Below are 57,671 nucleotides of genomic sequence, written 5' to 3'. Positions count from 1 at the left end.
ATCTGTAGGTAACTACGAAGAGTAACTGTCGATACGAGATAAGAGTCGCGCGAGCGGCTCTTTCATATTTCAGCCCAGTAGTTTGAGTTGCGAAGCAAGTAACGGCAAAGTACGGGAATGACAGCTCTTCTTAATTCATATCTTAACTCATCAAGGAGTTATTTATGTTAGCTTCCACTGCCATTAAAAGCCTGTTAACGTTCAAAGCGTTCAAAAAAGCAAGGCAACGTTTTGAGCAAACAGGGTCAAGCAAAAATGCTTTCATTACTTCTGATACTTTGAGCAAAGCAACGACACCACCATCTGTTGTCGCAATAACCGGCGCCGCCTATGCACTTTCTAAAACGGCAGACGCACCGAAATTGCAGCGTTTTCTTCTAAAATCCACGCTTTCGGCTTCAATTGCTGGTCTGCTGAATGCCGGACTTAAACGTATAATTGGAAGAAAGCGGCCACGCGCTGAGTCAGGCCCTAAAATCAAAGGTCCAGCTTTAAAGGATAAGTTCAATTCTATGCCGTCAGGGCATGCATCAACTGTTGCAGCGGTTGCAGGTTGTATTCCCCGTTCCTCTGGGCCGCTTCTTCTAGCGTCAGCGGCGGGTTTAGCTGCCACAGCTATAATTGGAAAGTCGAGGACAAAGAGAGATGCTCACCATTTATCAGATGTTTTAGTAGGAAGCTGCTTGGGTTTTGGGGTTGCCTACGCCATTTCGAAACTAGAAAAGCCCGTTGAAGCTGAAGTCGAAAACCTCAAACGACACACGCCTTTGCATAAACAAGTTTAATTGTAAGAAAAGCATGAGTAAAAAGTGTACCCTACCTCTTCAAGAGGGGTACACACTCACGCCAGACGGACTCTTAATTTTCAGGCGTTGATTCAATTATTTCTTCAATTTCACTGCTCCCGTTTAAACGAGCCAGTTCAATAAGATAGCTTTTCTCCAGCTTATCTAAAGTATGACCTTTTAGTCGCGCCCTTACCTCTTCAACATCGCCATTAGCGATAGATGTTTTAATAGCAGCATGATTATTTAAAGAGCGATCCTCTGTCTTATCCGTTGAATCATTTGCAGTCATAGTTCGTCCTTAATTTTCGCTTGGCAAAAGAAAATTTAAAAACCCGTTCACAATTTGTAGTCTAAGACCAGACTTATCGATCAACGCTTTAAGTTAACCATATTTCAAATTGCCATGGCGCTAAATTGCGAACTGTGTCTGATTTAAAAGCGCTCTTCTCGTTACTGTCCCAATGCGTATAATCCCCTTCAAACAGCGGTTCCTCAAAGGTTACATCCACCTGCTCACTTGAAAAGTTTATAATAACGAACATCTTTTCTTGCTCGTTATGTCGCACAAAGCTAAAAACCTCATCCATCTTTGAGTTTGGCACTTGAATCATTCTTGCGCCGTATTCTCCGTTCCCTAGCACGACTTTGGACTTTTTAAGGGCAATTAGTTTGCGGTATAAGTCACCTATTTCATGGTTTTGCCAGTCAATTGGGTCACGCTCAAAAAAGGCCAACCGTTTTGTTTCCCCAGCTTCTTGCCCATTATGAATGAGAGGCATGCCCTCACCTATTACCGATAAAGCAATGCACGCCTCTAACGCATCACCAAATTGCTCTCGCTGCGTACCGTCCCATGCGTTTTTATCGTGGTTACTAACAAATGTCATTCTGTAAGCTGATTGAGGCCAGCTTCGCTCATTCCACGAATAATATTTTCGCAATCTATCAAGTGAGCACTTTCCGTAAGCCAGCTCGTGCAGCGTTTCATTCCAGCTCCATGCATATGTCATATTAAACGCTGTTTCGTGTAAATCACGGTCTTCCCATTCCGCTAACATGAAAACCGGTTTTATTTTATTAAGCGCTGACACCGCTTGCTGCCAAAAGTCGTTTGGCACATACCCAGCCACGTCACATCGAAAACCATCGATATCAAACTTTTCAACCCAATAACACAGGGCGTTGATCATGTACTTTCTAAGCCCAACTTGTTCATAATCAAACTCAATGATATCACTCCAGTCCCACCATGGAGAGGGGCGAAAATCGCCTTTGTAGTCTTTGGCATACCATTCTGGATGCTCAGTAACTAGATGGTTGTCCCACGCACTGTGATTTGGCACCCAGTCAATAATCACCTTAAGCGACAAGCGATGCGCTTCTTCCACCAGCGCTTTGAAGTCTTGTTCTGTGCCAAATTCTGCATTAACGGCAAGGTAGTCTTTAACCGCATAAGGGCTACCAAGCTCACCTTTTCGGTGCTTATCACCGATTGGGTTAATAGGCATAAGCCAAACAATGTCTGCGCCAAGCGACTTAATGTGAGACAACCCTTTTCTCACTCCTTCAAAGTTGCCTTCCTTCGAAAACTGACGGGTGTTAACCTGGTAAATAACAGCGTGAGATGACCATTTAGGCTGTTCGACTTTGTAACGATGTTTAGGCTCAGGATTGATATCCATTTTATCTTTCCTTTTATAATGAAGCGGTGAAGCTTGAAATGCTTTTGATGTCTTTGTGCATTCGTGTAGGTTTGGAGGAAAACACAAATGTTGTCACTCAAAAATTGTGAACTTAAAGAATAGGTAAACTTGTAACACCTAGAATTAATACCCACACGCCGAAAAAAAGTTTTAAGCGCTGCACCGAAAACGCCAAAACAACATATTTGGCAAGCAAGCCACCAATTATCGCTCCAGCTCCAGCGAAAACAACAACTTGCCAAACTACTGCGTCAGTTATAAATGCGTGATACGGAAGCGCAGACCACACTGTCACGGCAGATATAATAACGGCGATAGCAATAGACATGGTCACGTTAAAACCACGAATAATTAGGTAAACGGCAATTAGCTCACCCACTCCAACCGACAGCCACGCAGTTACAATCCCCCCTACAAAACTGATAAATGGAAGCAAAACCAAATCTTTGGTCTTAAGATCTTTTTCGAAATGGGTGCGTTTCATTAACGGAATAGATGCAAAAATGGCCAAGGCCAACAATACAGAGAAACCGCCAAACGCCACATGGAGATGATTTGCGCCTCCCCACAATTGCTCTAACAACTTTGCGCTTTGCGAAGAATATTGCGCAAAACCAATGCCGCAAATAGATGCTGGAATAGTTAGCATTAGTGCACTGGGCAACGCCTTCCAATAATGATCGTGCCCGTGCTGGCGCTTGTAATACCGCGCCCATGTTAACGCTCCTGCCGTCATACCACAGCATTGAATAGCGAAGCTGGTTGCTACTACACTTTGAGGCGAGAATGATAGGTAGTTAAAAAAAGGGACAAATACAACGCCACCGCCGGCTCCGGTAGCGTTAGCAAAGATTGCCCCAACCACACCAAGTACGCTAAACAACCCAAATTCCTGAATAAGTTGAACAGGTGATGCCTGTGCGAATAAGACAACTAACCATAGGCAAAACAGCACTATTAAAACCAACTTACCGAAATTTCGATTAATAAAAGAAACCACATACGTCCTTAAGATAAAAATACGATAAAGAACAACATCTTTATCAACAAAGCCATTTAGCAACTAGCAGCTGTACAAATTTCAAACTATTGTTATTCCACTACGTATAAGCTTTTACTTACACGATAATTCTATGAAGCGTTTCGCAAAAACATGGTTGAAGTATCTACATTTGAGCGGCAGGTGCAACTGCATCTTTCACCTAACCGCTCAGCAACATGGCAGCAAACTAAATTCTTAATTTTGGGGTTTGCACTTTTCATTAGCACAATCGCCATAGCCTGGGCCTTAGTTGGAGCATGGGTTATTTTGCCATTTGCCGGATTAGAGGTGAGTCTACTTGCCGGAATTATGTACGCAGTTTCAAAGGCTACTTATCAGTGGGAAACCGTTTTGATATCGCAACAGAGTATTACTATTTATCGTTCGAATGGCGCGAGCTTACGCTTTCCTCGCCAGGATACCTCTTTGTATTTTTTAACAGATATCAATAAACAACGACTACCACGCTTAGTGCTTCAGACTCAACTACAGCAGTTTGAAGTTGGAGCATTTTTGAACTCAGATGACAAACAGCGTGTTCACGATAGTTTGAGCCAGGCAGGTATAGCAGTTTGTTCGAATAAGTGGTGGTAAGCCGAAGCATTAAGTTGAAATTTTCGCGCTTGTTCTTGCCCTCATACCATTTGAATGACACAAAATTAATGATCAATGTGAGCAATTTCGACTAATTAAATAGTTAACTGTGAATAAAACAAAGCAGCGACACAATGAGGAAAGCACAATGAATTTATATATCGAATCTATTGAAGGTGGCAACTATCTCGCATCCACTGGAATGGGGGCATCCCGTACATTGGTTCGGGACAATAAGTCTCAACCTAAAACCTTCCATTGCTTAAACGAAATAAGAGAACACTTTGACTCGCAAGCATTTGAACATGTTTGGCTTAGACAAAGCACGCCCTATGAAGAGATGGTGGGCCAAACTGATCACCCCGGTGCCCTTGAACTTGAGATTGAATGGTAAAAAAGCCGATCGCTTACTATATTAATGCACCAACTAGCACACTTTTTGCGTATTACCCGTGTAACGCAAAAAAATTAGGTATTTTATCGAATTACAAACGAGAAAAGTGGTCTTTTGTCGTAAAGCATAAAATATCCAAATGCCAAGGAGAATTGCATGAGTATTAACAAGTTAGCGATTAAATCAATATTCTTAGCCGCCGTGCTGGGGTTAACCGCGTGTGCTTCGATGGGTGATGGCAGTGTTGCTGAAAAGCAACAAGCCATTTTAGACATGCAAACAAACGTATTAACACGCCTTTATTCAGAAAAGCCCGATACCCGATCTCAAATAAGGGATGCAGCAGGCTATGCGGTATTTACTAATGCCAATATCAACGTGTTTTTTGTCGCAGCAGGTACAGGATACGGAGTAGTAAATAATAATATGACGGGTGAGAAAACCTACATGAACATGGCTGAGGGCGGGGTCGGTCTTGGGTTAGGTGCAAAAGACTACCGAATAGTCATGGTGTTCCACACGCAAAAAGCGATGAACCATTTTATTGAAAACGGATGGACTGTGGGCGGTAATGCAGATGTGGCAGCCAAAGCTGGTAATAAAGGTGCGTCAGCAGAAGGTGAAGGTTACCTAGGAAACGTAACCGTTTATACCATGACAGAAAGTGGATTAACCCTTCAAGCTACCGTCAAAGGCACAAAGTTCTGGGTTGATAAAGAACTAAACTAATTAAATAGCAATATCGATAGCCAATATTTAGCGGGCTTCCTCAACAAGGTAGCCCGCAATTTCTATGTAGCTTACTATGCCCTCTCCCCTCTAGCCCCATCGTAGACCCCTCTCTCTGTTCACGCGGTACATTAATTCAGAACTAGGTCCACGCTTGATTCTCAAAGAAGACAAAAGCTAGAACTGTCTTGGGGAATAAGTATTCAACAATGTTTTGCATAAGTCCTTTTAATTAGGCATATTTTGGCCAGAGCTTAAAAAGGAATTTCTTATGATTACTGTGGTGTTTAATCAAAAAGGTGGTGTCGGCAAGTCTACGATCAGCACCAATTTAGCTGCACAAAGCGCGAAGCTAGGTTATAAAACCTTGTTGATAGACTTAGACGCACAAGGAAATAGTACCCACTATGCCGGAGTAGATATCACACACGACATGCTCACCGTCGCTGATATGTTTAAACAAGTTGTTGGTATCTTTAGGACGGCCAAGAAGCCTGTCGAGTTCGTACATCCAACGCCCTTTGAAAACTTATTTGTAATGCCCGCGTCACCCGCGTTATCAGACGTTGAGCGAGAACTTGAATCGAGGTATAAAATTTTTAAGCTGCGTGATGCGTTAAAAGAATTGAGAAACGACTTCGACAATATCTATATCGATACTCCCCCTAATTTTGACTTCTATTCAAAAGCTGCGCTTATTGCAGCTGAGGGATTTTGCGTGCCGTTCGATTGTGATGACTTTTCTGCCCAAGCCATTGTGCGCTTACTAGATAATGCATTGGAACTGAAAGAAGATCACAACCCAGAACTACGCTTACTTGGTATCGTGGTAAACCAATTTAATAGTCAGGCAAATCTGCCTCGTGAATTAGTGAACTCCCTTCAGTCTCAAAATTTACCAGTATTAGACAGTTATTTGAGTAGTACGGTAAAGGTGAAAGAATCTCATTCTAAGCGCATACCACTGCCATTCTATTTACCAAAGCACAAAGTGGCCGGGCAGCTAGCTGCTTTATTTGAAGAGCTTCATTTTAAGGACGAGCGTTAGACATCAACATCTATATGCTTTAGCCCGCTTTTCTCTTCGCCGTCGTCACTATTTTGCGACTGACTTCGCGCTTCTGCATGCGCTATTTTAGTACGCTGAATCTCCGTATTTTCTTTGTGCTCTTCTTCACTGTAGCCTTTATTTTTTTTAGCCTTTTCAACTTTTTTCACACGCTCGTCTACTTCTACGGGCACTCTGGTATTGCGCGGCAATATTGGAAACAATAAATCGTTGCTCATTTGAATCACCCTTATTACAAAGTTCGAGGCACACCTAACAAAGCCTATTGCACACTTATAACAATTACTCGTTAATAATTTTCCTCCTAACAATATTGACAGTTACACATTCGCGTAGCAAACAGTTCATAATATTTTCATAACTATAAGTTTTACCATATACATATTAAGTTAGAGTTAATATATGAAAAGAGTTCATTTTAACCTTGCAAATCGTAAGTCAAACCGCTAATGTTTCAGCCGTTCGAAATTAGGAATTAAATTTAAAAATGATCAACTGCGCTGCGAAACATCACCACCATCATAAAGCATAACCTTTCAGGTTCGTGCTGGAAGGTCTATATTTCCTTCCAATGGCGCAGATAGAAAAATTCTCGACCCTCGGAAGGAAACTTCCGGGGGTTTTTCGTTTTAGGCGCAATCAAAAGTTAAAACACAATGTGTAAGGAAAGTTTCAATGAGTAACAGCAAAAGACTTCGAATTGCCGTACAGAAATCAGGTCGCTTGAGCGATGACAGCATCGCACTACTTAAAGCGATTGGCATTAAATTAAATATTCGTGATCGTCTGCTGATTGCGCACTCAACGAACCAGCCAATCGACTTACTTCGTGTACGTGATGACGACATTCCAGGTCTTGTTATGGATGGTGTTGTTGACCTAGGCTTTATTGGCGAAAATGAGCTAGAAGAGAAAATGCTAGAGCGTAAAGCAGCTGGCAAGCCATTCGAATACGAAGTATTGCGTCGCCTAGACTACGGCGGCTGTCGCTTATCAATAGCGGTGCCAAACGAAATGGATTACCAAGGTATTCAGTCGTTAGAAGGCAAAAAAGTCGCAACCACTTACCCGTACCTGCTTGAGCGCTACTTCAAAGAACAGGGTATAAATGCAAAAGCTGTAATGCTTCAGGGTTCAGTGGAAGTTGCGCCTCGCGCGGGTGTAGCCGACGCTATTTGCGACTTGGTATCTACAGGCGCAACCCTTGAAGCAAATGGTCTTGTAGAAAAAGATGTAATCTTCCGCAGTAAAGCGGTTCTAATTAAGCGCGCTGACGGCGAACTTAGCGACGAAAAAGAAACGCTGGTTAACCGCCTAATGCCGCGTGTTGATGGCGTGTTGCTAGCAAAAGAGAGCAAGTACATCATGCTACACGCGCCAAAAGCGTATTTAGAGCAGGTGAAAAGCCTTCTGCCTGGTGCTGAAAACCCAACGGTGCTGCCACTTGCTGGCAATGAAGAGCAAGTCGCTATCCACGTAGTTTCTACAGAAACTTTGTTCTGGGAAACCATGGAAAAGCTTAAAGCTCTTGGTTGTAGCTCTATTCTTGTAATGCCAATCGAAAAAATGATGGGCTAAAAGGCAGGCAATTATGATTACTTGGTCATCTCTTTCAGCAAATGAGAAAAAACAGGCGTTAGCCCGCCCGGCTATGGCCAATAGCCAACAGTTAAAGCAGACCGTGGGCGACATTATCGCCCGCGTTGAAAAAGAAGGCGATGCGGCAGTACTTGATTACACACGTAAATTTGACTGCCCAGACTTAACTAGCCTTGTACTTTCACAAGAAAACATTGATGCTCTTGCTGCGAAGGTAACGCCAGAGGTAGCAAGTGCTATCGATACTGCGTTTAACAACATAAAAATGTTTCACGAAGCGCAAATGCCAAGTGATATTGCGCTTACCACAACGCCGGGCGTTAAATGTGAGCTTCGCTTTACACCATTAGATGCAGTTGGCCTTTACATTCCAGGTGGTAGCGCACCGCTTCCATCTACGGTGTTAATGCTGGGCGTACCTGCATTGGTAGCGGGTTGTGAAAATAAACTGCTGTGTACACCACCGAACAAAGAGCAGCTTATTGCCCCTGAAATTGCTTATGCTGCGCGCAAGTGTGACATCGACAAGATCTTCTTGTGCGGTGGCGCGCAAGCTGTTGCCGCGATGGCTTTAGGTACAGATAGTATTCCGCAAGTAGATAAGATTTTTGGCCCAGGTAATAGCTTTGTGACTGAAGCTAAACAGCAGGTAAGCCAGCGTGCTGATGGCGCAGCCATTGATATGCCTGCGGGTCCATCAGAGGTATTGGTACTCGCCGATGAATTCGCAAACCCTGAGTTTGTAGCAGCAGACCTTTTATCTCAAGCAGAGCACGGCCCAGATTCGCAGGCTATTTTGGTGTCTAACAGCGCTACGCTTATTGAAGAAGCAAAAGCAGCAGTTGAGCGTCAATTGGCGACCCTATCTCGCGCTGAAATTGCACGCCCTGCTATGGAAAATGCGCGCTATATTTTGGCTGATTCAATTGAACAAGCCATTGAAGCAAGTAATTCCTACGCGGCTGAGCACTTAATTGTGCAAATAGAAAATGCCCGTGATTATTTGCCAAAAATTAAATACGCAGGCTCTATATTTTTAGGCCCTTGGTCACCCGAATCTGCCGGTGATTACGCGTCAGGCACTAACCACGTGCTGCCTACCTATGGCTATGCTAAGAATTATTCTAGTCTTGGATTATTAGACTTTATGCGCCGCTACACGATTCAAGAGCTAAGCGCAGACGGCATGCGAAATTTAGGCCCTGCTATTATGGCTCTGGCAGCCGCAGAAGGATTAGACGCGCACGAGCAAGCTGTTGCACTTCGTATGCAAGCGCTTAAGCAAGGAGACGCCTGATGTCGGCACTAATTGATAACTTAATTAATGATAACTTGGTTCCGCTCAAGCCTTATGAGTCGGCACGTCGCTTGTTCTCTGGTGGTCAAGACTGGCTTAATGCTAACGAGTCACCTTATGCCAACGAATACAGTGTAGATAGCAGTAACTTTAATCGGTACCCGTCTTGTCAGCCTGATGCGGTAGTCAGTGGTTACGCCGATTATGCAGGGCTCGACAAATCGCAGCTTATTGTTACCCGCGGGGCCGATGAAGGCATTGAGTTACTTATTCGCACCTTCTGCACGCCGGGTAAAGACAGCATTCTGATATGCCCACCTACGTATGGCATGTATGCCATTAGCGCTGAAACCTGTGATGTAGGCATTAAGAAAGTACCACTTAACGATGACTTCAGCCTTAACGTGAACGCCGTATGCGCTGAAGATGACGTTAACGTGATATTTATTTGTGCGCCCAACAACCCAACGGGAACCCCCGTTGCTCGAGAAGACATTAAAACTGTACTTAATCACTTTGCCGATAAGGCATTGGTAGTGGTCGATGAGGCCTACATTGAGTTTGATGCTGATAATACGTGGGCAAACGAGATAGACAATTACCCAAACTTAGTGGTTCTTCGTACTTTGTCTAAAGCATTTGCGTTAGCAGGTCTTCGCTGTGGTTTTACACTTGCTCAGGCACCCGTCATCCAAGCACTACTTAAAGTGATAGCGCCCTATCCCATTCCAGAGCCAGTGGCGCAGATTGCAGCGCAGGCCTTATCAGCAGAGTCGCTAACGCTACTAGAACTTCAAGTTGCTACCATCAACCGCGAAAAAGAAGCCCTAGCAGAAGCACTCAAAGCCGTAGACGGTATTGAACTGGTAGGTGATAGAAGAGCAAACTTTATCTTATTCCGCTACGCAAAAGCACAGGCTCTTATGCAATATCTGGTAAGCCAAGGCATGCTAATTCGCGACCAATCAAAGCAGCTTAATTTACAAAACTGTTTACGCGTTAGCATCGGCACCGAAGAGCAAAACCAGCGTTTAATGCAGTTAATTAAAGAATTTACAAATAATGAGGACGCGGCATGAGTCAGCAAGCCATTTTATTTATCGACCGCGACGGTACACTTGTTGAAGAGCCGCCAGTAGATAAGCAATTAGATAGTTTAGAGAAGCTTGTATTCGAGCCAAACGTTATTCCTGTTTTGCTTAAGCTGAAAGCGGCTGGCTTTAAGTTGGTGATGGTAAGTAACCAAGACGGCTTAGGCACAGACAGCTTCCCACAGGAAGATTTCGACAAGCCTCACAACGCCATGATGGCCGTATTTGAAAGCCAAGGCGTGGTATTTGACGACGTGCTTATTTGCCCGCACTTTGACGAAGATAACTGCACATGCCGCAAGCCAAAGCTTGGTTTGGTGCAAGAATACTTGCAGCAAGGGAAAGTAGACTTTACCCGTTCATTTGTCATTGGCGACAGAATTACTGACGTTCAGCTTGCCGAGAACATGGGTATTCGCAGCTTTCAGTACAACCGTGAAAGCTTAAACTGGAATGATATTCAGAAAAGCTTGCTCGCATCTTCACGTATTGCAGAAGTAGTACGCACCACCTCTGAAACCGACATTCGCGTGCGCGTAGATTTAGACTCGCAGGCCAAATCGACAATTCAAACCGGCATGGGCTTTTTTGACCACATGCTTGACCAAATTGCGACCCACGGTGGCTTCGAGCTAAACCTGACTACCGATGGCGATTTGCACATTGACGATCACCACAGTGTAGAAGACACAGCCCTTGCCCTTGGTGAAGCCCTTAAAAAGGCACTTGGCGACAAACGCGGTATTGGCCGTTTCGGCTTTGCATTGCCAATGGATGAATGTCGTGCCGAATGTATTATGGACATTTCAAACCGTCCACACCTTAAATTTGAGGCTGAATTTAGCCGCGACCAAGTAGGTGAAATGGCCACTGAAATGGTACCGCATTTCTTCTACTCGCTTGCGCAAAGCATGGGGCTATCGCTGCACCTTTCCACCAGCGAAGGTAATGCCCACCATCAAGTAGAAAGCCTGTTTAAAGTATTTGGCCGTGCGCTTCGTCAAGCCATTACGCGCCAAGGTGATGCACTACCAAGCAGTAAAGGAGCACTGTAATGTCAGTGGTAAACCCCAGCCAGCGACAAAAAATAGTCATAGTGAATACCGGCTGCGCGAATATTTCGTCGGTGCGCTTTGCCCTTGAACGCTTGGGCGTTGAAGTAGATGTGTCTGACGATGTAAACGTGATAAAAAGTGCCGACAAAGTGTTTTTACCCGGCGTAGGTACCGCCGCGGCAGCGATGGCCAGCATTAAGCAAAAAGCGTTAGTGGAAACCCTTCAGTCGCTTACCCAACCTGTACTTGGAGTATGTTTAGGCATGCAGCTTATGGTTGAAACCAGTGCCGAAGGCGGTTTTCAAGGTACAGGCAACATCGATTGTTTGAACCTTATGCCCGGACACGTGGCGCGCATGGAATCGAAAGGCGTGCGCTTGCCTCACATGGGGTGGAACACGGTCATTCATAATAATGAGAGTTTGTTCAAAGGCATTCCGCAAGATACCTACTTTTACTTTGTACATAGCTTTGCTGTACCTGAGTACGAACACACGCTTGCAAGTTGTACTTATGGCAATGCGTTTTCAGCAGCTATAAATAAAGACAATTTTTACGGGGTGCAATTTCACCCAGAGCGTTCTGGCGAGGCCGGAGCACAACTACTGACTAACTTTGTGAACCTATAATGATTATTCCAGCGATTGATCTTATTGACGGACGCGTGGTGCGCCTTTACCAAGGCGACTACGAGCAAAAAACCCAATACGAACTGGACCCAGTAGATGTGGTTCACGACTATGCCGACCAAGGTGCAACTTGGCTGCACATTGTTGACCTAACTGGCGCCAAAGACACAACTAAACGCCAGCTTTCCCTTATCAAGTCTATGGTCGACACCAAGCGCATGCAGTTTCAAGCAGGCGGCGGTATCCGTAGCGAAGAAGAAGTGGCTCAACTATTAGAAACGGGCGTAAGCCGCGTGGTTATTGGCTCTTTGGCGGTAAAACAACCCAAGCTTGTGAAGTCTTGGGTAGAAAAATACGGCCCAGAGCACATTGTATTGGCCCTAGATATTAATATTAGCGAAAGTGGTGAAAAGCTAATTGCCACGCACGGCTGGCAAGAGAACTCTGGCGTAGCCCTTGAAGGATTGCTGGAAGACTTCGCTACAGTAGGCGCAAAGCATGTGCTATGCACTGACATTAGCCGTGACGGCACGCTACAAGGTGCGAACACTGAACTGTATCAAGAAATGGCAGCCCGTTTCCCACACGTTAGTTGGCAAGCGTCAGGCGGCATTGGAAGCATTGCCGATATTGAAGCGTTAAAACCCACTAACGTTGGGGGCGTAATTTTAGGCCGCGCGTTGCTTGAAGGTAAGTTTACGGTGAAGGAGGCTATCGCATGTTGGCAAAACGCATAATCCCTTGTTTAGACGTACGCGACGGCAAAGTTGTTAAGGGCGTTCAGTTTAGAAACCACGAGATTATTGGCGACATTGTGCCTCTTGCCGAGCAATACGCAAAAGCTGGCGCTGACGAACTGGTATTTTACGATATCACTGCAAGCTCTGATGCCCGCGTGGTAGATAAAAGCTGGGTAAGCCGTATTGCACAGGTTATCGATATTCCATTTTGCGTAGCTGGCGGTATTAAGAGCATTGAAGACGCGGGGCGTATTTTGGAAATGGGCGCAGATAAAATTTCAATTAACTCCCCTGCCCTTAACAACCCAGGTCTTATCAATCAGCTGCACGACGTATACGGTCAGCAGTGCGTAGTGATTGGTATCGACAGTTTCTATAATGAGGCAACCGACCAATACGAAGTATACAAATTCACAGGCGATGAAGCCCGCACGCAGAAAAGCCAGTGGCAAACCATCGACTGGATTAAAGAAGTTCAGTCACGCGGTGCAGGTGAAATTGTACTTAACTGCATGAACCAAGACGGCGTGCGCAAAGGCTATGATGTTAAACAGCTAAAAGCCGTGCGCGATGTTTGTGAAGTGCCCCTAATTGCATCAGGTGGCGCGGGTGAAATTACCCACTTCACTGACGTGTTTCAACAGGCTGATGTGGATGGCGCTTTAGCGGCATCGGTATTTCACAAAGGCATCATCAATATTGATGCGCTAAAGGCAGAATTAACTAGCAATGGCATTGTCATGCGTAAGCGTCACGGATTAACGACGCAAGCAGAAGGAGTAAACCCGTGATCATTACTAACGAAAATAGCAATAAGCTAGCGTGGGCTAAAATGGATAACTTGCTACCTGCGATTGTGCAAGATGCACTATCAGGCAAGGTATTGATGCAGGGTTATATGGACCAAGAGGCCTTAGCGAAAACCCTTGAAACAGGTAAAGTAACCTTTTTCAGCCGTTCAAAGCAGCGCCTTTGGACTAAGGGTGAAACGTCAGGTAACACGCTGGATTTGGTGAGCGTTGCGTGCGATTGTGACCAAGATTCACTGTTGGTACTGGCCAACCCTAACGGCCCAACCTGCCACACTGGAGTTGAAAGCTGTTGGTTTGACGGAAATACACCTGCCTTTACGTTTTTAGCAGATTTAGAGCGTGTATTAGCTGCCCGTAAAGACGCTGACCCAAAAAGCAGCTACACCGCAAGCCTATACAACAAAGGCATTAAACGTATAGCGCAAAAAGTAGGTGAAGAAGGCGTTGAAACCGCGTTGGCTGCGACAGTGCATGACAAAGAAGAGCTTAAAAACGAAGCCGCTGATTTGTTGTATCATCTAACGGTGCTGCTTCAAGCCAGCGATATGTCGCTAAACGATGCACTCAATGTACTGCGCGAGCGTCATAAGTAGATAGCTACTTCATTGAAAATACAATTTAAAATGCCCTTACCGCTTCTCGCGCTAAGGGCATTTTTTTTAGGTTCGTTTTTCAATTGAAAGGAGCCACTGTTTATCGGTAGCAAGCTACGGTTCTATTTCTCGCGCAACCTGACCGTACGCCAGTAAGGCAAATAACCCAGTACCACCCACAATATTTCCCATTAGGGTTGCCCCAATTAACGAAAGCGTCTCTCCCACGCTAATCTGCCCTTGAAGTAAAAGTAAAAATAATTCGGTTGAGCCTGCTATTACGTGGGTAAAATGCCCAATGGCAATTAGATAAGTGAAAATCACGATCATTAGAACTTGTGAATGTTTTACAGAAGGCTTCATCCACACTATGGCGGCAATAATGAAACCTGAGGTTATGCCGTAGGTGAAAGCTTCAGCAGCAGAAAGCTTGCCGTAATGCTGCGAAATAGCCGTCATGCCTCTTACTACGTCAGGAGGAACCGCTTGAAGGTTGAAGCTAAAGAATGCCGCCAAGAAGGTGCCTAACATATTTGCTAGAAATACGATTAGCCATAGCCTTGCAATGCACAAGGTCATGTTAATTGAAGGTTTACTTAATAGCGGTAGAATGACCGTAAGCGTATTTTCAGTAAATAGCTGCAAACGTCCAACAATAACCAAAACAAATCCCACTGTGTAACCTAAGTTTTCAAATGCAAACTGATATGGTGAGTTTGAAAAAAGATGGTGTAAAATTCCCTCAGCTAAGATAGAAAGCGAGATACCAATTCCCGCCGCAACGCCTGACCACCACAAAGACATCATTGGACGCTGCAGCTCTTCAAGTCCTTCGCTATGCACAATGGCATATAATGAAACAGAGTTTAGGCTTTGATTCTTTCTAACGTCCTGTTCTTCCGTGTGGCTTAAAGCTACCTCTTGCTGCTTTTTGTCAGATTCGCTCTTTTTTTCGGTCATCTGTGCCTCCCGCACTGCCAATGAGGCTAGTGTTCCATGAAACAACATTTATGTGTTGCTACGTGTTTTAAGCAGGATTGCGATTAAAAAAAGTTAAAATCATATATGCGGTGGCCTTAGCTCTAGCATCTAACTCATCAAATCCAAAAGTAAAAACGCTTCGTATACAACAATGTATAATATTTGACCGCCGTTAATTTTACGTTCTATATTTAATTGAAGGTACTGCAGGTATGCGAGCTGCAGAATCTCATTAAGTATTCGCTGAAAACGTACTTTCACAAATTACTAATCCACCTCAAATCAAAGTTGTTTTTTTCTATGAAAAAAAGTCACTCTCTGTCTTCAAAACTCATGTCTGTTGTAGGCATGCTTTTCATTCTAATCGCTCTCGTATTTATTGGCGTCAGCTATGTCTTGCTCGACCGAACAGAAGAAGAAATAAGCCAACACGTTAATTCTGAAATTATCGACCAGATACAAAAGACGGTTACTGCTAAGGCATCTCAGTATGCCGCGCAAACAGAAGCGCTAATTAATAGCGCTCACGGTTTACCTAATGCCTTAGCTGCTCAGCTGTCAGCGAGTATTGAAGCCAATGATGAGTTATCGCAAAGCCGTGAACAAACCCAGCGATTAGTTGAAAGCCTATTGGCAACAGATATCACCTCTAGCATGTACGCGCAATTTGAAACGAATTTATTCGACGGCAACGCGGCGAATAATGTAAGCGGCAAGTCACACTCTACACCGGGAACAGGAAGCTTCGAGGTGTATTTTATTCGCGGGGCCAATGGAACAGCTGAACAGGTTGTTATTACCGACCCTACTTTAAAACACGACACCACGTTAGATGAGTTTGGCTTTAGAGCTGCCGAGTGGTACTTGTGCAACAAAGAAACGCGTAAACCTTGCGTGTCTAATCCGTACCAGTACGAAATTCGTGAAGGCTATACCGAATTAATGACAAGCCTTACAGTTCCCGTAATTGCGAACAACCAATTCCGTGGAGTTGTAGGAACCGATGTAAACCTTCCCATTATTCAAAAGCGCGCAGAAGGCCTTAAGGCATCACTTTACGACGGTAATGCCGAGGTGTATGTAGTAAGCCAAAATGGAATGGTTGTAGCCGCGACCAATGCGAAAAGTAAGCTTGCACGGCCGTTTGAAGAAGTTTTCCGTGATAAAAGTAAATCTCGTATGCTGTTGAATGCAAATCAGCAGTCGGGCTTATTAGAGAGTGAAGGCATGCTATATGTTTCACAAGACATATCGTTAAATTTAGCTGGCGTTAAATGGAAAATGATTGTTGGCGTAAGCAAGGAGCACGCGTTAGCACCTGTCACGTCATTGGAAACCATGATTTCTTCTGCAATCACCTCTTTGCTAACTACTCAATTCATAGTAGCAGTGATATGTACTGCTATAGCACTGGCTTTAGTTTTTGTCTTTACAAAGAGTATTATTCAGCCTGTTAGACAAGTTGCTGAGCGAATGGAAGAGCTTGCGGGTCAAGGCGGAGACTTAACACAAGATATTCACGTTCACTCTCACGCAGAGCTCATTCAGCTAAGTGAAGCATTTAATCTCTTTAAGGAACGAGTGCGTGAATTGCTCGACCAAGCGAAACTATCATGCAAACAAGTTATTGAGCAAAGTCAGGAAACGCAAAATCATACGCAAAGCACTAATTCGCTTATTCAAGTGCAGCAGACTGAGATAGACAGCGTGGTTACTGCGATAACAGAAATGTCGCAAACTGCACAAGAGGTTGCCAGAACAGCAGCCAATGCCGCAGATAATGCTGATAACGCGACTAACTCCGTTAAACAAACAGAAACTGAAATTTCAGAGTCTACACGTTCTGTTACTGATTTATCTAAAGAGATGCAAAATGCATCTAGCGCTGTGCAAGCAGTATCGCAGCGAAGCGCCGATATTAAGAAGATACTTGATGTAATTGGTGCAATAGCAGATCAAACTAATCTGTTGGCCTTAAACGCAGCCATTGAAGCAGCTCGCGCGGGTGACAACGGAAGAGGATTTAGCGTGGTAGCCGACGAAGTTCGCTCTCTTGCGTCAAAAACCGCAGAGTCTGTGGGCGAAATCGGCAAAGTAATTACTGCCCTACAAAGTGAAGTCGACCACACGGTGAACACCATTTACTCTGGCAGTCAGAAAGCCGACGACGCGGCACAGCGTTCTCAGTCAGCACTAGAGAAAATGCAAACGACCGTACTTCAAATTGGTGAAATCAGCGAGCGAATGACGCAAATGGCGGCGGCAGCGGAAGAGCAAAGCCAAGTCAGTGAGGAGCTAAACAGAAACATGGTGGTTATTGGCAATGCCACCTCTGAAGTTGCCACGAACTCTCACGCCTCTGCCGAGAGCTCAAAAGCCATTTTCAAAGCTGTTAGCACGCTAGAAAAACTGCTGGCAAAACTGAAAACGCATTAATAGCGACGTAATTAGCAATAAAAAAGGCCCGCTTGATATCAAGTCAATCGGGCCTTTTCGATTATTGAGGTAATTAAATCTAGTTACATTTAGCTGCCTGATGGGGTGAGAAGTACAGGCGTACCAAGCCCTAGCGCTTCTAAGCGTTTAAACTGCGTCGCTTTGTCTCCAACGACAAGGTATATCATTTTATCTGGGTGGACATATGCATCAAACAGTCGCTTCATATCATCGACCGTTAGCGCCTTAACCTGGGCTTCTTGCTGTAACACATAGTCGTGGGGGAACCCATAATCGCTAATCTCGCTTACCATGTTTAATTTAGCACTCAGTGTTTCAAATGCGCGCGCACCAGATTTAAGTGTGAACCCTTTTGTCACAGCTAAGTCTTCATTAGTGTAGCCTGTACCAAATGAAGCCAATATCTCTCTGATATCTTGTATGGCTTCTAACGTAACGTTTGAACGAACCGAACTTCTAATTGTAAATTCACCTGTGTACTGGTCGCTAGACACCGAGGAGCGAATACCGTAGGTGTAACCTTTGTTTTCACGAAGTTCCTGCATAAGCTGCGACGCAAAACCACCTCCACCAAGGCGATAATTCATAACACTCGCTTTGTAAGCATCTTCATGGTTAACGTTGGGGGCAACATGACCAAAATACAGAACAGATTGTTTAGCATCCGGTACATCGTAGAAAAACAGCGTTGCTGCTTTAGGTAAAGCTGGTTCTGTCACAACAGGAAGCTGAACATTTTTAGGTTTCCAGCTCTCATTTAACCTAGCAAGTGACTGCTTCACGCCGCTCTGCTGAATATCCCCAACAACGTGCAATTTAGCCACGGTTGGTGAAGCATTCTCTTTAAAATAGGTCTTAATGTCGGTAAGTGACATCGCCGAAACACTGTTTTTATCGCCTAGCACTGTTTGCGCAAATGGATGATCTTGACCATAAAGCAGCGCTTTAAATTCTACCGATGCAATGGCATTCGGGTTTGCCTTAATTTGCTCTATTTGATTAATAATGTCGTTTTTTGCTAGCGAGAATTCCTCTTCATCGAAGCGAGGAAAAAGAATGGCTTCTGAAACGAGTGTCATTAGCTCGTTATAGTGCTTCGACAATACTGTGCCGCTAATGACAATTGCCGTTTCTGACGCATTGGCGTCTAACGAAGCGCCTAACAATTCAACATGTTGTTCAAATTGCTCTGGCGTTTTGTTGGCCGTACCTTTAAGTAAGATGGCAGCGAGTAAATTTGCAGCACCAGTCTTGTTTGCAGGGTCTAGCAACATGCCGCCATCTAGCTTTAATTCAAAAGCAACTAAGGGGACTTCGTCGTTAGAAATACCCGCTATTTTAATTCCAGAAGACAACGCACTCTGCCACACTTCTGGCGGCGTAATTTGTATACTTTCTCCATACTCTGGCTCAATCGTGCGGTCAAACGACGACGGGGTTCGCTCGTATTGGGCAGCAATTGAAGCGTCGAAACTTTCCTCTGCGCCTTCTACTATTTCCTCTTCAACTACCTTGGCTTTTGTTGAACCACTCAGCACCAATTCTTGTTCTCCTTTTGGCACAAAGCTGGTTGCAACAAATGGTTGGTCTTTAATGTATGTGTTGTAAACGCGCATCACATCTTTTTGTGTTACGCCAAGAATCTTCTGTACGTCTTTGCTTATAAACTCTGCACCACCGGCAAAAATCTCGTATTGAGCCAATTGAAAGCCTTTTCCCAACACACTTGATAGCCCTTGATAAAACTCGGTTTCCTGCCCTGCTTTTATCCGCGCTAAATCGTCTTTAGAAATCCCCTCTTTTTCAAAAAGAGCGAATGCCTCGTCTATCCCTTCAGCCACCGTATTTAAATCAACACCGTTAAACGCCATAACTTGCAGCTGTAACTGCCCCGCTATTTCTGAGTCGTAACCGTAAAAATAAAGATTGCTCGTGAGTTTCTTTTCATCGATTAGCACTTTATTTAATGGGGCGTTTTTACCTTGGCTTAAGAATTGCGAAAGCACTTGCAAGGCATAGTAGTCGTCGTGATATTCAGGCACCGTTGGCCATACCATTGTTAAAAGTGGTGCTTGTGCAAAATTATCCACATGAAAGCGTTTAATCGTTGTATCTAGCTTGGCAGGCCTAGGTGCTAACTTAGTAATTTGCTCACCTGCTGGAATTTCATCAAAATACTTTTTAACCCACGCTTTTGTCTGTGCTACATCAATGTCTCCTGCAATAGTTAGCACCACATTATTGGGCACATACCACGTATTGAAAAACTCTTTAACGTCTGCAAGCGTAGCGTTTTGGAGGTCTTCCAGTGAGCCAATAACCTGCCAGCTGTACGGGTGACCTTCTGGATATAGGTTTTTATCAATAACGTACTGATTATGGCCGTATGGACGGTTATCCACACCTTGGCGCTTCTCGTTTTTTACCACCTGCTTTTCTTTCGCCAGCACGGGTTCAGTGACCGTATTAATAAAAAAGCCCAGTTTATCGGCTTCAGCCCAAATCATTTTTTCCAGCGCATCAATAGGCACGGTTTGGTAATAATTTGTGCTATCTCGACTTGTCGACCCATTCGCCCCAGAGCCACCAATTCGAGCACTCATTTTATCCAAGCCGCCTTTCCCTAAATTCTCTGATTCTAGAAAAAGTAAATGCTCAAACAAGTGAGCGAAACCGGTGCGCCCTTCTTTTTCTCTGGCCGAGCCAACGTGTGCCGTAAGCGCTACTGCTGCAACGGGGTCTGACCTATCAACATGCAACACAACGGTAAGCCCGTTATCTAGTTCAAACCGTTCGTAGTCTACATTAAACGAGGAAGTCTGCTGCACCGAAGCACTTTCGTTAGGCAAACCATTGTTGTTCGAACAGCTAGCCGTCAAAGTACTTAAAGCGACTATCGCGGCTGCAACATACACTCTGTTTCGTTTGAATGTTCTAAGCATAATTTGATTTCTTTAGGTTTAAAAAACGTAACAAGTACCACAAGGATAACCTTGATGCTATGGCATTGTTTTTCGCTCGTTTCGCAAGCAGCGACCGCGGTAGATTTGAACACGCTAAGCATAATAAGATTAAGCCTTTTAATTCAGCTACATAGGTTATCTAAATTGCGTTTTGTAGCTCTTTTATGGCGTTAGAGTTCTGGTGAAGTTGCTAGTCATAGACACAGTTAGTTACATTTTCTCAAATTCAAAAATGAACAAAGTAGACAATTTTCAATCTACTGTTGTGAGTAAGACACGCTAGTGTGAGGTGGCTTTAAAAAACTTTGAAAGCCCAAAAAGCTAGGAAAATCAGTTGGATAAAATAATAATCAATAGTGAGAATTGTGACTGTGATAAATGTAAAGCAAAGCATCAAGAACAACCTTCCTTTCATTTTGTTGATCGTGTTGTTGTTTTCATTTCGAAGTAGCGTTGCAGACTGGTATTACGTGCCTACAGGCTCAATGGAACCAACTATTCAGGTTGGCGACAGAGTCGTTGTAGATAAATCAGCCTACACGCTTGAACTCCCCTTCACCGACGTAGTAATTGCTAAAACAGGTAACATTAATCGCGGTGACATTGTCATTATTGAGAGCAGCGTTGCCGATACTAGGTTAATAAAACGGGTTGTTGCCGTAGCGGGTGACACGGTGAAGATGGAAAACAACACACTTACAGTAAATAATGAAGTGGCTGCGCTAGATGCGCAAAGCCCCCATGTTTATACCGAAAACATTTTAGGGCACGCACGTACCATTGCACTTAGCCCTCAAGGCAGCCCAGCAAAGAGCTTCAATGTGGTTACTGTTCCTAAAGACCACGTACTTGCCATGGGTGATAACAGAAACAACAGTGTTGATTCACGCTACTACGGTTTCTTTCCTGTTGAGGAAATACAAGGCAAAGCAAATGCCGTGGCATTCTCACTGGATACCGAAGATATGTATTTACCAAGGACAGAACGTTTCTTTACGTCGCTTCAATAGAAGCGACACACACGCACATGATAAAGCGCGATGCTTAATTATAAGCACCTAGCAGACCTTTACTCTCGCTCAAATATTAAACACTTAAAAACTGGTCAGATCTGAAAAATATCCGAGAAATCGATCTATTCACAAAATAAATTGTCTTTTGCCTCAATTAAAATATGACAAATTGTGCGATGATTAGCCGCCAGTTTTGAGGCAAACCATCGTTTATTGAGTTAATTATTTTGCTTACCATGGCACTCAAGCTCCATGTTTTCTGGGCCTCCCAGACATTTCCTTTTTCTAGTTAAGGCATGCTTCTCATTTAATTCAGCGCTATACGCCTTACACACTTTGTAACTAAGTGTCACATCTTTCGTACTTTTCGCTATTGCAACAAAAGTGTCAGGAATGCTATTGATAATTTTGTTGCATTTAGGTGCTGCAAAAACACACAACAAGTAAAATGGAAATAAGGAAATAATAATGAAACAAGGTCGTAAAGTAAGTGCATTAACAGTGGGATTAGCACTTGCAGGAATTACCTCACTGAATCCAGTGTATGCACAGCAGGCTGACGAAGAAGCAGCTAACCTTGAAAGAATCGCCGTTACCGGCTCTCGTATTAAACGCACAGATATGGAAGGCCCCTCACCCATTCAGTCAATTGACGCAACCATGATTGAGGGTATGGGTTACGAAAATCTTCAACAACTCTTAGAGCGTATGCCTGCAACTGGCGCAGGTACATTTTCAACTCGTAATAACAGCCAAGACTCTACCGCAAACGGTGCAGCAGCCGTGTCACTTAGAGGTATGGGGCCAGATGCTACGCTAGTTCTTATTAACGGTCGTCGTGTTGCAATTAGTGCCTTTGCTGAAAGTATTACTAATTCATTTGTAGATATTAACTCTATTCCTGTTTCAGCCATTGAGCGCATTGATATTCTAAAAGATGGTGCATCAGCAATCTACGGTTCTGACGCTGTTGCAGGTGTAGTAAACGTAGTACTTAAGAAAGACTTTGAAGGACTAGAGCTTAATGCAGGTTACGGTGGCACTACAGGCCCGAGTTACGATGAGACAACTGCAAGTCTATTGTGGGGCTCTCAGAGCGAGAAAAGCAGCGCGACTGTTATCCTCGATTACTTTAACAACAGTACGCTAGGGGCTGATGAACTGGGCCGCTTCGGTACTGCAAACCAATCGCCTTACGGTGGTATGGATTTTCGTTCTTCGCGTGGCTACCCAGGCTACTTTTATGTAGATGGCGTTAAAACCATCGACCCAGACTGCCCAGCCGAAAATGCCACGGCGTCAGGAAGCTGCTTATTTGACTACGGCCCATTTGGCTTAACTATTCCAGCATCAGAGCGCGTTGGTTTTATCGGTCAGTTTGACTATAAAGTTGGTTCAGACACCACTGCATTTATGGAAATAGCGATGCAGCACAATACGTCTGAAGCTGGCGGTGCCGCAACGCCTCTTGATGAAGATGCAGGCCTAACCGCACCAGGCACGCACCCTAACAACCCGTTTGGACAAGACATTGAAATAGGTCGCTACCGCCCCGTTGATGCCGGCCCTCGTCGTTGGGATATTGAATCAGATACGTTAAGACTTGTTGCTGGTCTTCGCGGACAGTTTAACGATTACGATTGGGAAGCGTCTGTTCAAAAAGGTCGCAGCAGTTCAGAGCAAAGTGGCGATCAGTCGCAAGGTTGGGTTCGCGTAGATTGGCTGCAAGAACAAATCGATTTAGGTAACTATAACCCATTTGGTGGTGTAACTAACCCACAAAGCGTAATTGATGAAATTACCACAAGCTTGGTGCGTCGTGGTGAATCTCGCATGACCAGTGTTGATGCGCACATTTCAGGTGAAGCATTCGACTTTGGTGACGACGTAGTAATGATGGCTGCTGGTGTAGAGTATCGTGAAGAGCAAGTGAGCGACGTTCCTGACATTCAATTTCAGCGCGGACTTATTTTCGGTACTGAATCGGTTTCTGCTGCCGCTGAACGCGATCAGTATGCCGCTTACTTAGAGCTATCTATTCCGCTTACTGAGCAGTTAGAGCTTCAACTTGCCGGTCGTTACGACCACTTCAGTGACTTCGGCAGTACTACCAACCCTAAGATTGCGTTGCGATGGGCACCAAGTGACGAAGTAACCGTGCGTGGTTCTTGGGCTCAGGGCTTCAGAGCGCCATCACTTGCTCAGGTTGGCTTAGGTCCATCACAGAAAAGTGTATTTTTCGTCGACCAATATCGCTGTGACGCAACGGGTCAAGACTGTGATTCATTAGATTACAATATTGAATTTGCGGGTAACCCAAATCTAGATGCTGAAGAGTCTGAGTCATGGAACGTGGGTGTAATTTATGCGCCAACCCAAGAGCTTGGTTTAAGTGTTGATGTATGGAGCATTACTCAAGATAACAAAATTGACGAGCAGCAATTTGGACTAGTATACGACGCAGAATGTAATGACCAAAACAGTACTATTTGTGTTCGTTTACCACCACAACAAGGCGAGTCGCTTGGCGTAATTCAAAAAATCTTTAACACCTACCAAAACGTATCTTCGCAAGAAGCTTCGGGTGTTGATTTCAGTGCTAACTACCGCATGGAATTACAAGAGTACGGTAACGTTCGTTTCAACCTAGACTGGGCTTACATGAACAAGTTCGAGCGAAACGATATGGACTTTACCGGTGAATACGGCTACCCAGAGCATCGTTGGTTGTTTGGTACAACTTGGTCTAAAGGGTCGTTCGACGCCAACTTGAACATCAGCTTCATCGGCGAGTTTGAGGATACACCTGACATCAACTTCGATGGTGTTTTAGATTTTGAAGAAAACACTTCTAGAACCGTTGATTCTCAAATGCTGGTAGACCTGCAGTTTGGCTACAACTACAGCGATAACCTTCGTTTAGTTATTGGTTCAAACAACCTTCTAGACGAAGAGCCACCGTTTGCCATTGGTGACGGCGATGGCGACCTTTATGGTTACGCTGGCGGCGTTCACAATCCTCGTGGCCGCTTTGTTTACTCTAAAGTAACTTATCGCTTTTAAGCGTTATTAAAACGAAAAAGCGCTCGGCGACAATTTGTGTCTCGAGCGCTTTTTTATGCGTGCTTTACGCACATTCTATATCTTTAACTGCTAATAAAGCTGTTCTACTTACAAACCGAAGTGAATAAGCACTAGGTTACCCACCGCAGCACATAACATGGCTAAGAAAGTCAGGATCATGCCAGCAAAACGCTGCCAGCTCACACCTGAGTGACGACCAAGCCCATATGCGTGTAACACGCGTCCGAACAGCAACGCACTTCCTAAAGCGTGTACAGCCCATACTTGACCAGTATTAGCCTCAAAGCACGCTATCATAATCAGAGTTATCGGCACATACTCACTGAAGTTTCCATGCGCTCTTGATAACCGGCTAAGATCTTCATGACCACCATCGCCAATTCCAACTTGATGGCGTCGTCTGGCACCAATAACTAAAAAAGATAAATACAGGTAACAAATACCTAATAAACTGGCGTAAAACGCCGTGATTGGCAAAACCATGGTCTACTCCACTTGTTATAGTTATATCGCGTTATTTACGTTAGCGTTTAAGCCAAATCTCACTTCAGTGACATTAAACGTTATCGGTAGACAAGTTACAAGCAACAAAAAAGGCCGCATAAGCGACCTTTTCTCAACGTTATTGGCGATTAACCTAAACGCTCTGCTAGTTCTGCACTAACTTCTTCAACTGGACGCGTACCGTCTAGTTTGTGGTATTCACAGTTGCCAGCTTCTGCTTCGGCGCTGTAGTAATTTACCAGCGGCTTGGTTTGCTCGTGGTAAATAGCCAAACGCTTGCGCACGGTTTCTTCTTTGTCGTCATCACGAACAATTAGGTCGTCGCCCGTTTCGTTGTCTTTGCCCTCTACCTTCGGTGGGTTGTATACAACGTGGTAAACTCGACCCGATGCAGGGTGAACGCGACGGCCGCCCATGCGCTCTACAATAACGTCATCAGGCACGTCAAACTCGATGCAGTGATCAACAGAAACACCTGCTTCTTTCATTGCGTCTGCTTGAGGAATGGTGCGAGGGAAACCGTCTAACAAGAAACCATCTTTACAATCGTCTTGTGCAATACGCTCTTTCACTAGACCAATGATAATTTCATCAGACACTAGTTTACCTTCGTCCATTACACGCTTAGCTTCAAGACCTAGCTCTGTACCCGCTTTAATCGCAGCACGAAGCATATCGCCTGTAGAAATTTGTGGAATGCCATATTTGCCCATTAAAAACTGAGCTTGTGTGCCCTTACCCGCGCCAGGAGCGCCGAGAAGAATGATTCGCATGAGTGCGTTCTCCGCTTATGATTTTTGAACTTTTTACTTCGGGCACTTTACACATTCAGCACTGGGGTGACAAGTGTAAGGAGTACCGTAAAGTTAATCTTAAGACTAATGGCGAATATATGTTCAGCTTATAGGCGCTTTTGTAAATGAATGCCTACAGCCATCACTATTTTTGCCTAATAACTCGCCTTTACTCTGGTTTAAATTTTGCTGCTCAAACCTGATTAACCTAGAAATTTAAACCGCCAAAATATAGCACAATAAAAACGGTAAACTTACTATTGTTGGTGCTTGCATAAAAAAAACGGGCATTACGCCCGTTTTTCACCTTAAACCTATGTGGTTTCGAACTATTTCGCCAACTTCATAAGCAGCGTATTTAAGTTCTGAACAAAGCTAGATGGGTCTTTTAGACTTCCTTGCTCTGACAGTGCAGCTTGGTCAAATAAAACACCAACCCACTGATTAAATAGCTCTTCATCTTGAGTATCTGCAAGCAGTTTTACTAAGCTGTGTTCAGGGTTTAGTTCAAAGTGATACTTAACATCTGGAACCGTTTGACCCGCCGCTTGCATTAACTTCATCATCTGCGTTGTCATGCCGTTGTCATCGGCCACGATAACTGCAGGCGAGTCGGTTAAACGATGAGTAAACTTCACGTCTACCACTTTGTCGCCAAGGGCCGTTTTCGCACGCTCAAGAACACCTTCAACTTGCTTTTCTGCTTCTTCTTGCGCCTTCTTAGACTCTTCGTCTTCTAGGTCACCTAAATCTAGGTTTCCTTTCGCAATAGAAACGAATTGCTTTTCGTTGAATTCAGTAAGGTGAGACATTAACCACTCGTCAATACGCTCGCCCATCAGCAACACTTCAATGCCTTTCTTGCGGAAGATTTCTAGGTGAGGACTTGATTTTGCTGCTTGCAGGCTATCTGCTGTCACAAAGTAAATCTTGTCCTGACCTTCTTTCATTCGCTCAATGTAATCTGCTAATGAAACGGTTTGTGCATCTGATTCGCCGTGCGTTGATGAGAAACGCAATAGGCCAGCAATTTTCTCACGGTTGCTGAAGTCTTCAGCCGGGCCTTCTTTTAGTACGTTACCAAATTCGTTCCAGAACGACTGGTACTTCTCATTGTCGTTCTTCGCCATTTTCTCAAGCATTTGTAGAACGCGTTTAGTACAGCCTTGACGAAGGGCTTGCGTAATTTTGTTATCCTGAAGGATTTCACGCGAAACGTTTAACGGAAGATCGTTGCTGTCTAGTAAGCCTTTTACGAAACGCAGGTACGTAGGCATAAACTGTTCTGCATCGTCCATAATGAAAACGCGCTGAACATAAAGTTTAAGACCGTGGTTCTGGTCGCGGTTCCACATATCAAACGGCGCTTTTGAAGGAATGTACAATAAGCTGGTGTACTCAGTTTTACCTTCTACCTTGTTGTGCGCCCATGCTAGTGGATCAGCAAAGTCATGAGAAATATGTTTGTAGAATTCGTTGTACTCTTCGTCAGAAATGTCTGACTTTTCACGAGTCCAAAGTGCTGTTGCTTTGTTAACAACTTCCCATTCGCCAGGCTGAGCTTCAATTTTCTCGCCCTCTGGGCCTTCGCTCTCAGGCACTTCATCTTTCCACATTTGAACTGGAATGCTGATGTGATCTGAGTATTTGCTTACGATAGAACGCAAACGCCATGCGTCGGCATACTCTTTTTCGTCTTCGCGAAGATGAAGCGTAATTTCAGTGCCGCGAGTAGGCTTGTTGATTTCGGCGATAGTGAATTCACCTTCACCGTCTGATACCCACTCTACACCTTCTGATGCGTCTGCACCTGCAGCACGCGTGCGAACGGTAACTTTGTCGGCAACGATGAAGGCAGAGTAAAAACCAACACCGAACTGACCGATTAGCTGTGAGTCTTTTGCGCTATCGCCAGAAAGCTTGCTAAAGAAGTCTTTGGTACCTGATTTAGCAATAGTACCTAGGTTCGCAATCACTTCATCGCGAGTCATACCAATACCGTTGTCGGTAATTGTCACGGTATTAGCTTCTTTATCAACGCTTAGCTTTACGTTTAAATCGCCATCGTTTTCGTAAAGGCTATCATTTTCTAACGCGCGGAATCGCAGTTTGTCGGCAGCGTCTGCTGCGTTTGATACAAGCTCGCGTAGAAAAATTTCTTTGTTTGAATACAAAGAGTGAATCATCAGATGAAGAAGCTGTTTTACTTCTGTTTGAAAACCGTGGGTTTCTTTGTGGGCTGCTTCAGCCATAATCCAATATCTCCTCGTTGAATGGACCACGTTTGATGTTAAACAGGTAAGGTCACTCGACGTATTTTTCAACGTTTAGAACGAAATTTTATTTTTTATTCGGCAATTTTTTTGCAGAGGCACGAAACACTGTTCAATTTATGCGCTGAAGAAGGGAGGATATTAAAAAGAGTCTTTTTATTTTTAATCGCACCCACAACGTCTTACCTTTGCGAGAAAGGTAAAACGCAGTAAATGGAAATTACAGCTTGCGACGACCCGAGAACGCATGAGTAAGTGTGTTGCCGTCGATATACTCTAGCTCACCTCCAACAGGTACACCGTGAGCGATGCGCGATGCATCAACATTATGACTTGCGCACAGCTGCGCGATGAAATGCGCGGTTGCCTCACCTTCTACGGTAGGGTTTGTGGCAAGAATAACCTCGTTAATTCCACCCGCAGCAAGACGCGCTTCAAGTTCAGTTAAGCCTATTTCTTCGGGCCCTACGCCATCAATGGGCGACAAATGCCCCATAAGCACGAAATACTGCCCCTTGTAACTTAAGGTTTGCTCTATGGCTAACACGTCTTGCGGGCTTTCAACGATACACAGTAGCCCACTCGCCTCTCTTTCCGGATGGCGGCAAATATCGCAGAGCTCGTCTTCGGTAAAGGTTCTGCAACGCTTACAATGGTGAATGTGCTCCATGGCATTGTGTAGCACGTTGCTTAAATCTATTGCCCCAGTTCGATTTCGCTCTAAAAGATGAAACGCCATTCGCTGGGCGCTTTTATTTCCAACGCCAGGAAGACAAGTAAGAGCCTGAATTAATTCTGAGAGTAGCGGGCTGAACTTCATAGTATTTACTGCTTTGATGGATTATCTTGTTTCGAATTTTCCCGATCTTTGGCGGGGTTTTCGCGGTATTTAATCACGTTACGCTTTACTTGGTCGAGTTTAACTTCATAAATATTGCCGCCAAATAAACCTTTGTATACCTCATCGGTAAATACCAACGTGTTGTTGTCGTAAAACGTCACGGCTTCTTTTTGAGTAACCACACCAAGATCAATGCGCGATACGTCACCGCTAAAGAAATTGTCACCTTCAAAATTTTCAAACAGCCACAAGCTAGTGGAGTCTAGCAGCACAAGCTTAGTTCTATCAGGGCTTATTGCCGCAGAGGTTATCCAGCAGAGTTTTTCAAGCGTGGTACAGGTCTTAAATTCACCAATCAGCTTAGCATCAAAGTTAGCCGCGTGATCGCCCACTTTATATAGTTTAGTGATACCGTCGAAGGGTTGGGTTCTGTTTTTTGTAAATAGGTAAAGGCTTCGCTTATATTCAACAAACGCTTCTAAATCGTAGTTTTTATCTTTGGGTTTCACTTTGCCTTTGCCCATTTCTGGGTAAGTGAATTTAATTATTTCTGCTTCAGTAGTATCAGTTTTGATATCTATCGGGTTTTCAATCTTGTAAATTGTTAGCCAGCGGCGCTTGTTATCGTTGTTACCGAAATCTCCTAAAAAGAAGTGCCCGAAACTATTTTGTGTCATGTCTTCCCAGTCAACGTTCTTAGCATTGGTAACGGTGACTTCTCTTTCTATACTTCCATCTTTGTTCAGCATATAAAGAATAGGTCCGTCGCCACTGTCATTTATCGCCCAAAGCCGCTTATATTTGTCGAACTCTATACCAGAAATCTCTTGGAGTTTCGGATCGACAGACACTGTTTTCATCTTAAACAGTTCATGTACACTCATAAAAAACAGCACGGCAGCTATGGGAAGTAGAATAACCGTGGTGATAACTAAGCCTTTCCTTAGCACTACTTAAACCTCTATTTTAACGGGTTAACCTTTGCTTTTGACTATCAACCTAGCACGTTCAGCTTCAACTAAAAGAGCGCACACAATAATACAACGAACGGTCGGTTATTTGGGACCATTTTTCTGCAGAACGACATTTTAATACGATTTGCGTGTTAAGGTTGACCAACCAGGCATAAAGTCGGTGTTAGCGTGTGGGCATTCAGCGCAGAAAAATGTTAGATGGTGTTACATATGGTAAAGGTTGTTAGACAGCTTCACCCTTGTCAATAAGGCGGCCGTTGCCTTCATTCTCACCAGTAGACTTCTCATCGGGTTTGATGAACTGTTCAATAATAGATTGCTCATGTTCGGTGAAAGCTGCCTCAAAATTTTCGTGGCCGACAGCAATTTTTGCTTTTTGCGACTGCGTAATTTTCTCATTCGATAAGGTTAACTGATTAATAAAATCATTAATTGATATGCGATTGTAAGTAAATATCCCGGGCTTACCAGATAATGTTGGAGTAAGTAAGTCGTCGTGTTCTAGCATGAAAGCGTGTTTAAACACCGCTTGAGATTTTGTGAAACACGCTGTGGGACTGCGCAAAGTTGCGGCTTCTGGAAGTGCTTTAATACGAACGCTTTGGCCATCGTGTGAGGTTTGCCAGGTCACACCACATACGCTAACGCTAAAAGCATCAACCTGATTAGCCACTTCTTTTCGCGAGAGCGTAGAGACATTATCTAATGCTTGAAGCTCAGCGAGGACTTCAGGCAATGACGACAAAGAAAGCTTTTCAATGGTAACCTTTCCTGCATTAGACTGATAAGTAAGCTTCAGCGTGTTTTCTAAATAGTAAACTTGCCCTGTATCTTTCCAAAGTGATATGGCGGAATTGTTAGAAGACGATGGTTCGACAGAGCGTTTAGTTTGAACCTGCAAGCGTTTTAAAATTTTTGCTAACACAGCAGCCTCCATATTTTGACTCGCCGTATTTCATTATTTGCTTTCAGCCGCCATGCGCAAGCGTAACGGATGAATGTGACAACATTTTAATGTCATAAAGGGTGGGCTTTGATGAACCAAAGCTGAAAGCGCCTATTACAAATCGACAATAAACCAAAACTGTAAAGTATAAATCGCCACCATAAACGGTAATGATAACTATTATCAAAATATAATTTGTGCGAGAATGAAATTTGAGCCTGTTGATTAAGTAACTAGGAATACGAATGCGAAACCTGATAAACGCAACAGTAACCCATGTTCATCATTGGAACGACACGCTATTTAGCTTCAAGACGACAAGAGAATCTTCTTTGCGGTTCGAAAACGGTCAATTCGTTATGATTGGTTTGGAGGTTGATGGAAGGCCTTTGATGCGTGCTTACAGTATCGCAAGCCCTAACTACGACGAAGAGCTTGAGTTTTTCAGTATTAAGGTTCCCAACGGAGCATTGACTTCACGCTTGCAGAATATAAAGCCTGGCGATGAAATTATGCTTAATGTAAGGCCCACAGGCACATTAGTTCCAGGTTACTTACTTCCTGGAAAACACCTTTACTTGCTAAGCACAGGTACAGGTTTAGCCCCATTTATGAGCATCATCAAAGATCCCTTCATTTACGAAAGCTTTGAGAAAATAATATTGGTTCACGGAACACGTTGGCGCTCTGAACTTGCCTATCAGCACGAAATTGAAACCTTGCTTCCTGAAAACCCTTATTTCGGTGAAGACGTGCGTGAAAAACTGATTTATTACCCTACCGTTACGCGAGAAAGCTACAAAAGAAACGGCGTTGTTCACGAAGGGAGGATCACAAGTCTTATTGAAAGTGGGAAGTTGTTAAGCGATATCAACATGCCAGACTTAAGCATTGAAAACGACAGATTCATGCTATGTGGAAATGACAACATGCTGCAAGATTTAATGGCGATGTTAAACAATAAGGGTTTTTCGAAAGCTAACTCGCGCCGTATGGGACACTATGTTATCGAGCAGGCTTTTATTGAGAAGTGATGAGTTTGCTAGCGGCTATTTAACGAAGCTCGAGCTAGCGTTAGATATAAGTTTAATAAAAACGGCATTTTAAAGCCAAATGAATCAGCTTTTATTAGCACGACTCATAACCACACAACCCGCCTTTTTTATTGGATTTTACGTTAACTTCATAGCGCAGCATCACTCTTAATAGCTGCCAAAATGACCCGTATATGATCCGAAGAAATTGTACTGCCGTGTCCCGATAATCTTTATCCTGACCTGTTCAATACCAAGTAACACCTAGATGCTATTCCTCTACTACAGCAGAAACGCGAACGAAAGTGAGCTCTTAAAAAACAAAAAAAAACCACCTAATGAGGTGGACATCTATCCAGCTTCTGCATTGGTTCGGATATAAATATTCGTCGTCCCAGCGGTAACTACTATTAGATAGATTCACAGCAGGGAAAATTTTCGACATGAAGAAAAGCCTGCAAATTAATGCTGGCTTGGTAGTCACAAAGAATCAAAGAAGTCTGCGATGCCGTTATCAAATAGATAATAAAAATGGCTCAACTACCCTGACTCCAACACATGATGGCGAATGTCGTCTTTGAACCGTCGTAAAGCATGAAAACTAGAAGTTACAAATACGTTGCCCGTCGAACTCAGCTCTGTAGGTAACCTATTGATAACGCTATTACTTACCACAACAAACTCTTATGATGTCACATGATTACGAACATAAAAAATATGATCAATACCGTTAACTAACAAAGTAAGAAAGCCCTCTGGCTCTGCACTAAAAAAAGTTACAGCCACCAAATATAGAAAACAAAGCAAATGAGAAATTTGAAGAAATGTGCTCATGGGACTATTCCTTAAATTAAAAAAATTTAAAAACTGAGTTGTCTTAAATGTGTCTGAGTTTTTGATGAGTGAGTCAAGCGAAAATCCCGTTTGGCTTGCTGTTCTAGAAAATTAGGGACGCGCTCCCCGCAGCTACACTTAAAATTTCAACCTAGCTTCATTAATTTATAGTTGTATACTGACAACAGATTAGCTGCTTGTACTGTATAAATATTAATGGGCACTACCGCAACTAACTCCAAATGGCTTAATAGCCAAGACACTAAAACAGCACTGAAAATCAGTGATTGCTAGTTAATGCACCAACGTTTAGCTGGGAAACTAAAGTTCAAGAAAGTCGGCAATGCATACTTCTATTTAATCTCTTCAAAAGAGGATAGTTCTAGTTAATGGATTTCAAAGCCTATAAATCATTGGTAGCAAATATAGTCGTAGGAAAATCGTTACCTGACTCTATGTACGTTCATATTTCCGCGATTGACACCTTGCCTAAAGAGCTATCAATTTTGATTGGCCGAATACTTACAGGGCTTAAGATTAAGGATGGTAGTTGGAACATTATTAAGTTAATGAAACGTGACTTTCGAGTAGCACTGCTCAATTATCCTGATTTTGATTCCTACGCATACCCAGCGTTAGTGCAGAGTACAAATATCGATTTAGAGAAACTATCTGTACGAACGACGAGTTATCAAGATTCTAAAAATCCACCAATTCTTCACAGGAAGGAAACCTTCGTTAAAGCTGACTATCCATTCTTTGAACTTTTTAAAGAAATCACTGAAGAAGGTGAAGCAGCAGGGCTATTTGAAAATACGAGAAGCATTGGCTTTAAACAGAATTGGTTGAAACTAATAAGAACAAAAGGCCTAAGCCTAGATGACTTTGGTAGACTTGTAGGTGAGGCTAAACCTAACAATGAAACCTCGGAAGAAATCGATGTTCAACGACACCTGACAGCTATTGAGCGTAAGAAACTCTCAGCTCCTATGCAGCTGTTGGCTAAACACGGATATTTAGATGGTGAGTTTTCCATATTTGATTATGGGTGTGGCAAAGGTGATGATGTTCGAGAACTTGAAGCACACGGGTTAGATATTAACTCATATGATCCGGTTTACCATCCTGAAGGCAATATTGTAGAGTCTGATATCGTAAACTTGGGTTTTGTTATAAATGTAATAGAAGATAAACAAGAGAGGGTTGATACTTTAATAAAAGCATTTTCTTTGTCTCAAAAAGCACTAGTTGTTTCCGCTATGCTTGGCGGTGAATCCTTAATTAAGCAATTCACACCATATAAAGACGGAATAATCACATCCAAAAATACGTTTCAAAAGTATTACTCTCAGTCAGAGTTAAAACACTTCATAGAAAACAGTCTGGCTGAACAAGCTTTCGCTCTTGGGCAAGGCATTTTTGTCATATTCAAAAACGAAGATGATGCTCAAGAATTTTTATTGAAGAGACAATCCTACAAGAGGGAATGGCAACATAAATTAATAAAGTCCCCCAAATCAGTTTCAAATGAATTCAATGAAGCAAAATATCAAAAGCACAAAGAGCTTTTTGATGCCTTTTGGGAGTTAACATTAGATCTTGGTCGATGCCCTGCTAACGACGAATTTGAACAAACTGAGCAAATTCGGAAAGTTGTAGGCTCGCATAAGAAAGCATTAGATGGATTAACCACACTGTTTGGTGAAGAAGAGTTCAAACTATCTAGACGGCTAAGAAAAGAGGATTTGCTAGTTTACTTTTCATTGGGATTATTTGAGAAACGCAAAGCATATAGCCATATGCCAGATAGACTTAAACGTGATTTGAAAGCATTTTTTAAGTCATATAATCAAGCAATTGAGCTTGCAACTGAGATGTTATTTTCATTAGCGTCAACAGAGCTAATAGAAGAAACATCCATAGTTAGTAAGGAAAGAATTGCATGTGGAGAAATACTAGAAAGCCACTCATTTGTCTTTCGTAGCGACTATTTAGGTCAAGTTACACCAGAATTACGAGCTTATGTAGGCTGTGCAGCACAGCTGTTTGGCGATATCGATGAATTTGATTTAATAAAGGCTCATTTCGGTTCAGGGAAAGTTTCATTTATGAAATACGACGACTTCTCAAAAGATGAACCATTACTTTTAAAGCGAGTTAAAGTCCGCTTGCGAGATCTAGATTTTGATACTTTCGAATATGGGGAGCATTATGCTCCCCCTACACTACTTAACAAAAAGGCTTATATTGGAGCCTGATTTACTAATTTCCACTTGGTGGCTACTTATCAATCCAGTAATCAATTACCAAATCAACTAGTTCATCAAAAACATGAGGCTCGGTAAATCCTACTTGAATTGAGTGAGTTTCTCCCTCAGACTTAACAATTCCATGTCCATAACCTAATAGGTTCTCGGCTCCTGATTCCCCAAGAATAATTTCCGAGTTTTGATCTCTATCCACTTTCAGCGCGATTTTCGTATCTAAATTTGCTCTAAGTAATGGGAATACGACATCTGCACTAGGGCGTTGAGTTGCCAATACTAAGTGAATACCCGCAGCGCGTCCTTTGGAAGACAGCCGGACAATTATATCTTTGGCTTCCGCTTTGAAGTCATTGTCTAAAATCCAATCTGCAAGCTCATCAAAGAAAACTACTTCTCTCGACATTTTTTCATTTGGGTACTTTCTATTATGTGCCTCAAAATCTTTAACTCCCAATGTCATTAGGTGCCTGTATCTTTCGTTCATTAGATTTTCTAGTTCTTGTAAACGAACTACAGCTTCTTCCTTATCTAACACTACTGGATGAGCCAAATGGGGCGCACTGGTATACGCTGAAAATTCTACTTGTTTGGGGTCAAAGAGTCGTAATTTTAAATTTTCAGGGGCATTGGTCATTAGTAAATCAATGATCATATTATTCATTAAAATAGATTTACCAGACTTAGTTTGTCCTCCGATCAATGCATGAGGGCTAGCACCATCGAGCTTGAAGAAAACGCTATCGTCACTAAATTCATTTTGCCCTAATAAAATTTTATTATTAAAATTGTTTAAGATCGTGTTGCTTCTACTTTCCAGCGTTCTGTTCAGTAGCTCTCCAAAGTAGACGGTTTCACGTTTATCTCTATCAAAAACCAGTACCATTACACCAGGGTCAGGATAAACTTGCCTCAATTTAAGACCGACAACAGATAAGAAATTAGCTTTCAATTTAAGAATTTTTGTTGGGTTAAGGTTTACGTCACCATGAAGCTTTATAACGATAGAGTTAGGTGTTACTAGACTGTCTGAAAAATTTGATGGTAAGTTCGCATGACCGAATATCTTTCGAATATTAGCTTCAACGATCTTCATATCAATTGGCAAACTATCAGAATTCACCGAATTACTTTGTAAAAGATCAATCCCAGTTCTTATCAAGTTCATTGCACTTTTAACCGAGGAACCTTCGTTTTTATCTAGTTTAAGATTAGATTCAGCCAATTCACCAAGGTCAACATGAATTGGTTCATCGTCTACAAATATTTCATCCGTGTTTAAAGGTTCTGATGTGGTCTCATCAAATGTGCTGATAGTTTCTACACTTGACTTAGGTAATAGTGAAGACTCTTCCTTACTAGATTCATGCTTTGATTGCGTTGAAGTATTGGTTATGTCAGCTCCCTGATGACTCTCATTACCATGATTTTGATTCAATTTCTTATAACTAAAGTTATGTTCTCTAAATAAATTCAAATCTTCTTTAGGTGCTAATAGAGACTCAAAAACTTTACAAGTATCATTTGAACTTAACTGTAATTGGTATAAGTAATCACATTCATAAACTGAGTTAGCATTTGTTTGAGCTTGTTCATTGTTGTAGTGAAAGACAACAGATAGGCCACGAACATTAATATTGACCATTTTTTTATCAAGGGAAATTAAACTTTCAAAATCAAATTCACCTGGAGAGAATTTAAAGTGGCCTACTATGAATTCGTAAAACTTATTAAGCCAATATTCAAAATCTAGATCTTTGTAGGAGTTAAGCATCGAAGATATCAAATCAACAGTTGATTTAACTTGTTTACAAGATTTCGTTATCTGATTTTTCGAGCCGTTAGTCAATTTTGACTCACTAACTATAAGGTTTATCGATACTTCGCTGTTATCGCCTTTGGATATATAAATGCCTAATAAATCTGAAATATAATTTACAGTTCTACCTATTGATTTAAATGTGTCGTCTTCTATTGAAGATTTAAACCAACTTAAATAATCGTCAAGGTGAACCCAGAATATTGGAGAAACTTTACTTTCATTCTTAAATAAATTCTCTAAAAGTGTTGCAGCTCCAGCGGTTCCGACTAAATCATGAGAAAAATTTCCATTTCCAACTGACCGAAGCAACGTGTCGCTGCTAAATGAGTTTGATCGTGTAAAGATTTCTTCTACTAAGTTATTAACTTTATCGGTATGAATTAAATGCCAAGAACGAATATCAGAAGTTAAATTCTTGGTAATATAGTGTGTTTCTTTATCCGTTATAATTGCTAAAGATCGCTTGCTTCCTTCACCTTGGATGTAGCGTAGAACTCGCTTATTATCGAAATTATCTTTGTTTTCACTGCACGCAACTAGAGTCTCTTTATTCAATAAAAAGTCGTAAATAACTAGCCAATTACATTTGCTTAATCCGTTTGTTATTTCATCTTTTAAGCCATGCTGACTAACCTCTCTACAAAAGGAGGTGTTTTCAGGCAAATTATTAACTTTCATGAAAGTAGAATGAAATACTCTGCCAACTTTATCATGAATATGATTGTTCATTGAAAATTGAGTCTTTCTTGCAATTGGATCTGATGGCACCTTCCTTGATGAAGTGTATTCCCAATTTATACGTTCGAATTCTCGCTCAACAAAATTTGGAGACACCGATGCAATTTGATTGTGTGCAAACAACGGATCGAAGTTATAAATTAAATCAATTTCTCCGTCTTCCACCTCTCTAATATTGCTTATGATTCTTATGTTTATATTTGAATCTACTTTACTTGATTGAAAGCTCTCACATATCGACTGATAAACTGAATCTAGAGAAACTCTACTATCACAACTAAATGCTAATGAAATAGAAAGCTGTTCTTCATGATTCTCAACAAGTTTTTGCAATTCGTCATAGACAGCTAAGATTTGTTCGTATGAAGAGAGTCCTAAACATAGTATTTGCAGGTGATGTCTTTCATTTGGATAAGTTTCAAGAAATTTTGTTGATGTTGCATTAATAACAGATCGAATTTCGGCTTCAGTAATTGCGTTTTTCGATGTATTAAGCTTTCCGAATTCAAAATAGCCTGAATTCGATTTAGTAGAAACTAAATCAACAAATTCGTTGTCTTTTAACTTCTTCAGAAACACACTTTTTCCATGATTATCCAGAAACTCTCTAAATAACTTGGCAAGGACACCTTCACTTTTATTAGCTATACCTAATCGATCTTCCCTATATTGAGTTGCTAAATTTAGTAGCATTTTATTTCTATTCGATTGTATTAGAAGGCTGTAAGGAGACCAAGGAAGGTAAATGCAATAATCTGAATTTTCTTTAACACTCAACGTGTGCGCTGATAAAAGCTGATAAACAAGTTTGTTTGACCACTCTCTATTTATCTTCAAAGAATAAATAGCATTGATTAATTGCTCAATATGTTTTAATAAGCTATCAATCTCTCCACACAATGGTTTTTCTTTGAGCTGTTCTAGAGACTCACGCCATGTGTTTTCAAACTTCTGATAAAATGTATTAATAACGTCTAATTCAAAATCCTTAAGATGATTATGACCATGTAACTGCTCTAGCAGCTTAAAAAAATCTTTTGACTCATTGTTTCCTTTTTTAACTACTGCTCCTTTCTTCATATTGGAGCTTGTAGCTAAGAACATATGAATATTTTTTATTGATGGCGTATTTTCAGCTCTTTTAATAAATAGAGGGTCTAAGGATAGTGAATGACTATGAAAAAAACCTTTCCGGCTCAATACCTTGGTAAAATCAGAATATTTAGAAGACTCGAAGCCATGAGGATTAAATATCCATTTTAACTCCCAACTACTAACGGGAGTTTCAACATTCGTTTCTCTATCTAGTGCCTTTCTAACAACCCTAAAAGACAACTCATTTGCCGACTTGCTATCACTGGACTTCTTCTTTTTAACCGTATCAGCAAAGCCACTGTTAAAACTCGTACCAAAATCAAGTCTAAAATTTGCTCCGAATTTTGACCAGAACTCCTCTAAATCTTTATATTCGTTGTTGAAGTATTCTAGGGCGTACCAATTTTTTCTTTCTAATGATCTCCTACCTCTTTCTTTGGCTAATTCTAAATAAACGATATCATCGCCAATATTATTAAGTAATAGAGATTTTGAAAGAACTTCTAATATCCCAGTAATTAAATTACTACATTCTGTTGCTTTAGAGTCCGTAACTTCTTTTACCCAAGCCTTATCTAATTTGGTGTTATCTGAAATTACCTTTGAATATTGGAAATAAAACTTCCTTAGTTCATTAATATCGGGCTTCTCATTAGTTCTATCAGTAGCTTCGAGCAACTCTATTTCATCATCTTTAAGCTTGATATCAGAGTCGTTAAAGTAAATAATCGTGTCCTGACCCAAAAGGAATTTTGGCTTTGTATTTTTGGCCTGCAATACTGAACCATAAGGATATGATGAGTCGAAATTAAGTTGAAGATTTTCTCTATGCATTTCCGCAACACTAGTATTTTCCATATAGTGAGCTTCAAAATAACTTTCCACGATTGAGCAAAACTCGTCGTAATCACCGCCAGACTCCTTGATTAAATCAAGATTATGCTTAATGTCATTTAACTCAACTTCCTTGTCTTTGTTATATGCTCTCCAGAAATCAATGTCCTTGAAAAGTGTTTTTGTCACTGTAGACCTGAAAACTCGTCTGTATGAACTGCCCGAATTTTGTAATAGATCGAATTCATCTAATCGGTTTATGCCGCCAAGCTTTACACTACTTTTACCAAGAGCAACAAAGAATAATCCGCTTCTTATAGTTTCTGCTATAACTTCATCAATAAAATCATTTATCTTGTTAACTTCTATAAATGGTCTATTGCTCCAAGTTGAGTTTGTTAATTCGGAAATGAATTTTGCGAGTTGTTCAACGTGTTCATTTAAAAAATGGTGGTGATTTTTTTGCTGAATTTTAGCTATTTCAATCCATTTAACGATTTCATTCGCTTCAAAAACCGTGCTTTGGTCTATGCTTCTAACTTGATCGAATGTAGGTTTTACTTCAGCAATAATGAATAAACAAAAGAAATTACCGTCTCTATTTCTTTCATGAGCTAAGTCGGCGAAGGTATTTTTATCAATTGCTAAGGATTTATATTTTTCATGTTTTTCTACAGCAATGATAAAGCCGGACTCTGAGCCAACTTGTGAAAAAGGAAACTCATTATTCTTCTTTAGTTTTTCTAATATTTCGCTTAATAACTCTGGGTCAAACTCTTTTAACGCAAACCTTCCAGGAATACTTTTTCCATGATTTAATTCAAACCAATCTTCATATTCTTGTTTAATAATCGAATAGAAATACTCTGCTAATGATCTCATACCGAATCCTCCTTGTATGGGTTAATTACATAGCTACAAGCGTCAGATAGATGCCTGAGCATTCCCATTTGGTATAACAAGCTTGCGAGGTTTTTTGAGTTTCTATTTAAATCTCGTTGTATAACCTCTTGATAGTTATCAGGTGTTACATCCACATATATTGAATACTTTTCCTTTAACTCATTTTTAAAGTTCGAATATTCCATCCTTTTTTCATTTCCAAGTATGGTCAAAACTAGTGAATGTAAAAAGTCTTCGGTCAATACGTATCTGTAACTTCTTGTGTTTTTTTTCGAAAGAAAACCAATTTCCCTGAAGCAAACATTGGGGTAATTTGAAATATGGGTAGCTAGATAAGATTCTGCATTTTCAATTTGCTTGGAGATTTTTCTTTCTTTGTCGCTGTTGTCTTCAACTTCAGTGTCAGCTTCAATAACATCTTCATATAGACTTATGATGTCACCAACTCTTGTAGTTAAACTTCTTTTAAGTTTATTCCGTTGGGTTGAGATACTTTGAATCGATGTTTTTCTAATACTGTTTGTTACTTTAGAAAGTATTTCAACCAGGTAGGTAGGTCTCTTCAACTCAGCTGGAGTTGCAGTGTTATGGTAAGACTCACCTATTGATAAAATGTAATTTCCTATGTGATAGCCAATTATGTCTATCATCACTTTAACTTTATCAAGCCTTTCTAGTTCCAAAGACAAAATATTAGATAGATCATGAGCAAGTTCATTAAAAATAGGGAGTTGGTTATATGGAAGATAGCCGAGATCTTTTCTAACTTCTTCTCTTAGCTTTAAATCCTTTCTCACTTCTGGCCTAACCAATAAGTTCGCCAATTTTGCAAAAGAGTTATTTTGTGGAGAAAGCCAACTTTCAAATTTTTCTTCTAACTCTTCTCTAGCACACTTGTCTGCCCTGCAAAGCATCAAATAAACTATTTCACCACCTCTACAGAAAAACCTTCTATCTTCAGAGTGTCGTTTATTATCAAAATCACACCAAATATACTCAGATGAGATAGGATATATAAACTTCGAAGTCCATCGTTTTTTGGATAAGGGATCAAACGTTAAGGAGCTAAGGATATTTACAGCATTGTAAAAACTCTCAAATGTAGAGAAGTTATTCCTAATATGTTCAAGGTCGTCATCTTTAAATTGAAATAAATCACCTTCAAGTGTCTTTAAGTGCTCAAATTGACGCTCCCACTTCTCCTCATCTGTTAGTTTGGAATTAATAAGTGTTTCCAAAATTTCATTTTGATATATGAGAATTCGTAATTTAAAAAACTGTCGATGTTTAAAATACAGCTTATCGTTTTCAGGATTGAATATTGAATTTATTAGACCGACGCTCTTAGCTTGTAGTTGGCTTTCAATTACACACATTAATTCAAATAGCAATATACTGGGAGTTTGGTCAGTTCTAAATCTGTGCCCCCATATATTTTCAATTATTGGGATGTTTTTAAGTCCATATTGTTTATCAAGTTCTGAAGAGTACGTGTGTAAGCTATCCATGATTCACCTGTAGGGCAGAAGTTTTGAATTCTCCGCCTTTGATTGTATAAGTGTCTATTCGCTGATTTGATAGTCCGTTGCAAAAATTTACCTGAGATGCAAGCTTGGAACGAAAAATTAGTAATTTTTTATATAATCTAGGATTTGTTGTGTTAGGTGGTGAACCTTTAGAAACCCGATATAGAAAATCGAATAGCTCTACAGTCAAAGCTAACTTCAATGATTTTTCTCTACTAATGTATAATTCCACGACAGGTTCAATTCTCGACCCTGTAACGTCAAAATCTCCTTTTATTTTTGTTACGCACACTTCTCTATCTCTAAGTTCTTCGCCATGAAAAATAGAAATAGGCGCAATCGAGCCTTGATCTTTTTCAGGAATATATAACCTGTCACTACCGGAATTTTCTGAAATAAACCTACCGTGAAATACTCGATTGAGAGCCAATATGATGATAGAAACAAGCTCAAAATCGTTGCATGAATCATTGTTTTGTAGCGATTCATATACCTTATTTTTATAAAAAGAAAAGCTAGAATATTTTTGGAGATCATATGAGCGTTGATCTCCTTCTTGGTAGCAGTAAAGTTGAATTCTTGAGCGTTTTACTACTGCGCCCCATAGATCTGGATTAATGTCAACTTCACTAGACTTCTTTGACGTGATGAGACTATTGAAACTATCTAGTGGAATTTCTACTGAACGCAATGTCTTATTTTTTAATAAGTTATCCCAATAATTAGTGGACAGTTCGCCGAAATTTAATTTATTAATCTCTGAGTAAGGTCTTGCATTATTCATTCGGTGAGGGCCTAAATTCATGCCCCAAAATCCGACTTCTATTGACGACTCGGTGTTAATTAATGACAAGTCGTCAATTTTTTTTACTCTACTACATGAGAAAGTTTGGTATGAAGTATCTCTATTACTTATCTTTAAAGGCTTGGCTTTAGGTGTAGAAGCTAAAATAGTATTGGTTGCTAAATTCAATAATTCTCTAATCGTAAAATGTTCATTACTGAGTTGAAGTAATAGTATGATGTTACTTAAATTTTCTCTTATATTCCCATTATTCTTCAAAAGCTCATATTTTTGGTAAATGGGGCACTGTCCGTTAATTTTACCTTCACAGCCTTCACAGCCATCCCAACCTACATGATTTAAGATTTCGTTTAAAATGAGTGAAAAATTTTCTTTTGCGTTTAACTTAGATAAATTTACTAATTTAATTAATTCTTGTTGCTCACATAAACTAAAACCTAAATTAATTTTATCTTCAATAATCTCCTTTAATTGAATGGCCTTAACAACTAATTCAGCATCACTGGATAATGATATGAAGTCGCTTAACTCCTCAACCAATATTCCATCATTCACAGCGATTAAGATTGGTTTTTCTGCACGACCTTGTGTAAGGACAGTTGTTAACTCTTTAATTACTATATTGGTTTCTTTCGTTGAAAGTTCAGAAAAGTCTTTAACGATTGTTCGGTCTGCTGAGCAAAAAAAACTGCTTGCGTTCCAGTTTTCCTCATCAAATTCAGGGCCATCAATCTGTTTGACTATATCCCGACACAGTTTTGTCTTGCCATCACCCGCAGTGCCTGTAAGGATAATCACTCCGTGAGTTTCTTTGGAATCAAATTCATGAGCTATCTGTTGTTGCCATTCAAACTTAATATTTAAAGGCTCTTCTAGTCCTAAATTTTTTGCAACCTTCCTGACATATTCATCCTGAATTTGATTTTTTCCTTGACAGTACCCTTCCAGATATTTAATCCATTTATTTGATTTCCACATTAATTTATGTCCTTATTTTAATTTTTATAGACTACATATTAGACACGCTTGATCTTCAGGGTCATCTTCATCCATGTTTTTCAAAACGGTTTGCCATTTTTCTCGGTCAGTCGTTTTGTTTGTGAAAATAATTCCTTTTTCTTTTTCTTTTTGTTCAGCTAATTCAACTACTTGGTCTAGGCTCATACCTTTAACCCAGGTATAACCATTTCCTGATTTTTTTTCAATCTCTTTGGCTTTTTCAAATAAATCAGGATGCCTCCGCTTTAATCCTAACCATTCATCTCTCCTTTGGAAGAAGCAGAAGAAGCACCCTGAACGTGAGCGCCATTCATAATATTTTGGCACTCCAACAGTTTCTTCTAATAACTGGTAAATATCGGCTCTTACTAACTCATCTTCTTTGAATGGAAAAACGGCTTTAATCGTTGGTTTAGAGCTAATGTACCCATCTCGGTGCTCATCGGCTCTGATGCCGATATAACTAATTACCGGATCCTCGCCAACAAACTGCTCGAAAGGTTGTAACTTAAGTTTAACTGTACACCAACGTTGTCGCGGTGATGGCAAGTAATCGTTATTTACTTTTAACCAGTGCTCAAATGGCTTTTCACTGCCTATTCGTACGATTTCTTTGCCTAAATAGGACTCTAAAATTTCCAGGAATTCATGAACTTCGTCTAGTTCAGCACCAGTATCAGAGAAGAAATACTCTATCTTTTCATGTATTTCAGGGTAATTATGTTTGATATGGATAGCGAGAGCCGCACTGTCTTTACCACCAGAAAGTCCTAAAATGTGTCTAGAGTGTGTATCGGCTAATGCCTCTTTTATAGTAAAATCTTTTTTCATGAATACATCCTGTGTTTAGCCTACGTATCTAGCCTATCATCTACCAAGTCGGCTAAAGTAGTTAAAATTAAATTTGGATCTGTATCCTCAAATATTTGCTCAATTTGTTTTTTCAGATCTAATGCTGCATATTTTTGAGACTCAGAAATTGCAATCATTTTATGTTTTTGCGGTTTGCCTTTTCGAATACTCTTTAACATGACGACTTCAAAATCTCCTAAAGCTTGATCTCTTTCTTCCTCAGCAAAGTGTTTAATATCAAGCAACTTTTGTTTAAAGTTTGCAAGCTTATAGTCTGCATGGCTCCGATCTTTATCGTACCATTTACTTGGGTGCTTTGAGGCTAAAAACGTTAATACATTTTCTAACCACTGATAATCTTCACCATCTTTAGTCGTCAAGCGATTAATAAAGGCTTTGGTTCCATCTGTATCTACTGAATAATTTTCGAGACCTAAAAAACTACCTCTAATGCTTTCTCGAATATCAGAGATTTCAGTCAAACTGTCGAAAGAAAATGCTGTGGCGATTAGTCTAAGTTGCTCGTTGAGCATTTCCGTGTAGTGATACTTTAGCTCTCGTAATGTTTCGGTTAACACTTCAGAAAAACTAGATAAAGCTTTTTCATCCCCATTTTCAATTATGTCTTCACTAAAACCTAGTGCTTTGGGCAATTGATTGAATAGAAGCTTATGCGGAGACTTACTTGTTTCAAAAACTTTGGATAACTTTTTGGCTTTTGCGCTCAATGTAGGTGAAGTAGTACGGCGCGTATATTCCTCTAAATCAGCGATAAACTTTGCTAAAGGTCTCGCAATGTCTATGATGGTTCGCTCTTTTAAATCAGCTTTATCGCCAAATAAAGCTGATTTGTAGCTGTTAAACAAACTAGCTTTTAAACCTTCAATTTTAAAACTCTGAACAGAGAATAAATGAGGTACTTTGAAGAAACGCTCTGCGGCTTCTAAAGTTAAAGATGGTTGGAATTTTCCTTCCTCAAACCATGCTAGTTCGTTTTGTTTAACCAAATAGTAAACTAGGTAGACTATTGGTAACACCCCTTCTTTAACGCCATAAGGTGCCGATTTTAACTCTTCTGATATATCAACAAATGAGCGTGCTGAGTCTTCGGCAGAAGTCGCGAACTTATCTAAACGTTTCCAAACAGGCATTAAAGATGATGTCTTATTCGGTTCAGATAGTACCCACTTTCCTTTTATCTGTTTGTGAAGTCCGTGTTCTAAAATGAGTGATAAGTACATTGATTTTTCAGGTGGAAACTTATCACTTGAAAAGCCAAGCATTTCTTCTGATGCGTTATGTATCAGTCTATTAATCAATTGTTTTCTACCAGCCGCCGCTTGGCTAGATGGTTTGTCTTTGTTTATCAATTCGTTGTGAAAACTAGGTGCCTTTTTATAAAGGCTATCCATAACGTCAGATAGTACAGACTGTAATTTCCGGCTAGATTGAACTTCCAGTTTAAGTCCATCAAAGTACCACCCAGCTAATTCAGGCTGCGTAATACATGACTTTGCTAAGTTATGACCTAACTGTGTCGCCGCAGAATAACGTTCAGTGAACTCTTTCTTTGCTACCGGATCTTCTTTTAATGCCTGCGAAGATTCTTCAATTCGTTTCAATGCAAATATCTCAGCAAAAGCACCTTTTAGTTGTGAAGAGTTACGAGCTAAAACAGCTATGTCTTTCTTGCCAACTTGCTTTACCAGTTTCTTGAGAAATAAAGTTTCATCATCTTGACCAAAAGACAAAAAGAAGATGATTTTAGGTGCACTCGTTTCTCGTATGATAGTGCTGTTAAACTGCGAAGCGTCAGTAAACTCTGGAAGATAGTATCTTATAGCTCCATTAGTGATGGTGTATTTCTTGGCTACAATAGGCTCAAGTATTTCAGCTTCATTTAGCTGTTCAGCTAATGAGAAGTTACCTAACATACTTAATTGATTCTGAACTTCGTCCTCTAAATCGAAGTCACTTCCTTGCCATACACGATATTCATCGTTGAAAGCTCTATAAGTTAGTATTGATTTTGAAACCAGCAAAGAAACATCTTTTTTATACTGCGATTCATCAGAATAAATCGTTTTAAGTAAGTTTTCAGATGGCTTAAAATGCCCTTTACTGCCAATGATGTTGAACAAGCCAATTAGCTTAAGCAACTTAATTGCAGAAACTGGTGCATTGTTACCTAGACGCTCTAATGCAGAAATTACTTCAGCCCAACGACGATGGGTCGTATTGTCGGAAATAACAGATGCTTGGTTTGTTATAAAATAGTCAAATACAACATCAGGATCTATAAAGTTTCCTACTTCATCAAGTTGCTTAACAGAATCTTCAAATCCAAATTCTTCTTTACTTCCAAGGAAACTAAATAAAGTTCTTTCATTTTGAGCTAGTTTTTGACATAAATATGGCAACAACAGCGACGTTATAGGGTGAAGAGGATAACAACTATTAAATAGCGCTGATGCATCTTCTAACTGAAGAACACTAGGAAGTGCGTTTTCTGTGTTTAATGCTGATGTAACTTTTTCAACATTAGAGTTAACAAGTTTTGATTCATCATTATCAAAATTGTGAGCGATGGCATTAGCTACGACTTTTAATGTTTGTTCAGCAGATTCTAAAAATGGAACTTCCTCATACCTGCCTTGAACCTTAGCCCATTCATTTTTTAAACTTTCTCCAAGACCTTTCGAGTATTGTTCAAAAGACTGATGCAGCATAACAAATATCAAAAATGTACATTCATTCGCTTCACATGCTTGCTCAGCTAGAGTCTGAAGCGTAAATATGTCGTTTGCGCCATAATGTCTTGCTTCGTACTCTAGAAACTTACCTAGCTCGTCAATTACAAGTAAAATACCTTTGGGTTTGCGAGTTGTGAGCTTGTTAATCTCAGCTTGAGTTTGCGCGAAAAAATCGGATACGTCTTTGCCAGTAAGATTATTAGATATTGCTTCTTCGAGCTCTTTAATAAACTTAGGTTTAGGCCCTTTCCTTGATGCCCAGTAGTTACTTACCGCCTTATGAAGACCCGATAAAATTCGCTTTGATAGAGGTTCTGGAGAACCTGAAATTAGAACCTGAATATATCCATCAGATCCTTCAATATGCTGTTTCAGTGTTTTCCCATGTTCGATGTTATTCGATTCTAAAACTTCGTGTGATAGTTTGAACTCATCAGAATCTGAGTTGCTAAGTAAATGAGAAAGAAAAACACTAAAAGACGACTTTCCTGAACCGTATGGCCCAATCAGGGAATAAGCTCTTGGGGCAAGTTCATTATTTAGTACTTTTGTTATTCTCTCGTATAAATTTTTAGCTCTTGCTGTTGGGATGTATGATGAAATTAGTTTCTCATTATCAGAATCTCGCTCTAAGTTGATAGAACGAGTGTATAAGCTGTTAACGCTAACTTTATTATGAAGGCTCATCTATTTGTCTCCTTCATAGTATGCCCTGAGATAATCGAGACTGTTGAGTTCATTTACTTTATATACTTGGTGCACACCAGCTGTTTCTCGAATTTCAAAATTTCCAGGAATTGACTCAATGGCTTTCTCGATATGTGCTAATGCACTATTTTCAGGCAACCTGAAAATAGCACCAATAGCTGCACTTAACTCTCGACTATAAATTAACTCTTCAACGGATAAACTAGTTGCTGCTTTAAAGTTAAATAGCTCACATAATGCAAAGCCAATAATGTATGGAGAAATGTAATTGTGTTTTATTTGAGAAGAGAATTCTTTGTTTAATTTACTTTGAATTAGGTTCAATTCAACAAGTGGGGAGTCAAGAGTGTCTTCAATCGCATTTTTCTTATCTAACTGAACTTTAGCGTACATGCGAGTTAGAACACTAACGTCGTTTTTTAACGTCGCTGGTGACGTTTTAGAGTCGATATTTTCTTTTGCAAAGTCTGAGATTGCTATCTTTAACTCTTCTTGGGTAAAGCTGGATTTATGATAAAAATTGAAAAACCAAAAAGGAGTCGTTGCAAATTCTGCGTTAGAGGCTATCAACCAATGTATCAGCCAAAGTGTATTCTTGTCTTCTAAATAAGCATCCCAACCTTCATCTTGTTCTGTGCCCATAAGACAAATACCAAGGGTTGTTGGTTTTAGACCTTCCTTAGTAGCTTCAAATAACTTAGTTGCTTGTAGCCAATATTTAATAGAAGACACCATGTTCTTACCAGCACCTAAGGCAACAACTGCTTCGTCTTGACGAAAGAAATCTAGTTCACTTTTCTGCGAGAATTCATTTGCTTTCCAGAAACCTTTAGTAAGCCAACCTAAGCGACAAAAGAAGGTTTCGTGCCTACCGAAGGCTGTTTTATTAGCTATTAACTTCATTGTCTTTAACTTCCTTATTATCGTTAAGTAACTCTTTTGACTGTAGTAAAAACCACTCTTTCAACGTCATACCATTTGACTTTAATTTTGTGTAAATTTCCTGCTTTAACTCAGGCTCTATTTCAATAACAACACGTCCACTCGTACCAATGCTCATGATATTAATCTATGTAATGTAACATAACATAGATAATACTGTTTATAGATCCAGTTTCAAGTGATTATTAGCAATAATAATTTAACTGGCTAAAAAGTAACCCTCATAGTTTTCCCTGCGGATTCTTATGTAAAATCAGAACTAATTCTTTTAAATAGAATGCTCGCAATTACTTGATTAAATGCCGTCACTCGCTTGCCTAGATAGCGGGATCATTGATTGGAAACCCCCACATTTCGGAAATCCGGTAGTTTAATGAATCACATTTCTGTGACTTTGAACTGTGTACAGGGCACTGGGCTAGGAAAACTGTGATAGCGATAAGCACGAATGCGTTGTAGATCGTCATGGTTGGATTCGTAGAACAGTAATCATAGATGCAGGTTATTAATTATCTGATTTTTTCACACCTAAATTTTTCCTCTGCAGTTCCTTATGAGTCGTTTATGAAACATATCGATGACAACGAATTAAACAGACTACGGAAAAATTTGAAAAAGAAAAACCAATCGAATTTACGGGTTGCGCAGCCTCTACAGTTCATTAATACGCTAAGCCAGTAAAACAAGTGCTAAATTTCGCCATAAAGAAGGAATATATCAGATCAAACCCTGCTACTGATGTTGAGAAGCTAGCAAGCGACACAATTAGACTGATTCGACTCGAAAATCACTCACAACCATTTAGTTAGCAAAAGTTAGATTCATTGCAATGATGTTACCCACCTTCTCATAAAACTAAAAAGCTCAGACTTTAAAATCTGAGCTTTTTTATTATCTGCTTTATGACCCGAAGAATTATCGCCGCCATAAGAGACTTATATAACAAGTACTTCTAGCCTAAAACGGCATTTTGAAGCCAGGAGGTAGCGGCATACCGCCAGTTACATCACCCATCTTCTCTTTACTTGTTTCTTGAACACGACGAACCGCATCATTAAATGCCGCTGCAACTAAGTCTTCAACCATGTCTTTGTCGTCGTCCATCAACGACTCATCAATGTCTACGCGGCGAACGTTGTGGTTACACGTCATGGTTACTTTAACCATACCTGCACCGGCTTCACCCGTTACTTCTAGTTTAGCTAGGTCGTCTTGTACTTTTTGCATGCGCTCTTGCATTTGCTGCGCCTGCTTCATGATATTGCCCATTCCACCTTTAAACATAATTTTTGTCTCGCTTCGTTTTGGTGTTAATAATTTTGCTATCGCGCTTTAACCGTATCGGCTAGCACTGACGCATCAAAAGTCGATAGCAATGCTTGAATTGTATCGTCGGTTTTAATTACCGAGTGTGCATGCGCATGGCGCATAGCATGAATCTCTTGTTGCAACGCAAACGGCGTGGTTGAAGGTTCACCTAACGTAATATTTACTTCTACATTCTCACCTAACCCATGGTGAATTGCGTCTACTAATTGCTTTTTTGCACTATCGTTTAATAAATGCGTCTGACTGTGGTCAATTTCAAGGGATACTTGGTTACCATTTCGCGAAAATGCGGCATGTAACACTAATTGCTTAAGAAGCCCTGCCACTGGCATCTGTTCAACCAAGTTGCTCCACTCATCAATTTGACTTGCATGAGTTAGTTTACTTCCGTCATTAAGATAAGCTGTTAAGTTTCCGTCGTAGGTACTGCTTAAGGGTGCATCAAAATCAAGAGGATCTCGTGTGAATGAGCGCTCATCAGCTACTTCAAAATGCTCTGCCACATAATCTTGGGTGTTAACGCCACTGTTGAAAGAATCACTTGAAGAGCTAGTGTTTTCAATGTGCTGTACAGGCTCACCTTCATGGTCAATCGCCCACGGCGGTGCATCTTCTATTGGTGGCGCTGAATTTGCCTGCGAGCCAACATCGTCATTTGAAAAAGGCATATCTTCTTCAAACTCATCCAGTTCAAAGGCACTGGCGCTGCCTACACCTATTGGTGCGGATTGCGTCTCTGAGCTGGGCGATGAGGAAGCATTGTCATTGAATGCATTAACCTGCGAGTCACTATTAACTCCAACGGCTAGCTTATCATCTGATGACGAGCGTGTGTTGAGGCTTTGCTTATCATTGCTTGGAGCCGTTTGACTGGTGTCTAGTTGTGTTTTCTCTGTGACGCTTTCAAGGTCAGAATTCTGGTGTGGCTGTTGACCGTGTTCTTGCGAATGGCTGTTTTCGAGCTCGTTATTGTTAGCACTTGTAGCTTCTAACTGAGCGCTGTCAGCCTGTGCAACATTGGCAGCTTCGGCTTTACTTTTGGTAAAGCGAGCTTGAATATCGCTAGCACTTTCTGATTTCGCATTGGCTGCGCTACCACTTTTTGCGTCAGCATCTTGCGCTTTTCTTTGCTTAAGCTTTTGTCGAAGTGCCAACATGTCGGCCGTTGAGATCAGCTGCTCTTCGGCTGTTAGTGATGGTGCGGCTTCGCCTTCATTGTGCACATTGTTTTCGCTGTGCACGCTAGCTATGTGCTCGCTGCCTACTTGGCTATTTTCGCTGTCGTGACCAATAGCTTCGATGCCATTCTGATGGTGGCCTACGTCGAAATACCCGTCTTCGTCAGATGGCGGTGGCATATCGTCCATATAAGCATCTAACGGTGGTTCGTCACTTTGTAGAGCATTGTGGTGCTGTGGTTGTTCTTGTTTGAACGTTGTCGGCGTTCCGGGTGGCTCAGGTGGCTCAGCCAATTCAGTCTTGCGCGCTGTTTCGCTTTGTAAAGATACATCTTGAGTATCTAGCTCAACAGCGGGCGCAGGTTCAGGCCCTTGTTCAGACCCTTGTTCAGGAGCCATGGACGAAGTCGAATTTTGCGTAGTGGTATCAGAAGCAGTGTCACCAACATGTTGCACGTTTCTGCTATCAACAGAGCTATTGGTATCTACGCTCGGTGCCGTACTTGAAGGAACTTGCTCTTCAATAGGCTCAGCAGGTATTTCAGAAGGTGCTTGCTCCTGCTTTGATGTTGCAGAAGTTTCGCTTAACGGCGCTTCCTCCTGCTTACTAACGTTTCCCGGGCCACCACTGGAAGAAGCATGTTCTATAGGTAAACTATGCTCACTCCTCCCGTTCTCAATTTCACTTGAAGTGTTTTGAATTGGTGTACTTGGCGCGAACGACATCATACGCATTAATGTCATTTCAAAGGCGCTTTTTCCATCGGCGGCGAAAGGCAGATCTTTTCTACCTTGCAGAGCAATTTGATAAAGCAACTGCACTTGTTCCGCTGGAATGGTTTTGGCTAGCTGATATATCGCTTTCGCTGAGGTAGTTTCTAGCTTACAAGCTTCTGGCACCCACTGTGTCAACGCGATTTGGTGAAGCAAACTGGCCAGTTCACCATGCACGTTGTCATAGTCAGGCGCTTGCTCTGCGATATCGTTAACCAGCTGCAGTACATCAGCAGGGCTTTTACTTACTACCGCATGCACCACCTTCAGAAGCTGATTTTTGTCCATCAACCCCAACATATCGGTTACTACCGACGCCAGCACTTGATTTCCACCCTGTGCAATCGCTTGGTCAGTTAAACTAAGCGCATCACGCATACTGCCTTGGGCAGCTCTGGCCAAAAGCGCAAGCGCTTGTGGTTCAAAAGGTAGCTGTTCATGCTCTAAAATATGTTGTAGCTGACCAACAATTTGCTCTCGCGACATGGCTTTAAGATTAAACTGCAAGCAGCGAGATAAAATAGTAATAGGAAGTTTTTGCGGATCGGTGGTCGCTAGCAAGAACTTAACATGAGGAGGTGGCTCTTCTAACGTCTTCAACAGTGCGTTAAAGCTGTGTTTAGAAAGCATGTGCACCTCATCGATAAGGTACACTTTGTAACGTCCGCGAGTAGGCTTGTATTGCACATTATCAAGAAGTTCACGAGTATCCTCGACTTTGGTTCTTGATGCTGCGTCAATTTCCAGCAAATCAACGTAATTGCCCTGCTCTATTTCTTTACAGGTATTACATTGACCGCAAGGGTTGGCCCCTTGCCCTTCTTCGCAGTTAAGGCTTTTTGAGAATATACGAGCAATGGTAGTTTTGCCCACACCACGCGTACCTGTAAAAAGATAAGCATGGTGCAAACGATCGTTATCTAAAGCATTTGAAATGGCAGACACGACGTGTTCTTGACCTACAAGCTCACTAAACTTGCCCGGTCGCCACTTCCTTGCTAGTACCTGATAACTCATTATTACGTATTTCGCCTTATTGCTAGTTATGCTTTACAGACGATTATTCGCCTTCAAACTCACAAATTGAATAGCTTTCGATATCAAGCTTACTCAATTTTTGCTCGCCACCTAGATCAGGTAGGTTGATAACGAACCCTGCGTGATTAACTTCACCGCCTAATGAACGGATGAGCTTTGCCGAAGCAGCAATTGTTCCGCCTGTTGCAAGCAAATCATCAATAAGAAGCACTTTATCGCCTGGTTCAATGGCGTCTTTATGGATTTCCAATGTATCCATGCCATATTCCAGTTCGTAGCTTTCGCTTACCACTTCACGAGGAAGTTTATTAGGTTTTCTCACTGGTACAAAACCAATGCCCATTTCGATGGCCAAAGGCGCACCAAAAAGGAAACCGCGAGCTTCAGTACCTGCAATCTTTGTAAATCCCATACCTTGGTATTTTTCTACAAGTAATGAGATACAGCTACTGAATGCTTTGTGGTCTTCTAGAACGCTGGTTACATCTCTAAATAAAATACCTGGCTTTGGATAGTCAGGTACGGTTTTTACTACTGATTTAATATATTCTGCAGTCACAATTATGCCTTGAATGTCTGCGTTATAACCAGAAGGTAAACCAGCCGGCGATGATATGCATCAACGGGAACGCGATTAGAGTAACTAGCGAAGCTAGAAAGTACCACTTGTTGTAGACTTCTTTGAAATCTGAATTGTCAGCCATTTGCACTACCTAAACAATTTTGTGAACAAAAAAATGGTGCTAAATGTTAATCGAAAGCAAGCGCGATTGACAGCGCTAATATGATTGATCGCTCACTTTCAATACAGATCCTGGCGAAAGTTTAATATAAAGCCGGTAAATGTTGGTAAATCACTACGTGACGGGAAGGAGTATTCCCTTTTTCAGCATATCTGTAAGAGTTTGGTTCATGCCATTTATCAGCACATTTGAAGGTATTTGCGGCAGTTGCTGAGTTAATGACTCAGCCAATTGACCAATTTCCATTCCTTTATCGGTTTGTTCTAACGTATTAACCATGGTTGCCGTGACGGGATTTACGTGTGCAAACTGCACGTTAAAATTCTGGTCTCTGTAAACAATATAAAACTGCTGCTCTTGCGCGGGTTGTTCTGGAATATGATCATCACCAATCAGGTGAACTTCGTATTGATATGCAGCCAGTGAAGCATAAGGCGATACCCTTACCGCTTGTACCATTTCGTCACTATTATAAAATTTTACGTACTCTTCATTCTTTCTTATGCTGACATCAAGCTCTAGCCATTCATAATGAGCGAGTTGTGCAGCAAAATCAGGTAAAGCAATGTCAAAAGAAGGTTCAGTTGAAAGGTACTCAACAAACTCTTTACTGATCTCCGCAAAGTAGGGTGAACGGCATTCGTGCTCAATAAAAAACTGACGCACAAGACTCTCCCACCCTTTCTCACCGAACTGTTTAAGTACGATAGACTTCAGCACTGGAAATCCAGTGCTAATAAAGTTATCTATATTATTGAAAAACAGAGACTGATAGATTTCCATCCTGCGAGTATTATCCGCATTCGTGTCGCTGAAAGTGGAAGGATTTTTTATCGCGCTTACGAATGCATCTTGTGTGGTTCGAAATGATTGAGTCACGCTACACTTCCTTTAACGTCCTCTAAACGCGCTGCTTCGCATGTCGATTGAATATGCTTAATCTTTTCTACTTCGGCTAACAACTCACTTAACGGTGGAATGTTGAAATCACGCTCTAGTAGGGTGGGAAAAACGCCATGGGTAAGATATGCGTGCTCTAAAAGCTGCCACACAGGTTCAATAACATCAGCACCGTGAGTATCAACTTTCAGGTCTTCTGCTTCATCGTAATGGCCAGCAATGTGCCCATAAACAATTTTTTCCGAAGGAAGGCCGCTTATGAACTCTTTTGCATTATATTTATGGTTAATACTGTTCACATAAACATTGTTAACGTCTAGCAGCATTTTACAGCCAGACTCTTTTAACACACTGTTAGTAAACTCAAGTTCATCCATCTCCTGACCGGGTGCAATGTAATAAGATACATTTTCCAAAACAAGCGGTCTTTCTATGATGTCTTGTACTTGAGTAATTCGTGACACGACATGGCTAATTGCTTCTTCAGTAAATGGAATGGGCATAAGGTCGTACATATGACCGTTGCCTGAACAAAAGCTTAAGTGTTCGCTATATAGGTCAATACTGTTCGTGTCTAAGAACCGCTTAACCGTTTTAACGAACTCAATATCTAGTTTATCGCTGCTCCCAATAGAAAGGGAAAGACCATGGGTAGTAAAGGGAGACTGCGAAGACGCTTGCTGAAATTGTTGTTGATACTTTCCACCCAGAGGGATCCAGTTTTCAGGTGCAACTTCCCAAAAGTCGACTGCTGCTGGCAATGTGGGTAAAAGCTCATTAAGCATTTCCCGTCTAAACCCTAAACCTGCACCCTTTATATTTTTCATATCTTCCCCTCTCATCACATGGGACGGCTAAATGTAATGTAAGTCTCTATACAAAAATGGCCATCAAAAGACGGCCATTTGCGCTTGAAGTGTTATGTGTAGCGTTTACTCTATGAAATAAAAACTACACAACATCATCTTCTTGGCTTTTACATGCTACCGCATTTGCCTTCGCCACACTTGCCTTCTTTAGCTTTTTTGTCGCCGCCACATTTGCCCTCGCCGCACTTGCCTTCTTTGTCAGCTTTCTTGTCGCCGCCGCATTTACCTTCGCCGCACTTGCCTTCTTTTTCAGCTTTTTTGTCGCCGCCACATTTACCTTCGCCGCACTTGCCTTCTTTCTCGGCTTTATCGCCGCCGCATTTGCCTTCGCCGCACTTACCTTCTGCTGCAAATTGGCTATAACCAGACTCTAATGCTTGCATACCGAATGGGTTTACTTCTGCCACTGCAACTGTTGACGCCAAAGAGCCAATTACAACTGCACCTAATGCTGTCGCTACTGATGATTTTTTGATTTGTTTCATTGATATACCCTCAATAATATTAGTCGTGTATGACGCACAGTAAGCACGCGTATTAAAGAAGACCCTGATAGTTAAAGGGATATTTCATAAAAATTAATTTTTTTACAAAAAAATTTTATCACATTGATAATTCAGGACTTTATTGTGGCAGTAATGCGTCTATTAATGTGACACTAACACTAATCACATTAACTAGGATTATAGACGTTGAGAGAAATACTAGATAGCAAACAGATAAGCAAACACGCAAAGTTTCGATAAACAGTAGACGCTGGGCGTTGTATAACTTTACTTATTGTCTTCGAACAAATGTATTAGTATTTTTTCGCTTAATCCGCCCGAAAAGCGCCAGAGAGGTTGTGTTGGTTAGTACTTCTAAAGAATTCTAGTATTGTCGAATTATCTACATTGTCTGTGGCTTTTTCTAATTGTCTTACTAAATCATCTTTATATTTGCCAGTATTTGATATTGCAAAGTAGGATTGGACTGAGAGCTGCTCTGACATCTCGATATTTGGTAAGGCACCACGTTGTTTGTTGATGTAGTGAAGATATGGCTGCTTATAACTGATTAAATGTGACGTTCTTCCTATATCAAACAAATGAATTGCATCAGTGCTTGTTGCCATGTCAAAAAAAGTAAAACCCTGAGTTTGAAGCGTTTGTCGAATGCCTAGGTAATCATATCCGCGAATTGCAGATATTGATTTATCGTCGCCTACCATCTTGTTACGTAACAGTACGATAGACAAATTCACAAAAGGAGTTTTTAAAAATGTGGCATTTTGATCGAGTGCAGAAGTACCTTGTACATTAATTGTTAAATCAACTTTTCCCGTCTTCACTCGCTCAAATAAACGAGCAGGAGGCATACACTCCACGTTAACGTTGAATTGTAGCTGGCTCAAAATAGCTATAGATGCATCAACGGCCTCCCCATAGCATTTCACATTATCAGAGCCTTTAATAACAAGAGGAGGAAATTCTACTACTCCCAAAGTAATAGACTTCTTTTTCAGAGGTTGCTCTTGAGGTTGAACACAAAATGTCAACAACGCGAAAATTAAACAACAACTATTAACTAGAATTCGTTTCACAACTCGACCGCTACAACTACAACTAACGCTATTTATATAGGATTTTACGAATAAATAACAGATGGAAACACCCATTTTTTAAATTTTACAAATAATGGGGTCAGAGTCTGAGGGATCCCCACGAATTTAATTTCATACGATTCCAGCCCAGGCCTTGTCGGTAATGGAGCTGTACCATTTGAGT

Annotated in this window: 46 protein-coding genes and 1 other annotated feature (1 of these 47 running past the window's edge); of the genes, 19 read left to right on the top strand and 27 right to left on the bottom strand. The window is 41.2% G+C overall.

The features are described from left to right. Together ACHUFN_RS14800 and ACHUFN_RS14795 are read left to right on the top strand one after the other, a co-directional pair. A protein-coding gene (locus ACHUFN_RS14800; protein WP_394223204.1) for an EF-hand domain-containing protein crosses the window boundary here: on the top strand, positions 1 to 25 show its end. 620 nt of this gene lie to the left of the window's left edge; 25 of the gene's 645 nt are visible here — the last part of the coding sequence; its start codon lies off the left edge, out of view; the stop codon is at positions 23 to 25. Positions 26 to 164: 139 nt separating this feature from the next. Continuing rightward, a complete protein-coding gene (locus ACHUFN_RS14795; RefSeq protein ID WP_394223203.1) occupies positions 165 to 785 on the top strand; it encodes a phosphatase PAP2 family protein in 621 nt (206 codons plus the stop codon). Between the two features lie 73 nt (positions 786 to 858). Here ACHUFN_RS14795 and ACHUFN_RS14790 read toward each other — a convergent pair whose 3' ends face one another. The 3 genes from ACHUFN_RS14790 to ACHUFN_RS14780 form a co-directional block, all read right to left on the bottom strand. Beyond that, the gene (locus tag ACHUFN_RS14790) at positions 859 to 1,077 is read right to left on the bottom strand and encodes a hypothetical protein (protein WP_394223202.1); all 219 of its coding nucleotides are present in this window, start codon (positions 1,075 to 1,077) and stop codon (positions 859 to 861) included. A gap of 88 nt (positions 1,078 to 1,165) precedes the next feature. Then, a complete protein-coding gene (locus ACHUFN_RS14785) occupies positions 1,166 to 2,470 on the bottom strand; it encodes an alpha-amylase family glycosyl hydrolase (RefSeq protein ID WP_394223201.1) in 1,305 nt (434 codons plus the stop codon). Positions 2,471 to 2,582: 112 nt separating this feature from the next. Further along, positions 2,583 to 3,491, bottom strand: a complete 909-nt coding sequence (locus tag ACHUFN_RS14780) for a sulfite exporter TauE/SafE family protein (RefSeq protein ID WP_394223200.1) — start codon at positions 3,489 to 3,491, stop codon at positions 2,583 to 2,585. Positions 3,492 to 3,644: 153 nt separating this feature from the next. Between ACHUFN_RS14780 and ACHUFN_RS14775 the strand changes: the two genes are divergently transcribed. The 4 genes from ACHUFN_RS14775 to ACHUFN_RS14760 all read left to right on the top strand — a co-directional run bounded on the left by ACHUFN_RS14775 (position 3,645) and on the right by ACHUFN_RS14760 (position 6,298). After that, the gene (locus ACHUFN_RS14775) at positions 3,645 to 4,127 is read left to right on the top strand and encodes a DUF2244 domain-containing protein (protein WP_394223199.1); all 483 of its coding nucleotides are present in this window, start codon (positions 3,645 to 3,647) and stop codon (positions 4,125 to 4,127) included. Between the two features lie 109 nt (positions 4,128 to 4,236). Next, the gene (locus ACHUFN_RS14770; RefSeq protein WP_394223198.1) at positions 4,237 to 4,521 is read left to right on the top strand and encodes a DUF6482 family protein; all 285 of its coding nucleotides are present in this window, start codon (positions 4,237 to 4,239) and stop codon (positions 4,519 to 4,521) included. A gap of 156 nt (positions 4,522 to 4,677) precedes the next feature. Further along, positions 4,678 to 5,250, top strand: a complete 573-nt coding sequence (locus ACHUFN_RS14765) for a lipid-binding SYLF domain-containing protein (protein ID WP_394223197.1) — start codon at positions 4,678 to 4,680, stop codon at positions 5,248 to 5,250. Between the two features lie 271 nt (positions 5,251 to 5,521). Then, the gene (locus ACHUFN_RS14760; RefSeq protein ID WP_394223196.1) at positions 5,522 to 6,298 is read left to right on the top strand and encodes a ParA family protein; all 777 of its coding nucleotides are present in this window, start codon (positions 5,522 to 5,524) and stop codon (positions 6,296 to 6,298) included. Here ACHUFN_RS14760 and ACHUFN_RS14755 read toward each other — a convergent pair. After that, positions 6,295 to 6,537 (bottom strand): hypothetical protein, encoded by a 243-nt coding sequence (locus tag ACHUFN_RS14755; RefSeq protein ID WP_394223195.1) that lies wholly within the window; start codon positions 6,535 to 6,537, stop codon positions 6,295 to 6,297. The two genes, ACHUFN_RS14760 and ACHUFN_RS14755, sit on opposite strands and share 4 nt — an antisense overlap. A gap of 289 nt (positions 6,538 to 6,826) precedes the next feature. Continuing rightward, positions 6,827 to 6,944: a sequence feature (His leader region), on the top strand. Between the two features lie 50 nt (positions 6,945 to 6,994). On the opposite strand from ACHUFN_RS14755, the gene hisG reads away from it, so the two are divergent. Genes hisG through hisIE form a run of 8 tightly spaced genes read left to right on the top strand, consistent with a single transcriptional unit; the run spans position 6,995 to position 14,135 of the window. After that, positions 6,995 to 7,897: an ATP phosphoribosyltransferase gene (gene hisG / locus ACHUFN_RS14750; RefSeq protein WP_014950027.1), complete on the top strand. Its 903-nt coding sequence runs from the start codon at positions 6,995 to 6,997 to the stop codon at positions 7,895 to 7,897. A gap of 13 nt (positions 7,898 to 7,910) precedes the next feature. Next, entirely contained in the window at positions 7,911 to 9,215 is a 1,305-nt protein-coding gene (hisD, locus tag ACHUFN_RS14745; protein WP_394223194.1) for a histidinol dehydrogenase, read from the top strand. Further along, entirely contained in the window at positions 9,215 to 10,294 is a 1,080-nt protein-coding gene (hisC, locus tag ACHUFN_RS14740; RefSeq protein ID WP_394223193.1) for a histidinol-phosphate transaminase, read from the top strand. The genes hisD and hisC overlap by 1 nt, the downstream gene beginning before the upstream one ends. Then, positions 10,291 to 11,361 carry a bifunctional histidinol-phosphatase/imidazoleglycerol-phosphate dehydratase HisB gene (hisB, locus tag ACHUFN_RS14735; protein ID WP_394223192.1) on the top strand — a complete coding sequence of 357 codons (1,071 nt, stop codon included), beginning with the start codon at positions 10,291 to 10,293 and terminating at the stop codon, positions 11,359 to 11,361. Before hisC ends, hisB begins: the two co-directional genes overlap by 4 nt. Next, positions 11,361 to 11,990: an imidazole glycerol phosphate synthase subunit HisH gene (gene hisH / locus ACHUFN_RS14730; RefSeq protein WP_394223191.1), complete on the top strand. Its 630-nt coding sequence runs from the start codon at positions 11,361 to 11,363 to the stop codon at positions 11,988 to 11,990. The genes hisB and hisH overlap by 1 nt, the downstream gene beginning before the upstream one ends. After that, positions 11,990 to 12,727, top strand: coding sequence for a 1-(5-phosphoribosyl)-5-[(5-phosphoribosylamino)methylideneamino]imidazole-4-carboxamide isomerase (gene hisA / locus ACHUFN_RS14725; protein WP_394223190.1), 738 nt, complete (start codon positions 11,990 to 11,992; stop codon positions 12,725 to 12,727). Before hisH ends, hisA begins: the two co-directional genes overlap by 1 nt. After that, positions 12,709 to 13,521 carry an imidazole glycerol phosphate synthase subunit HisF gene (hisF, locus tag ACHUFN_RS14720; protein WP_394223188.1) on the top strand — a complete coding sequence of 271 codons (813 nt, stop codon included), beginning with the start codon at positions 12,709 to 12,711 and terminating at the stop codon, positions 13,519 to 13,521. The genes hisA and hisF overlap by 19 nt, the downstream gene beginning before the upstream one ends. After that, positions 13,518 to 14,135, top strand: a complete 618-nt coding sequence (gene hisIE / locus ACHUFN_RS14715) for a bifunctional phosphoribosyl-AMP cyclohydrolase/phosphoribosyl-ATP diphosphatase HisIE (protein ID WP_394223187.1) — start codon at positions 13,518 to 13,520, stop codon at positions 14,133 to 14,135. Before hisF ends, hisIE begins: the two co-directional genes overlap by 4 nt. Before the next feature lie 114 nt (positions 14,136 to 14,249). Here the strand turns inward: hisIE and ACHUFN_RS14710 are convergent, their stop codons facing one another. After that, positions 14,250 to 15,095, bottom strand: coding sequence for a formate/nitrite transporter family protein (locus ACHUFN_RS14710; protein ID WP_394223186.1), 846 nt, complete (start codon positions 15,093 to 15,095; stop codon positions 14,250 to 14,252). Positions 15,096 to 15,416: 321 nt separating this feature from the next. On the opposite strand from ACHUFN_RS14710, the gene ACHUFN_RS14705 reads away from it, so the two are divergent. Next, complete coding sequence (locus tag ACHUFN_RS14705; RefSeq protein WP_394223185.1) at positions 15,417 to 17,552, top strand: methyl-accepting chemotaxis protein; 2,136 nt, start codon at positions 15,417 to 15,419, stop codon at positions 17,550 to 17,552. A gap of 89 nt (positions 17,553 to 17,641) precedes the next feature. On the opposite strand, the gene ACHUFN_RS14700 is transcribed toward ACHUFN_RS14705, so the two are convergent. Then, the gene (locus ACHUFN_RS14700) at positions 17,642 to 20,515 is read right to left on the bottom strand and encodes a M16 family metallopeptidase (RefSeq protein WP_394223184.1); all 2,874 of its coding nucleotides are present in this window, start codon (positions 20,513 to 20,515) and stop codon (positions 17,642 to 17,644) included. Positions 20,516 to 20,907: 392 nt separating this feature from the next. Here ACHUFN_RS14700 and lepB point away from each other — a divergent pair, with 392 nt between their 5' ends. Both lepB and ACHUFN_RS14690 read left to right on the top strand, forming a co-directional pair. After that, entirely contained in the window at positions 20,908 to 21,546 is a 639-nt protein-coding gene (gene lepB / locus ACHUFN_RS14695; RefSeq protein WP_394223183.1) for a signal peptidase I, read from the top strand. A 471-nt stretch (positions 21,547 to 22,017) separates the two neighbouring features. Continuing rightward, positions 22,018 to 24,612 (top strand): TonB-dependent receptor, encoded by a 2,595-nt coding sequence (locus tag ACHUFN_RS14690; RefSeq protein ID WP_394223182.1) that lies wholly within the window; start codon positions 22,018 to 22,020, stop codon positions 24,610 to 24,612. Positions 24,613 to 24,720: 108 nt separating this feature from the next. Here the strand turns inward: ACHUFN_RS14690 and ACHUFN_RS14685 are convergent, their stop codons facing one another. The 6 genes from ACHUFN_RS14685 to ACHUFN_RS14660 all read right to left on the bottom strand — a co-directional run bounded on the left by ACHUFN_RS14685 (position 24,721) and on the right by ACHUFN_RS14660 (position 30,944). Further along, positions 24,721 to 25,116 carry an MAPEG family protein gene (locus ACHUFN_RS14685; RefSeq protein WP_394223181.1) on the bottom strand — a complete coding sequence of 132 codons (396 nt, stop codon included), beginning with the start codon at positions 25,114 to 25,116 and terminating at the stop codon, positions 24,721 to 24,723. Positions 25,117 to 25,265: 149 nt separating this feature from the next. Then, complete coding sequence (gene adk / locus ACHUFN_RS14680; RefSeq protein WP_012519076.1) at positions 25,266 to 25,910, bottom strand: adenylate kinase; 645 nt, start codon at positions 25,908 to 25,910, stop codon at positions 25,266 to 25,268. 350 nt (positions 25,911 to 26,260) lie between these two features. After that, positions 26,261 to 28,183 carry a molecular chaperone HtpG gene (gene htpG, locus ACHUFN_RS14675; RefSeq protein WP_394223180.1) on the bottom strand — a complete coding sequence of 641 codons (1,923 nt, stop codon included), beginning with the start codon at positions 28,181 to 28,183 and terminating at the stop codon, positions 26,261 to 26,263. A gap of 241 nt (positions 28,184 to 28,424) precedes the next feature. Next, entirely contained in the window at positions 28,425 to 29,024 is a 600-nt protein-coding gene (recR, locus tag ACHUFN_RS14670) for a recombination mediator RecR (RefSeq protein ID WP_394223179.1), read from the bottom strand. Positions 29,025 to 29,029: 5 nt separating this feature from the next. Further along, positions 29,030 to 29,995, bottom strand: coding sequence for a hypothetical protein (locus tag ACHUFN_RS14665; RefSeq protein WP_394223178.1), 966 nt, complete (start codon positions 29,993 to 29,995; stop codon positions 29,030 to 29,032). A 247-nt stretch (positions 29,996 to 30,242) separates the two neighbouring features. Then, positions 30,243 to 30,944 (bottom strand): hypothetical protein, encoded by a 702-nt coding sequence (locus ACHUFN_RS14660; protein WP_394223177.1) that lies wholly within the window; start codon positions 30,942 to 30,944, stop codon positions 30,243 to 30,245. Positions 30,945 to 31,210: 266 nt separating this feature from the next. Here ACHUFN_RS14660 and ACHUFN_RS14655 point away from each other — a divergent pair, with 266 nt between their 5' ends. Continuing rightward, entirely contained in the window at positions 31,211 to 31,999 is a 789-nt protein-coding gene (locus ACHUFN_RS14655) for a ferredoxin--NADP reductase (RefSeq protein ID WP_394223176.1), read from the top strand. Positions 32,000 to 33,222: 1,223 nt separating this feature from the next. After that, on the top strand, positions 33,223 to 35,091 hold the full coding sequence (locus ACHUFN_RS14650) for a DNA phosphorothioation-associated putative methyltransferase (protein WP_394223175.1): 1,869 nt from the start codon (positions 33,223 to 33,225) through the stop codon (positions 35,089 to 35,091). A 22-nt stretch (positions 35,092 to 35,113) separates the two neighbouring features. On the opposite strand, the gene ACHUFN_RS14645 is transcribed toward ACHUFN_RS14650, so the two are convergent. From ACHUFN_RS14645 to ACHUFN_RS14575, 15 genes are all read right to left on the bottom strand, one after another. Beyond that, positions 35,114 to 40,468, bottom strand: coding sequence for an FtsK/SpoIIIE domain-containing protein (locus tag ACHUFN_RS14645; RefSeq protein WP_394223174.1), 5,355 nt, complete (start codon positions 40,466 to 40,468; stop codon positions 35,114 to 35,116). Next, positions 40,465 to 41,997: a hypothetical protein gene (locus ACHUFN_RS14640; RefSeq protein WP_394223173.1), complete on the bottom strand. Its 1,533-nt coding sequence runs from the start codon at positions 41,995 to 41,997 to the stop codon at positions 40,465 to 40,467. Before ACHUFN_RS14640 ends, ACHUFN_RS14645 begins: the two co-directional genes overlap by 4 nt. Further along, positions 41,990 to 43,798, bottom strand: coding sequence for a hypothetical protein (locus ACHUFN_RS14635; RefSeq protein WP_394223172.1), 1,809 nt, complete (start codon positions 43,796 to 43,798; stop codon positions 41,990 to 41,992). The genes ACHUFN_RS14640 and ACHUFN_RS14635 overlap by 8 nt, the downstream gene beginning before the upstream one ends. 24 nt (positions 43,799 to 43,822) lie before the next feature. Continuing rightward, positions 43,823 to 44,650: a phosphoadenosine phosphosulfate reductase domain-containing protein gene (locus ACHUFN_RS14630; RefSeq protein WP_394223171.1), complete on the bottom strand. Its 828-nt coding sequence runs from the start codon at positions 44,648 to 44,650 to the stop codon at positions 43,823 to 43,825. A 20-nt stretch (positions 44,651 to 44,670) separates the two neighbouring features. Beyond that, on the bottom strand, positions 44,671 to 48,111 hold the full coding sequence (locus tag ACHUFN_RS14625; RefSeq protein WP_394223170.1) for a hypothetical protein: 3,441 nt from the start codon (positions 48,109 to 48,111) through the stop codon (positions 44,671 to 44,673). Then, positions 48,112 to 49,035, bottom strand: coding sequence for a DUF4007 family protein (locus ACHUFN_RS14620; protein ID WP_394223169.1), 924 nt, complete (start codon positions 49,033 to 49,035; stop codon positions 48,112 to 48,114). It lies immediately after the preceding gene. After that, complete coding sequence (locus tag ACHUFN_RS14615; protein WP_394223168.1) at positions 49,019 to 49,192, bottom strand: hypothetical protein; 174 nt, start codon at positions 49,190 to 49,192, stop codon at positions 49,019 to 49,021. The genes ACHUFN_RS14620 and ACHUFN_RS14615 overlap by 17 nt, the downstream gene beginning before the upstream one ends. 839 nt (positions 49,193 to 50,031) lie before the next feature. Further along, positions 50,032 to 50,358, bottom strand: coding sequence for a YbaB/EbfC family nucleoid-associated protein (locus ACHUFN_RS14610; RefSeq protein ID WP_014998895.1), 327 nt, complete (start codon positions 50,356 to 50,358; stop codon positions 50,032 to 50,034). A gap of 38 nt (positions 50,359 to 50,396) precedes the next feature. Next, positions 50,397 to 53,372, bottom strand: coding sequence for a DNA polymerase III subunit gamma/tau (gene dnaX / locus ACHUFN_RS14605; protein ID WP_394223167.1), 2,976 nt, complete (start codon positions 53,370 to 53,372; stop codon positions 50,397 to 50,399). Positions 53,373 to 53,415: 43 nt separating this feature from the next. After that, a complete protein-coding gene (gene apt, locus ACHUFN_RS14600; RefSeq protein ID WP_394223166.1) occupies positions 53,416 to 53,952 on the bottom strand; it encodes an adenine phosphoribosyltransferase in 537 nt (178 codons plus the stop codon). Positions 53,953 to 53,974: 22 nt separating this feature from the next. Continuing rightward, on the bottom strand, positions 53,975 to 54,097 hold the full coding sequence (locus ACHUFN_RS14595; protein ID WP_256253717.1) for a hypothetical protein: 123 nt from the start codon (positions 54,095 to 54,097) through the stop codon (positions 53,975 to 53,977). 153 nt (positions 54,098 to 54,250) lie between these two features. Further along, complete coding sequence (locus tag ACHUFN_RS14590) at positions 54,251 to 55,015, bottom strand: HvfC family RiPP maturation protein (protein WP_394223165.1); 765 nt, start codon at positions 55,013 to 55,015, stop codon at positions 54,251 to 54,253. Further along, positions 55,012 to 55,863, bottom strand: a complete 852-nt coding sequence (locus ACHUFN_RS14585; protein WP_394223164.1) for an HvfB family MNIO-type RiPP peptide maturase — start codon at positions 55,861 to 55,863, stop codon at positions 55,012 to 55,014. Before ACHUFN_RS14585 ends, ACHUFN_RS14590 begins: the two co-directional genes overlap by 4 nt. A 149-nt stretch (positions 55,864 to 56,012) precedes the next feature. Further along, entirely contained in the window at positions 56,013 to 56,390 is a 378-nt protein-coding gene (locus ACHUFN_RS14580) for an HvfA family oxazolone/thioamide-modified RiPP metallophore (RefSeq protein ID WP_394223162.1), read from the bottom strand. Between the two features lie 329 nt (positions 56,391 to 56,719). Next, positions 56,720 to 57,487, bottom strand: a complete 768-nt coding sequence (locus ACHUFN_RS14575; RefSeq protein ID WP_394223161.1) for a hypothetical protein — start codon at positions 57,485 to 57,487, stop codon at positions 56,720 to 56,722. Positions 57,488 to 57,671 lie beyond the last annotated feature (184 nt).

Origin of the sequence: Alteromonas gracilis (genome assembly GCF_043642145.1) — a bacterium.
Lineage (GTDB): Bacteria > Pseudomonadota > Gammaproteobacteria > Enterobacterales > Alteromonadaceae > Alteromonas > Alteromonas gracilis_B.
Note: the sequence above shows the minus strand (reverse complement) of the source record. Positions and strands in the feature narration are given on the sequence as shown.

Coding starts and splice junctions, on each gene's coding strand:
- ACHUFN_RS14795 (WP_394223203.1), top strand. CDS start 165: ATGTTAGCTTCCACTGCCATTAAAAGCCTGTTAACGTTCAAAGCGTTC.
- ACHUFN_RS14790 (WP_394223202.1), bottom strand. CDS start 1,077: ATGACTGCAAATGATTCAACGGATAAGACAGAGGATCGCTCTTTAAAT.
- ACHUFN_RS14785 (WP_394223201.1), bottom strand. CDS start 2,470: ATGGATATCAATCCTGAGCCTAAACATCGTTACAAAGTCGAACAGCCT.
- ACHUFN_RS14775 (WP_394223199.1), top strand. CDS start 3,645: ATGGTTGAAGTATCTACATTTGAGCGGCAGGTGCAACTGCATCTTTCA.
- ACHUFN_RS14765 (WP_394223197.1), top strand. CDS start 4,678: ATGAGTATTAACAAGTTAGCGATTAAATCAATATTCTTAGCCGCCGTG.
- ACHUFN_RS14760 (WP_394223196.1), top strand. CDS start 5,522: ATGATTACTGTGGTGTTTAATCAAAAAGGTGGTGTCGGCAAGTCTACG.
- ACHUFN_RS14755 (WP_394223195.1), bottom strand. CDS start 6,537: ATGAGCAACGATTTATTGTTTCCAATATTGCCGCGCAATACCAGAGTG.
- hisG (WP_014950027.1), top strand. CDS start 6,995: ATGAGTAACAGCAAAAGACTTCGAATTGCCGTACAGAAATCAGGTCGC.
- hisD (WP_394223194.1), top strand. CDS start 7,911: ATGATTACTTGGTCATCTCTTTCAGCAAATGAGAAAAAACAGGCGTTA.
- hisC (WP_394223193.1), top strand. CDS start 9,215: ATGTCGGCACTAATTGATAACTTAATTAATGATAACTTGGTTCCGCTC.
- hisB (WP_394223192.1), top strand. CDS start 10,291: ATGAGTCAGCAAGCCATTTTATTTATCGACCGCGACGGTACACTTGTT.
- hisH (WP_394223191.1), top strand. CDS start 11,361: ATGTCAGTGGTAAACCCCAGCCAGCGACAAAAAATAGTCATAGTGAAT.
- hisA (WP_394223190.1), top strand. CDS start 11,990: ATGATTATTCCAGCGATTGATCTTATTGACGGACGCGTGGTGCGCCTT.
- hisF (WP_394223188.1), top strand. CDS start 12,709: ATGTTGGCAAAACGCATAATCCCTTGTTTAGACGTACGCGACGGCAAA.
- ACHUFN_RS14710 (WP_394223186.1), bottom strand. CDS start 15,095: ATGACCGAAAAAAAGAGCGAATCTGACAAAAAGCAGCAAGAGGTAGCT.
- ACHUFN_RS14705 (WP_394223185.1), top strand. CDS start 15,417: ATGAAAAAAAGTCACTCTCTGTCTTCAAAACTCATGTCTGTTGTAGGC.
- ACHUFN_RS14700 (WP_394223184.1), bottom strand. CDS start 20,515: ATGCTTAGAACATTCAAACGAAACAGAGTGTATGTTGCAGCCGCGATA.
- ACHUFN_RS14690 (WP_394223182.1), top strand. CDS start 22,018: ATGAAACAAGGTCGTAAAGTAAGTGCATTAACAGTGGGATTAGCACTT.
- ACHUFN_RS14685 (WP_394223181.1), bottom strand. CDS start 25,116: ATGGTTTTGCCAATCACGGCGTTTTACGCCAGTTTATTAGGTATTTGT.
- adk (WP_012519076.1), bottom strand. CDS start 25,910: ATGCGAATCATTCTTCTCGGCGCTCCTGGCGCGGGTAAGGGCACACAA.
- htpG (WP_394223180.1), bottom strand. CDS start 28,183: ATGGCTGAAGCAGCCCACAAAGAAACCCACGGTTTTCAAACAGAAGTA.
- recR (WP_394223179.1), bottom strand. CDS start 29,024: ATGAAGTTCAGCCCGCTACTCTCAGAATTAATTCAGGCTCTTACTTGT.
- ACHUFN_RS14655 (WP_394223176.1), top strand. CDS start 31,211: ATGCGAAACCTGATAAACGCAACAGTAACCCATGTTCATCATTGGAAC.
- ACHUFN_RS14650 (WP_394223175.1), top strand. CDS start 33,223: ATGGATTTCAAAGCCTATAAATCATTGGTAGCAAATATAGTCGTAGGA.
- ACHUFN_RS14645 (WP_394223174.1), bottom strand. CDS start 40,468: ATGAGATCATTAGCAGAGTATTTCTATTCGATTATTAAACAAGAATAT.
- ACHUFN_RS14640 (WP_394223173.1), bottom strand. CDS start 41,997: ATGGATAGCTTACACACGTACTCTTCAGAACTTGATAAACAATATGGA.
- ACHUFN_RS14635 (WP_394223172.1), bottom strand. CDS start 43,798: ATGTGGAAATCAAATAAATGGATTAAATATCTGGAAGGGTACTGTCAA.
- ACHUFN_RS14630 (WP_394223171.1), bottom strand. CDS start 44,650: ATGAAAAAAGATTTTACTATAAAAGAGGCATTAGCCGATACACACTCT.
- ACHUFN_RS14625 (WP_394223170.1), bottom strand. CDS start 48,111: ATGAGCCTTCATAATAAAGTTAGCGTTAACAGCTTATACACTCGTTCT.
- ACHUFN_RS14620 (WP_394223169.1), bottom strand. CDS start 49,035: ATGAAGTTAATAGCTAATAAAACAGCCTTCGGTAGGCACGAAACCTTC.
- ACHUFN_RS14615 (WP_394223168.1), bottom strand. CDS start 49,192: ATGAGCATTGGTACGAGTGGACGTGTTGTTATTGAAATAGAGCCTGAG.
- ACHUFN_RS14610 (WP_014998895.1), bottom strand. CDS start 50,358: ATGTTTAAAGGTGGAATGGGCAATATCATGAAGCAGGCGCAGCAAATG.
- dnaX (WP_394223167.1), bottom strand. CDS start 53,372: ATGAGTTATCAGGTACTAGCAAGGAAGTGGCGACCGGGCAAGTTTAGT.
- ACHUFN_RS14595 (WP_256253717.1), bottom strand. CDS start 54,097: ATGGCTGACAATTCAGATTTCAAAGAAGTCTACAACAAGTGGTACTTT.
- ACHUFN_RS14585 (WP_394223164.1), bottom strand. CDS start 55,863: ATGAAAAATATAAAGGGTGCAGGTTTAGGGTTTAGACGGGAAATGCTT.
- ACHUFN_RS14580 (WP_394223162.1), bottom strand. CDS start 56,390: ATGAAACAAATCAAAAAATCATCAGTAGCGACAGCATTAGGTGCAGTT.